We start from the raw sequence: 53,895 nt of genomic DNA on the forward strand, positions 1-53,895 counted from the left end.
CCGTGCTTGGCGGTATCGGCAACATCGGCGGCGCTGTCGTCGGCGGGCTGTTGCTCGGCATCATCGAAAGCCTCGGCTCTGGCTACCTCGGCGATCTGACCGGCGGCTTCCTCGGCAGCCACTACAAGGACATCTTCGCCTTTGTCGTGCTGATCGGCGTGCTGGTCTTCCGTCCGTCCGGCCTGCTCGGCGAACGTGTTGCAGAACGCGCCTGATCCGCGGAGAGAAAACATGCAATCGAAAAAACAGATCATTGCCTTCGCCGCGCTCGCGGTCGTGCTGGCCATCCTGCCCTGGGCGATTACCGGCGGCTTCGAGAACGGCAAGTCGTGGCTTCGTGCGGTCGACTTCGCGCTGCTCTACATCATGCTCGCGCTCGGCCTCAACATTGTCGTCGGCTTCGCAGGTCTGCTCGACCTCGGCTACATCGCCTTCTATGCAGTCGGTGCGTACTCGTTTGCGCTGCTGAACTCGCCTCATCTGGCACATGTGCTGCCGGCGTGGCTGATGAATCCACCACTGCTGGTCATGTTGCTGATCGCAGCCTGCGTCGCCGGGGTATTCGGCGTATTGCTCGGCACGCCTACGCTGAAATTGCGAGGTGACTACCTGGCCATCGTGACGCTCGGCTTCGGCGAGATCATCCGCATCTTCCTGAACAACCTGGACCGTCCGGTCAACATCACCAACGGCCCGCAAGGCATCAACAACATCGCCAAGGTCAACATCGCCGGTTACGACCTCGGTCGGCCGATCGAGTGGTTCGGCATCGTGTTCGATACCGTACACCTGTACTACTACCTGATTCTGGCGTTCTGCTGTCTGATCATCTTCGTCACCCTGCGCCTGCAGCGCTCGCGCATCGGTCGCGCCTGGGTAGCAATTCGTGAGGATGAGATCGCCGCCAATGCAATGGGCATCAACACCCGCAACGTCAAGCTCCTGGCCTTTGCGATGGGCGCGTCGTTCGGAGGCGTTTCGGGCGCCCTGTTCGCCAGCTTCCAGGGCTTCGTGTCGCCGGAATCGTTCGTGCTGATGGAGTCGATCATGGTGCTGTGCATGGTCGTGCTCGGCGGCATGGGCCACATCCCTGGCGTCATCCTCGGCGCGATTCTGGTATCGATCACGCCGGAAATACTGCGCGACGTGATCAACCCGCTGCAATCGGCCGTCTTCGGCAAGCGACTCTTCGATCCGGAGAACCTGCGCATGCTGATCTTCGGCCTGGCCATGATCACCATCATGCTGCTGCGACCCGAAGGGCTGTGGCCATCCAAGCGTCGCGCCCGCGAGTTCCATGAGCACGACGAGGAGGCCAAGGCATGAGCGCCCCGCTGCTGAAAATCGATGGCATCCACAAACGCTTTGGTGGCCTGCACGCGCTGAACGACGTTGCACTGTCGATCAACGCCGGCGAAATCTACGGCCTCATCGGCCCGAACGGTGCCGGCAAGACCACGCTGTTCAATGTCCTGACCGGTCTGTACCAGCCCGACGAGGGCAGCTTCTCCTTCAACGGGAAGGACCTGTTCCGGCAGAAGCCCTATGTCGTTGTGGAGTCGGGCATTGCCCGCACCTTCCAGAACATCCGGCTGTTCGCCAACATGACCGCGCTCGAGAACGTCATGGTGGGCCAGCACGTACGTACGGCTGCCGGCGTGTTCGGCGCGGTCTTCCGCGGCCCGAAGGCCAAGGCCGAAGAAGCTGCGATCGCCGCCCGGGCGCAGGAGCTGCTCGACTACGTCGGCATCGGCAAGCGCCATGACGAACTGGCGCGCAATCTCAGCTATGGCGACCAGCGCCGGCTCGAGATCGCGCGGGCGCTGGCCACCAGACCGACCCTGCTGGCACTCGACGAGCCGGCGGCCGGGATGAATCCGAAGGAAACCGACCAGCTCAAGGCGCTGATGGAAAAAATCCGGGCCGACGGCGTCACCATCCTGCTGATCGAACACGACGTGAAGCTGATGATGGGTCTGTGCGACCGGATTGCCGTGCTCGACTACGGCAAGAAGATCGCAGAAGGCATTCCAGAAAAAGTGAAAAACGACCCACGCGTGATCGAGGCCTACCTCGGCGTCGCGCCGGAATAACGGAGCTCATCCATGAACCCGCTCCTCGAAATCAAAGACCTGAAAGTGGCCTACGGCGGCATTCATGCCGTCAAGGGCATCGACCTCGACATCAAGCAAGGCGAACTCGTCGCACTGATCGGCGCCAACGGTGCCGGCAAAAGCACTACGCTGAAAACGCTGGTCGGCATGGTCAAGCCCGCCGGCGGTGAAATCCGCTTCGACGGCAAACCGACCGCCAAGCTTGCGCCCTACGACTATGTGGGCCGGGGCCTGGTTCTCGTACCGGAAGGCCGGGGCATCTTCGGCCGCCTCACCGTCGAAGAGAACCTTCAGATGGGCGCCTACGTGCGCAACGACAAAGCCGAGATCGCCAACGACATCGACCGCGTCTTCAGCCTGTTTCCGCGCCTGAAGGAGCGCCGGGCCCAGCTGGCCGGCACGCTCTCCGGCGGCGAACAGCAGATGGTCGCCATCGGCCGGGCCATGATGAGCCGACCCAAGCTGTTGCTGCTCGATGAACCTTCGATGGGTCTGGCACCGATCATCGTGCAGAAGATTTTCGAAATCATCCGAATGATTGCAGCCGAAGGCGTCACCATGTTGCTGGTCGAACAGAATGCCAAGCTGGCGCTGCAGACTGCCGATCGCGGCTACGTGATGGAATCGGGCCGGATTACCCTGGCTGACAGCGCAGCCAACCTGCTTGCCAACGAGAAAATCCAGCAGGCTTATCTGGGCGAGTAAAATCCCGCCGGATTGCTACCCCGTAACGGGCCGCTGCATGCGGCCCGTTTTACTTGAGCCGACCATGCCCGCCCCCGCCTTCATCGCTAAAGCCGCGGTCTCCGCCCTGTTGCTTCCCCCTACCAACGCGCTGATCCTGATTCTCGCCGGCCTCTGGTGCTTGCGTCGCAGGCCATGGCTCGGGCGCAGCCTGATCGGCATCGGCGTGACATCGATTTACCTGCTGTCGACACCGCTGCTTGCCAATGCACTGATGCAGGCGCTGGAGCCGCCACCGGTATCCGCAAAAGCGCTGGCGGAGTCGACCGCAATCGTCTGCCTGGGAGGCGGCAAGCGTTTCGGGGCGTACGACGAGCCAGGTGGCGAAGCGGTCAACAACGCCACGCTGGTGCGGCTTCGTTACTGCGCACGACTGGCACGGCAAAGCAGTCTGCCGGTACTGGTGTCGGGTGGCGCCCCCGTTGGCGGCATTCCGGAGGCCGGTCTGATGGCCACAACCCTGCATGACGACTTCGGCATCACCGCCCGCTGGGTTGAAGCCGGTTCCGACGACACCGCCGACAACGCAAGGCTCAGCGCTCAAATGCTGCTGCCGCACTATCGGCGCATCATCCTCGTCAGTCAGGCCTGGCATCTGCCACGCGCAATGCAGGCCTATCGCGCAGCTGGGTTCGACGTCCGTCCGGCCGGCACCGACTACGCCAATCGCGAACCGTTCAGCGTACTGTCGCTTCTCCCCAAGGACCGTGCGCTTTACGCCAGCAGCGTAGCGATGCGCGAGCTGATCGGGCAGCTTTGGTACAACATCAGGCGCAGCTGAACGGCAATCACGGCGTCTGCGCATACAATCTCGTTCAACCCTGAGCAACAGGGACAAGAAGAGGAGACAAAAATGATCAGATACCTGCCCGCACTGGCCGTTCTGGCCCTGCTTGCCGGTTGCGAGCCGGCACCGGTTGTACCCGGTGCAGCCAGCACGCCCAGCGTCGCCACGGCGCCGACACCCGTCCACAATGCCGATGACCGCGCATCGAACCCCTTGCTGAACGTCCCGCCCGATGCCTTCATGAGCGTGATCGGTGACTGCGGCAACAAACTGTTCGGCAAGAAGCCGGATGGAAGCGCGACCATCGATTGCCTGGCCGAAATTCGCGCTTCGGCGCGCAAGGCAGGCCTTGGCGAGATCAGCGACATCCAGTTGGCCGATCCCTACATCAGCGAACGCTGGCGCAGCGAAATGGCAAAGCAATCGCAGCATTGATTGATCGCAGCCCCATAAAAAAACCCCGCCGGAGCGGGGTTTTTTGCGAATGGCTGAGGCTTACTGCACCTTGGCCTTCGAGACGAGGTCCTCGACGTACTTCTGGACCTTCTGGCCTTGCATTTCGCGCTGCAGTTCCGGCTTCACTTCCTCGAAGCTCGGGCCCTTGGCATCGCGGGTCTCGTCCAGCTTGATGATGTGGTAGCCGAACTGGGTCTTCACCGGAGTCTGGGTGATCTGGCCCTTGGTCAGCTTGGTCATCGCGCCCGAGAATTCCGGCACGAAGCTGTTCGGGTTCGCCCATCCCAGATCGCCACCCTTCTCCGCGCTGCCCTTGTCGAGCGAGTTCTTCTTCGCCAGATCGGCAAAATTCGCACCCTTCTTCAGCTGCGCGAGGATGGCCTTCGCCTGGGCTTCATCCTTCACCAGGATGTGGCGGGCATGGTATTCCTTGCCGCTGAAGTTGGCCTTGATCTTGTCGTACTCTTTCTTGAGTTCGGCGTCGGAGATCGGGTTGGCCTTGACGTAATCGCGCACCAGCGCGCCGACCAGCACTTGCTGACGCATCATGTCCAGTTGAGCCTGGACTTCAGGGTTCTTGTCGTAGCCCTTCTTTTGCGCTTCCTGATACAGCGCTTCATTGCGGATCAGGTCTTCCTTGATCTTGGCACGCAGTTCCGGCGAGTCCTTCTGGCCGCGCTCGGTCACTTGCTTGACGAAAAGATCCATGCGGCTGTCCGGAATGGCCACGCCGTTGACGGTGGCTACGTTGCCGGCAAAAGCGACGCTCATGGCCAGGCCGAGAGACAGTGCAATCAGTTTGGGTTGGCGCATCGAAAACATCCTTTGTGATGGTTCGTGATGATGAAGGTTTGTATTGCTTTTATTCAAAGCTCATCCGGCGTCAGCGCTTTCAGGCTGAGCGCGTGGATACGGTGCGGCATCAAATCGCCCAGCAGCGCATACACCTTTCGGTGGCGCGCCAGCGAATTGAGCCCGGCAAATGCGTCGGAGACGATCAGCACGTCGAAGTGCCCGCCTCCCGCCGCTGCACCGGCGTGGCCGGCATGTGCGGCGCTGTCGTCGTGTACGTCCAGCGCTTCTGGCGCCAGCACGGTCAGACGGCTGCGGATTTCGTCTACAAGCGGATTTGTCATGAATTCGTCAGGGTAACACGTGCTTGAAAGGCTTGACGACGACCGAGACGTAGACGTCGGCGGCGCGGTACGGATCGGCATCGGCCCAGCTTTGCGCGGCGTCGAGGCCGTCAAACTCGGCAACGATCAGGCTGCCCGAAAATCCGGCCGGCCCGGGATCGACGGCATCGACAGCCGGAAACGGCCCGGCCAGAACAAGCCGCCCTTCGTTTTTCAGCGTTTCAAGCCGGGCCAGATGGGCCGGGCGGGCTGCCAGCCGGTCGGCCAGACTATCGGCCCTGTCGGTGGCAATGATGGCGTACAGCGGCATGCTTATTCCTTGCTTTGATCCGGCGTAGCGTCGTCAAGATAACGGCTCAGCACCAGACCTTGTCCGAGCACGAACAGCAAGGTCAGACCCAGCGTGCCAAACAGTTTGAACTTGACCCAGATGTCTTCGCCAAAATGGAAGGCCACGAAGAGGTTCAACGCACCCATGGCGGCGAAAAACACCGCCCAGGCCAGATTGACCTTGTCCCATACCGGCTGTGGCAGCTGCAATTGCTGCCCCATCAGCTTTTGCATCAGGTTCTGGTTGCGCAGCCATTTGGCACCGAGCAACAGCACCGCGAACACCCAGTAAAGCGCCGTCGGTTTCCAGAAGATGAAGGTTTTGTCGTGCAGCAGCAGCGTCGCGCCACCCAGCACCGTCACGAGGCCGAAACTGAGCCAAAGGGTCGGTTCGACCTTGCGCCAGCGGATCCACGAATAGGCCACCTGCCCGCCTGTCGTCACGATGGCGACCGCCGTAGCGAGGAACAAATCGTGGGTAATCGAGTAGGCGCCGAAAAACAGCAGGATCGGAAATAGATCGAAGAGGAACTTCATTGACTAGCCGTAACGTCGGAATGCGGCATTATGCAGCGGTGGTAGTGGCAAAAACAAGCCAAAATCTACCCCGCCGAGCCAGGAACTTCCTGCCGTCGGGCGAAAAAAAAGCGCCGCGGGAAGGCGGCGCTCAAATACCACTGGAGATACACGAAGCATCAGCTTGCGAAACCCATAGTGCGCCACCGTCGCGGCCTTCGCCTTGATCGCGGTCAAGTTTGCGCTCGACGCCCCGCGCGAACCTGCGGAAATGAAAAAAGCCGGATTGCTGTCTGACAAGCAATCCGGCTTTTTTCGAATCTGGGTGGCGAGCCCGACCCCCGGCACTGGCATCAAAAGCTGTGGCTGCTTCCTTCCGGACCTGACCAAGTTCACCTTCTAGCCATGCGGGGAGACCCGCCATCGAAGGAGTGACTATACCACAGCGCGCCCCGTCGTGGAATCGGCTTCACCATGCTCGCCGCACCAATCCTCGACAAACGCCCGCGCGCGCGCCTCGACCCCGTGCCCTTCACGCAAAACGGCATACAACTTGGTCAGCGCGGCCTCCGGCGTCATCTGCCCTCCGTCAAGCATCGCACCATCCGCCAGCACACCCGCCGCATACAGACCCGGCCGCGCCGTACCACGCGGACAAATGCTCAGATTGACCACCGGTATCCGCACGGCCAAATCGGCCAGCACCGACAACAAGTCAGGATGGGCCGGCACGTTGCCGCTACCGAAACTTTGCAGCAGCAAGGCATCCGGCGCCGCGTTTCGCAGTGCATCGGCCAGCCATTCGACACTGAATCCGGGCGCCAACTGGACATGCAATACACGCGCCGCATCATTGACGGGAAGAACGTCCGGCGACACGCCTTTTGCGGGCAGCCGGAACCGTGCCAACGCAAACTCCCATCCGCCGGCAGCAAACCGACCAAGCGGCAATTCGTTCGGCGCGGCAAACGCATCGTCGTCATCACAATCGAGCTTGCGGACCCGGCACCCCCGCCACAACTGATTCGCCATCACGACGCCCACCTCGGCGAACCCCTCGGGCCGGCCAAGCAATGCCAGCGCCGCCTTGACGTTGCCAGGCGCGTCACTACCGGGTTCGAACCATGGGCGCATTGCACCGGTCAGCAGCACCGGCTTGTTCAGGCCACGCAACAGCATGGACAACGCTGACGCAGTCCAGGCCAGCGTATCGGTGCCATGCAGCACCAGAAAGCCGTCGTACTCGTACCCCCGCCCGATGATGTCAGTTGCGATCCGGTTCCAGTGCGCCGGCCCCATTGCGCTGGAGTCGAGCAAGGGCGTGTATTCGATCAGATCGGCATCGGGCGCCAACTGCTGCAAACGTTCGGTCAGCGCGCCCGGCACCGGCGCAAGCCCGGCCGGACCGGGCTGCATGCCGATGGTGCCGCCAGCGTAAATAACCAAGATAGACATGTTGACCTCGTGCGATAGCCGGTGCTGTGGTTAAAATTGCGTTTTGCTTTCGAATCGCAGCCATGACCATTGTCGACAACCGCAAGGCGTTTCACGACTACTTCATCGAAGAGCGCTTCGAAGCCGGCCTTGTGCTCGAAGGCTGGGAAGTCAAATCGATTCGCGCCGGCCGGGTTCAACTGAAAGAGTCCTACGTCAGCTACATCAAGGGCGATTTCTGGCTGCTCGGCGCGCATATTTCGCCGCTCTCAACCGCATCGACCCACGTGATGCCGGACCCGACCCGCATCCGCAAACTGCTGCTCAAGGCCAGCGAAATCGAGAAGCTGTCGGTCAAGGTCGAGCGCGCCGGTTACACCGTCGCCGCCCTGAACATGCACTTCACCCGCGGACGGATCAAGCTGGAAATCGGTCTCGCCAAGGGCAAGAAGCAGCACGACAAGCGCGAAACCGAGAAAGAGCGTGAGTGGCTGCGCGAAAAGCAGCGGCTGCTGCGCGCCAAGTGAACACGATGCTAACGAAAACGGCCCGCAATGCGGGCCGTTTTCGTTAGCGCGCCTTGTCGCCGATCCGGCTTTCCTTGCCCGACAACAGGCCGCGAATGTTTTCATGGTGACGTGCAATCAACAGCACGGCGATGAAGCCGACGGCATACCAGTACACCGGCTGCGGCATCCACCACCAGGTGAGCACCGGTGCAATCACGGCCGCCAGCAAGGCAGCCAGCGATGAAATCTTGAAGCCCTTGGCCATCACCAGCCAGACCGCCATCACGACCAGACCGACCCGCCAATCCAGCGCCAGCAAAATGCCCGCGGCAGTTGCTACGCCCTTGCCGCCCTTGAAGCGGAAGAACACCGGCCACATGTGCCCCAGTGCCACGCCGACCGCAGCCAGCGCGATGGCTGCGTCCCCCAGACCCAGCTTCGGCGCGACCAGTTGCGCCAGCCACACGGCCAGCCAGCCTTTGAGCGCATCGCCGGCCAGCGTCAACGCGGCAGCTTTTTTGTTGCCGCTCCGCAAGACATTGGTCGCGCCCGGATTGCCCGAACCGTAGCTGCGCGGATCGGCCAGACCCATCACGCGGGAAACGATCACGGCGAACGACAGGGAGCCGATCAGATAGGCAGCAAGGGCAAGCATTAGCGAGGACACGGTCAAATCCACTACAATCGCGGGCTTGGCATTGTAAGTCATTGCGGGGCGAGCGCAGCAATTCGCGCATAAGTCACGCAACAGGAACATGGACACCATCTATTTGCACGGCGTTCGCGCCCAAACCCTGATCGGCTGGTACGACTGGGAACGCACGGCACAGCAGGACGTCGAACTCGACCTCGACATCGGCCTGCCTTCGAACCGCGCCAGCGCGTCCGACGACCTCGTCGATACGATCGATTACGACCTGGTCGTGCGCACGCTGCGCGACGAGCTGACGCAGCAGCATTTTCTGCTACTTGAAGCACTCGCGGACTTCATCGCCCGCGTCCTGCTCGAACGGTTCGGCACCCCCTGGGTGCGCGTCTCGGTCACCAAACTTGGCATTTTGCAAGACGTCGCGCGCGTCGGCGTCACGATCGAACGCGGGCATCGCACCTAGGACGGCTCCGGCTTTCCTGGCAAAAATCGATCCGCGGCATTGAACTTGTCGGCCGGCACCCCCACTAAGAGTGGCAATAGTTAACAAACTCCAGACCACAACCACATGGGACCCCGGTTCATGACAACTCGGCCGATGCGCCAGCACCTGTTGCTGGGCCTTCTCACGATTTCGCTTTTTGCCAGCCCGCTCGCCGAAGCCAAGCGTCTTGGCGGCAGCCGCTCAACCGGCATGCAACGCAGCACCGCGCCCAAACAGGCACCGCAAGCGCCAATGCAACAGGCCGCGCCAGCCCCTGCACAGACACCGGCACAACAACCCGCCCGCAGCGGCGTTGGCACGGCACTGGCCGGCGCAGCAGTCGGCGCAGCCGGCGGCTACATGCTCGGCAAGGCCATGAATGCATCCGGCACTGCCGAGTCACAAGGCAGCAGCTTCCCCTGGGGCTGGATCCTGCTACTGGGCGGCCTGACCATCGCCGGCGTGATGTTCATGCGTCGTCGCGCGCAGGCGGGCCGCACGGCTCCGGCCGGCTATGCGCCGGCTGCAGCAGGGGGCGCCAACTGGCAATCCCAGCCGGCTCCGCAGTCCGATCGCGTCTTCCGAATGGGTGACGGCATGGGCACCGCACCGGCCGCGCAAGCCATCACCCGCCTGCCCGACGGCACCGAAAGCGCGGCGTTCCTTCGTCAGGCACGCGCGAGCTTTCTGCACATGCAGGCACTGAATAGCCCGGAGCAACTGGAAGAGCTGCGCAACTACCTGACCCCGGAAATGTTCACCTCGCTGCAAGCCGAAATCGGCAGCAATCAGGACATAGCCGAATTCCCGGAACTGCAAGCCGAAATGGTCGACGCAGGCGAAAGCAACGGCCAGCTCGTTGCCAGTGCACGCTTCTTCGGCAAGGTCAGCGAATCGCTGGGCGCGCCGGCCGTGCCATTCTCCGAAATCTGGCACTTCGTCAAGCTCAAGCCCAACGATCCGCGCTGGGTACTGGCCGGGATCCAGCAGGTCAATTAAACGATCCGCACGACGCAAAGGGCATCTATCAACGCGAAACGGATTGATTTGGCTTACAATGCAGACAAATCAACCAGAATTCCGTTGACGATGCCCATCCTGCGCCGCCCCTTCCTTTTCCTGCTGCTGATTCTCCCCCTCACGGCCTGTGACCAAGTCACAGGCCTTTTGAATAAGCAGCAGGAAAACGGCAAGGCAATCGGTGCAGCATGCCGGCATAGTGGCCGAGCACTGGAAGATTGCTACCAACGCAACGCCAGGGTAGCCAAAGCGGATATCTATACGGGCTGGAAAGAGATGAACGAGTACATGCTCGCCAAGAAAATGGATATCGTTCCGGCTCCCGCCGATTCGGCCGACCAACAGTCGACCGGGAACGCAAGCAGCGTCGCATCCGCACCGCACGATGGTGCAAATGCATCGAATACCCACAATTAAAAAGCCGACCCAACAGGGCTTTAAGCAAGGACATCTACCATGGAACATTCGCTCAAAACCTTTTTGACGCAACTGCCGATTTTCGAGCAGTTCTCCGACAGCGACCTCGAAATCGTTTTCAACGCTGCAGTCAAACGCCAACTCCCCAAAGGCACCTTCCTCTTCCGCGAGGGCGACCCCGGCGAGGCAATGTACGTTCTGGTCGAAGGCCGCACCCGGTCGTTTACCAGTGACAACCAAGGCAAGGAATTCGTCTTCACCATTGGCGAACCGGGCGACGTGTTCGGCGAAATCTCGATGCTCGACGAAGAACCGCGCTCCTGGTCGACGCAGACCGAGGAAGACTCGACCTTCCTGATGTTCACCAAACAGGACTTCCGCACGGCGATCGACACCTACCCGCAGCTGAAGGACAAACTGATCCTCAACCTGGCACGCATGATTCGCCAGCTGTCGACAACGATGAAGAATCTCGCGTTGCTTGACGTCTACGGCCGGGTTCGTGCGCTGTTCGAAACCATGATTATCGAAATTGACGGCGTCACGATGATTTCAGAGCCGCTGACCCAGCAGGCCATTGCCGACCGCGTCGGCTCTTCGCGCGAAATGATCGCGCGCATCCTCAAGGAATTGGTGTTTGGCGGCTACGTTCGCCTCGAGAACAAGCGGATCATCCTGCTGCAAAAACTGCCCGAGCGTTTCTGAGCATCCATCATGAACACCGCACCCAAGCCGGCAAACGCCGGCTTTTTTTTTCGACCGTTTGAAGTGACGCCCCCTCTCGAACACAGGCGGTATAATCTGCTGTTTCATCCGGCCGCTGCATCATGAATCAATTGGACCACGCCGTTGCCTTGCTGCGCCAGGGCGAGCTCGTCGCCATCCCGACCGAAACGGTTTACGGCCTGGCCGCCGATGCAGCCAACCCGAATGCGGTAGCGAAGATTTTTGCACTCAAAGGACGCCCCAGCGACCACCCGCTGATCGTCCATATCGCCGGCACCGAACAGCTTGACGACTGGGCAGTGGACATCCCCGCCGACGCACGCCGCTTGGCCGAAGCCTTCTGGCCCGGCCCGTTGACGCTGATCCTCAAGCGCCACCCCCGCGTCCCCGATGCCGTCACCGGCGGCCAGGATACGGTCGGGCTGCGCGCCCCCGCCCACCCGCTGGCCCACGCGCTGCTGACGCAGTTCGGCGGCGGCCTCGCCGCGCCGTCGGCCAACCGCTTTGGCCATGTCAGCCCTACAACGGCACAGCACGTCCTCGATGAGTTCGGCGAATCCTGCCCGCTGGTTCTCGATGGCGGCGCGAGCCCGGTTGGCGTCGAATCGACCATTGTCAGCCTGATCGACGACACCCCCAAACTGCTTCGCCCGGGCGGCATTGCGCGTGAAGCCATCGAAGCGGTACTCGGTCACGAGCTCGAGCACCACGAAAGCAACAAAACGGCCAAGATCCGCGCATCCGGCCTGCTCGACTCTCATTACGCGCCGAGAACTCCCCTGATCCTCGGCCCGCTACCGCAACTGCTTGAAGAGGCCGGACGACGGCTCGCCGACGGCGAACGGGTGCTGCTATTGCACCGAACGGCCATTACCGCCTCCATCGACGGGATCACGCAACACACTCTCGCTCAAACAGCCCAGCAGTTCGCCAGCGAGCTCTATGCCCTCCTTCGCCAGCACGATCGCCAGTACGACATCCTCCTGATGGAAACGCCACCGTCGTCCCCCGAGTGGCTGGCGGTGAACGACCGCCTCAAACGGGCGGCAACTCGCCGGCTGCCGTAAGCGAAAGTGCCGATTGTCAGCATTTACTTGACGCACCTCGGCATTCCGCCAAGTAACTATTGCCCTGTATTGACAGGACTCTTTATCATGCCTCCTTGCCCTCGAAGAAGGGTGGGGAGGCGTCGTGAAAAAGCACTCGGGTTTTACTCTTATCGAGCTGATGATCGTCGTCGCGATCATCGGCATCCTTGCAGCAATCGCCCTGCCAAACTATCAGGATTACGTAAGAAAAAGCCGGCGCGCTGATGCCTATTCCGCTCTGTCCAAAATTCAGCACGACATGGAGCGCTTTCGACTCAACTGCCCTTTCTATCCGCAGAATCTTGGCAGCAGCAATACCTGCGGCGCCAATAGCGGAGCATCGACACTTGGCGGGTATTCGTCCACCAGCTCGCCCGACGGTTATTACACGCTTTCCCTGAGCAGCAGCTCCTCGACGGGCTACAGCGCAAATGCCACCGCGGTTTCTGGTCGATCGCAAGCTGCCGACAAGAAAACCGGGCAATTCGATTGCACGACGCTACGCCTGGTAGTGAGCGCTGGCGACGCCCGCTTCAAAGACCAAGACGGCAGTAGCGAACGATGCCGAAGCAAATAACTCAGGAAAGCGGGTTTAGCCTGATCGAATTGATGATCGTCATTGCCTTGATCGGCATTGTTTTAAGCATTGCCGCCCCCAGCCTCTCTGGCCTCATCCAACAAAAAAGACTGGGCGGGGCGGCAGAAAATCTGGCCAGCGATTTGCAATACGCGCGCAGCGAAGCAATCAAGCGCAATGCATCGACCTACCTGATTTTCCAGCGCAATTCTGGCGACTGGTGCTATGGCATATCAACCAACAGCGCCTGTGATTGCTCGACCAGCCCGGCAACCAGTTGCGACCTGAAAACGATCAGAAGCACCGACTACCCCAACGTTTCACTTGCAGCTAGCGTAACCGACGGTACCGTAGTGGCTTTTGACAGGGTCCGCGGCGTGCCAAGCGCATCATTGAATATCGATTTTGGCGACAGCCCTGCTTTGCGAACTACCATCACTGCAATCGGGCGCAGCAAAATCTGCTCTCCCGACAGCGACCATCTTGTGCCAGGGTACAAGCCATGCTGATGCGGCAAAAAGGATTCAGCATTCCTGAAATCATGGTCGCGCTCGTCATCGGCATGGTCCTGATTCTCGGCGCCACGACCTATCTGATGACCAATCTTCGCGCCAGCCGCGATATTGTTGCGCAAGCAAAGCTGAATCAGGACATGCGGGTAATCATGGACCTCATGACGCGTGACATCCGACGTGCGGGCTACTACGGCACTGCGACTGACACAGCCAATTTTGCACAGCTTTTCAGGACAAACACCGGCAATCCCGCTTTCGATGCTGCCACTTCCGACAACAATGCCGCATGCATCGTGTATCGCTACGATCTTGACGGAAATGGGGCGCTGGCTGCAAACGAGACCTATGGCTTCATGTTCTCAGGCACGGATCGCACTGCATATCTGCGCCAAGCCTCCGCGACGGGCACAAACTGCTCCGGAAGCAAGGGTGCCAGCGGTACCGTCGATTGGCTTGCCCTGAACGACGCAAACCAAATCGAAATCACTCGCGTCCAGTTTTGCTACGTCAACCCCGCAACGCCGAACGACATTCCGCCTGCCAGCTGCAACACATTTCCAACTGGTACCGCGATTCAGGCAATTGCCGTCATCTTGCAAGCCCGTCTTACCGGTAAGCCCGACAGCACGTTGACACTGCTGCAACGCATCCAGCTACGCAATTTGCCTACGGCATCTTAAGTCGGGAACGCCACGATGAAGCCCTTGCTCGCCCCTTCAAGCGCACCAGCCCGCCAGGCCGGATTGGCAACACTGTTGACCGTGGTCGTCATTCTCGCCATCGTCACACTGGTCTCGATGTATGCCAACCGCGCAGTCTTTCTCGAACAGAAGTCCGCCAACAACTACTACCACTCGGCCAAATCCCTCGGGGCGGCCGAAGCGGGACTGGATAGCATCTTTGCATCGCTTCAAGCAGACAAGGATGCAATGAAAACGCCAGGCGCAGCAACCCGATTGGTCTGTCTGGATACAAGCGGAAATGTCCGCTTCCTGACCGCCAACAGCAGTGGCAAAGCCTGTCCCGCTGACAGTAGCGCAAGCGCAGCAACCAAGTCTGTTTCAGCTGGGCTGGTCGACAGCCAAGAGGCATACACAGTTACGCTGACCGTCAACGCCGATGGCAAAACCATCAACATCAGCAGCCAAGGTTGCTCAGACACCAAAGGCACCAGTTGCTCGGCTAGCGATAGTTCGACCAGCACACTGCAGACCAGCGTCAACTGGGGAAGCGCGCTGAACACCCGCAATGCGGCAATGACTTCCAAGGCCGACTATCACCAGAACGGCTCGCTGCACGTGACGAAGGTCTCCGATTCGCCGGACCCGGCGTACAGCGTACTGGCAGGTGGCGACTACGGCATGGGCGGCTCGAGTGGTGTTGGCACCATCTGCAAGCAAGGCAGCACCAGTCCCGCCAGTTGCCCGGACGACTCGAACAGCGTCGCTGGAGAGGATGACTGGCAGTTTTTCCAGTCCACTTTCGGCACAACGCCCGATCTGCTGCGCACCAAGGCCAAGATTTACAAAAGCAACAGTACAAGCATGAACGGCTCCTCGCTCCCCCCCTTCCCTGCGAGCACGGGCCTCAATGCCGCGGCCATTACGGGACTCGGCACGCAAGTCATCTGGGTGGAAGGCGATTTGACGCTCAACGGCAGCGTTACCTTTGGCAGCAACACCAAGCCGATCGTACTGATCATCAACGGCAACCTGAACCTGCGCGGCACCACAAACAACATTTTCGGCTTTCTTTATGTCGTTGGTGCCGTTGGCGACGAATTCAGTTCCCGCTGCCACTGGGCCAATGACAGCGACTTGAGCAGTTGGTGGACGGGCTCAATGCCCCACCCCGGTGATGCCGCGGGCTGCTCAACCGCACTGGGTGGCGCACTGTCGGTCACAGGCGCCCTGGCCATCGAAGGATCGATCGTCAACGCGCCAGACTCGCTTCACCCGTTGCCATGGAAGTCATGGCGTGACGGCATTTCCTCGACCACCCCCAACAGCTACGACACAACCAATCACAACGTCACGCGCTACCGCTTCAGCTATCAGAACTACGGCACCACAGCGGTTTACTACGACAAGAACCTGCTTGACCAGATCGAACTCGACCCGGTACTCAAGCGCAGTCCGGGCAAGTGGAAGGATTTCTGACAATGCGCAAGCAATATGGTGTGGGCCTGATTGAGGTTCTCGTTGCCTTGCTGGTCATCGGCAGTGGACTGCTGGCCATCAGCCGGTTTCAGGGGACATTGATCGAAAATGCCAGCTTTACCAAGCAACGCTCGGAAGCCATGACGTATGCGGTGCAGCTGGTCGAGGGGCTGCGCAATTTGCCGTCGTGCATTACCCCCACCCCGGCCCCTGGCACACCGATGCCCGCCAGTGGATTCTGTGTAGGCACCGCCTATGCCAACATTGAGCTTGCTGACAACAACGCCTGTGATTTGTCCGCCACCAGTGGCGTGTCGGCATGCTACGGCGACGCGGCGGCCTTGAGCGGCAGTGGCACGTCCTACGCCCGACGCTGGAAAATCACCAACGTGGCAATCGCCGGCACCGTCTACAGCAAGCAGCTTGACGTCCGCATCGACTGGACCGACAACCGTGGCGACTTGCAGCAAACGCTGTTGAGCACGGTCATCTCCGCGAACCGCTGAGCAGCCGCAAGTCGGGCCACTGCGCAATTATCACTAATCAGCCCCTCCATGCTGGCTGATTGCAAGGAAACTCGTTTAAGATACCGCCCTTTCCGGGACGTCCAAGGCCGGCAACGACGAGGGGGCAATACCCTTTGTTCGCCAGAGGTGCCGCGCCCCATTTACCTCAGCGCCTCAGGCCGGGTAAAACGCCTCGACGTCCCCGTGCCGCCAGCGCAGCCAGTGCTTACAAGGACACTCGCATGCGTTTTTACTTCCCTGTCGTCATCATCGACGAAGACTTCCGCTCCGAAAACACCAGCGGCTCCGGCATCCGCGAGCTGGCTGCGGCCATCGAGGCCGAGGGCGTGGACGTCATCGGCTATACCAGCTATGGCGATCTGACCAGCTTCGCGCAGCAGCAAAGCCGCGCGGCCGGTTTTATCCTGTCGATCGACGACGAGGAGTTCGGTGGCGGCACCCCACAGGAAACCCAGGATGCGCTGACCAGCCTGCGCACCTTCGTCGCCGAGATCCGCCGCCGCAACCCGGACATCCCGATCTATCTGTACGGCGAAACGCGGACCGCGCGCCACATTCCGAACGACGTGCTGCGCGAGCTGCACGGCTTCATCCACATGCACGAGGACACGCCGGAGTTCGTCGCGCGCCACATCATTCGCGAGACGAAGAGCTACCTCGACACGCTGGCGCCGCCGTTCTTCCGCGCACTGGTGCATTACGCGCAGGACGGGTCGTACTCGTGGCACTGCCCGGGACACTCGGGTGGCGTGGCGTTCCTGAAGTCGCCGGTCGGCCAGATGTTCCACCAGTTCTTCGGCGAGAACATGCTGCGCGCCGACGTCTGCAACGCGGTGGATGAACTCGGCCAGCTGCTCGACCACACCGGCCCGGTGGCAGCCAGCGAGCGTAACGCCGCGCGCATCTTCAATGCCGATCACCTGTTTTTCGTCACCAACGGCACCAGCACGTCGAACAAGATCGTCTGGCACAGCACCGTAGCGCCGGGCGACATCGTCGTCGTCGACCGCAACTGCCACAAGTCCATCCTGCACGCGATCATGATGACCGGCGCGGTGCCGATCTTCCTGACGCCGACGCGCAATCATTACGGCATCATCGGGCCGATTCCGCGCAGCGAATTCGAGCCGGAGAACATCCGCAAGAAGATGCTCGCCAACCCGTTCTGCCGTGAAAAGCTCGAAGCCAATCCGGACGTGAAGCCGCGCGTGCTGACGATCACCCAGTCGACCTACGACGGCGTGATGTACAACGTCGAGGAAATCAAGGGGCTGCTGGACGGCGAGATCGAGACGCTGCACTTCGACGAAGCCTGGCTGCCGCACGCGGCGTTCCATGACTTCTACGGTGACTACCACGCAATCGGCGAAGGCCGGCCGCGCTGCAAGGATTCGATGGTGTTCTCGACCCAGTCGACGCACAAGCTGCTCGCCGGCCTCTCGCAGGCGTCGCAGATCCTGGTGCAGGACGCCGAGGACAACAAGCTCGACCGCGACATCTTCAACGAAGCGTATCTGATGCATACGTCGACGTCGCCGCAGTACTCGATCATTGCCTCGTGCGACGTCGCCGCGGCGATGATGGAAGCACCGGGCGGTACCGCGCTGGTCGAGGAGTCGCTGGCCGAAGCACTGGAATTCCGCCGTGCGATGCGCAAAGTGGACGAGGAATATGGTGCCGACTGGTGGTTCAAGGTCTGGGGGCCGGACGACCTGACCGACGAAGGTCTGGATCACCGCGACGCCTGGACGCTCAAGGCCGGTGAAGACTGGCACGGCTTCGGCGACATCGCCGAAGGCTTCAACATGCTCGACCCGATCAAGGCGACGATCCTGACGCCGGGGCTGAACGTGCACGGCGAGTTCGACGCTACCGGCATCCCGGCCGCCATCGTCAGCAAGTATCTGGCCGAGCATGGCGTCGTGATCGAAAAGACCGGCCTGTACTCGTTCTTCATCATGTTCACCATCGGCATCACCAAGGGCCGCTGGAACACGATGCTCACCGCGCTGCAGCAGTTCAAGGACGATTACGACAAGAACACCCCGCTGTGGCGCTGCCTGCCGGACTTCATCCAGCAGTATCCGCAGTACGAGCGCGTTGGCTTGCATGACCTGTGCCAGCAGATCCACGACATTTACAAGAAGCACGACGTCGCGCGCCTGACAACCGAAATGTATCTGTCGGACCTGACCCCGGCCATGAAGCCGGCCAAGGCGTTCAGCAAGATGGCGCACCGCGAGATCCAGCGCGTGCCGATCGACGAGCTGGAAGGCCGCATCACCGCGGTGATGTTCACCCCCTATCCGCCGGGCATTCCGCTGCTGGTGCCGGGTGAAGTGTTCAACAAGACCATCGTCGATTACGTGCGCTTTGTCCGCGATTTCAACGCGCGCTTCCCGGGTTTCGACGCCTACATCCATGGTCTGGTGGTCGAATCGACGGGTGGCACGAAGCAGTATTACGTCGACTGCGTGTCCGAATAAGCCTGAACACTGCACGCCAGTACAAAGCCGCCCCTCGGGGCGGCTTTTTGTTGCGCGCTTACTTCTGCGACAGAATCCAGGTTGCCAGTTGCTGCGCCTCGGCATCGGTAACCGCAGCCGGTGGCATTGCCACCGGCCCCCACGCGCCGGAACCGCCCTTGCGGATCTTCGTCGCCAGCTTCGCCGCTGCGCCCTTGTCACCGCGATAGCGGTCGGCCACCTGCTTGAAGCCCGGCCCGACGATTTTCTGCGTCATGCCGTGACACGCCATGCAGCTCTTGCTGTTCGCCAGCTGCTGCGGCGTGACTGCCGACGCGGTGCCCGACGCCAGCACAATCACCCCCACCCCCACCCCCACCCACAACCGAATTCCCATTTCACCACTCCCGAAAAACACGACGTTATCAATCACCGGCAACGGACTGCGTGCGGCAGATCAAACTCTGTCCAACCGTCCCGCGGAGACCGCTGGCAGCGACTTACGGCCTGACCTATGTTGGGACTCTCGCTCGCAGGAGTCGTGGATGAATGCGCCCGCCCCAGCAGGTGGCTGTCGCCCGCCACCGATCGCTGCGCACTGGCTCGCTCGATACCGGCAGGTGCGCGCCCACACCGAGGCGCTGGCCGCGGCACTGTCACCGGAAGACCAGACGGTGCAGTCCATGCCCGACGCGAGTCCGACCAAATGGCACCGCGCGCATGTCAGCTGGTTCTTCGAGCAATTCCTGCTGGGCCGGTTCCTCCCCGATTACCGCTGCTTCGATCCGCGCTATGCCTTCCTGTTCAATTCGTACTACGTCTCGCTCGGACCGCGCTTCGAGCGACCGCAGCGCGGGCTGCTCACCCGCCCCACGGTGCAAGAAGTCGGCGACTACCGCAATCACGTCGACACGGCGGTCGCGACGCTGTTGACGGTTGCGACACCTGCTGAACTGGCAACACTGCTGCCGATTCTGGAGCTGGGTCTGCAGCACGAGCAACAACATCAGGAGCTGATGCTCACCGACATCCTTCACGCGTTCTCGCACAACCCGCTGCATCCCGCAGCGATTCCCGACTGGGAGTGGCCGTCGCTCGATGCGCCCTCCCAAGCCGGCATTGCCTTGAGCGCCGGCCCCTACCAGATCGGCCATCCGGGCGACGGCTTCTGCTTCGACAACGAAACGCCACGGCATACCACCTGGCTGCAGGATTGCCGTGTTGCCCCGCAGCTGGTCACCCAGGGCGACTGGCTGGCCTTTATCGGCGATGGCGGCTACACCACGCCGACACTGTGGTTGTCGGACGGCTGGACGCACGCACAGCACTGGCAGGCACCGCTGTACTGGCAACAGCGTGACGGCCACTGGCAGACGCTCACCCTTGGCGGCCTTCGCGGCATCAACCCAACGCAGCCGGTCTGCCACATCAGCTACTACGAAGCCGATGCCTTCGCCCGTTGGGCCGGGCGTCGCCTGCCGACCGAGGCCGAATGGGAAGTCGCAGAAAGCAGTGGCCTGCTCGCCAATGCGTTCGGGCACGTCTGGCAGTGGACCGCCAGCGCCTACCTGCCCTACCCGGGCTATCGTCCCGCCACCGGGGCAATCGGCGAGTACAACGGCAAGTTCATGATCAACCAGCAGGTATTGCGCGGCAGCTCGTGTGCGACATCGCCCTGCCACGCCCGACCCGGCTACCGCAATTTCTTCTATCCGCACCAGCGCTGGCAGTTCAGCGGCTTGCGGCTCGCCGACTGACCGAGGAACTGCGATGCACGATGATACGACCCGTTTCATGGCCGACGTGATTGAAGGGCTCGGCGCATCGCCCAAGCGGCTGCCGCCCAAGTATTTTTACGATGCCGCCGGCTCAGCGCTGTTCCTCGACATCACCCGGCTGGACGAGTACTACGTCACCCGGGCCGAGCTGGAAATCCTCGGCAGATACGCCACCGACATCGCAAGCCATGTCCCGGCCGGCGCGGTGCTGGTCGAATTCGGCAGCGGCGCAAGCACGAAGATCCGCAAGCTGCTCGACGCGTTGCCACGCCTCACCGGTTATGTGCCGGTCGACATCTCGGTCGAGCTGCTGGCGCAGGAAGCGGACGAGTTGCACCGGGACTTCCCGGCGCTGCCGGTCTGGCCCATCGCGACCGACTTCACCACCGAATTCGCATTGCCGGCTGCGGCAACCCACAGCCCGAAGGTCGGCTTTTTCCCCGGATCGACCATCGGCAATTTCGAGCCGCACGAAGCCGAACACTTTCTCGCCTGTGCCGCGCATACGCTCGGCCCCGGCTCGGCCTTCATCGTCGGCGTCGACCTGGAAAAATCCCCTGCCACGCTGCATGCCGCCTACAACGATGCGGCCGGTATTACCGCACGCTTCAATCTCAACATGCTGACCCGCATCCGGCGCGAGCTGGACGCCCACATCGACCCGCAGGGTTTTCGTCACCATGCGTTCTACAACACCGACGCACGGCGGATCGAAATGCACCTCGTCGCCACCCGGGCGCAAACCGTCCACGTCGACGGCCACAGCTTCCAGTTTGCTGACGGCGAAAGCATCCACACCGAGAACAGCTACAAGTACACGCCAGCGCGTTTCGCCGAACTGGCCGCCCGTGCCGGCTGGCAAACGGAAGCCAGTTGGACCGACGCACAGGGGCTGATGTCAGTTCACGCGTTGCGCTGTCGATGTTGAATGCGACGGCCCGCGCAAAAAAAGGCCGGGACGCCGGGACGGATTTCGCCGAAAATCGGGCCTCACTGTTAGCCGATGCCTACCCATGGATTACTTTCCGCTGTTTCTCGACCTCAAGCACCAACCCTGTCTGATCGTCGGCGGCGGCGACGTTGCATTGCGCAAGGCCGACCTGCTGAAGTCGGCAGGCGCAGCGATCACGGTCGTATCACCGGAGCTGGTGCCGACGCTGGTGCAGTGGCGTGACAACGGCGAGCTGATCCACCGGCCACGTACGTTCAGCCGTGACGACGTCGCCGGCATGCGGCTGGTCATCGCCGCAACCGACGATGAACACGTCAACGCGCAGGTCCACGCCGAATGCGAAGCGCGGAGCATCCTCGTCAATGTCGTCGACACCCCCGGAAAGTGCCGTTTCATCGTCCCGTCCATCGTCGATCGTTCACCGCTGATGGTTGCCATTTCGACCGGTGGCGCAGCGCCGGTGCTGGCGCGCCAGCTGCGTGCCCGCATCGAAGCCACGCTGCCGCACGGTTACGGCGTACTGGCCCGGCTGGCCGGCGCCTTGCGGGATCGTGTCAAGGCACGGTTCAGTGACGAACGCGCACGCCGGCGCTACTGGGAAACCGCGCTGGAAGGCGCCGCGGCCGAAAAGGCGCTGGCCGGCAACGAAGCCGGTGCGCTGGCCGAGCTTGAAGCCCGCCTCGATCAGGCCGACGACGCCGCCCTGCAGCGCGGCGCGGTCTATCTGGTCGGCGCCGGCCCGGGCAACCCGGATCTGCTGACCTTCCGGGCGTTGCGGCTGATGCAGCAGGCCGATGTCGTGCTGTACGACAACCTTGTTGCGCCGGCCATTCTCGCGCTCGTCCGTCGCGATGCCGAACGCGTTTACGTCGGCAAAAAATCGAACAACCACGCGCTGCCGCAAGAAGAAATCAACCAGCTGCTGGTCAAGCTGGCCAAAGACGGCAAGGCAGTGCTGCGGCTCAAGGGCGGGGACCCGTTCATCTTTGGCCGTGGTGGCGAAGAGATCGAGGAACTGGCCGCCAACGGCGTCGACTTCGAGGTCGTTCCCGGCATCACCTCGGCCTCGGGCGCATCGTGCTATGCCGGCATTCCGCTGACCCACCGGGACCATGCGCAGTCGGTCACCTTCGTCACCGGCCACCGGCGTGGCGACGCGATCGAACTCGACTGGCCCCGGCTGGTCAGTCCGTCCGAAACCGTCGTGATCTACATGGGCGTCAAGCAGGCACCCCACATCTGCGCCCAACTGATCGCCCACGGCCGTGCCGCCGATACGCCTGCGGCCATTGTCGAAAAGGCCACGACCACCGAGCAGCGTGTCGTCGCCGGCACGCTGGCGACGCTGCCCGCGCTGATCGAACAGCAAGGCATCAAACCACCAGCCCTGATCATCGTCGGAACAGTCGTCACGCTGCACGACCGGCTGGGCTGGCAAGCAAGCTGACACCGCAGTGCCGCCGCCGCTCGTCCCCCCATGACGGGCGGCACCCGAACCCGGTATCACAACGCGCAAACCGGCACCGGCACTGCTGCGCCGCATTGAACGACACCTCCGTTCATCGACACAATGCTTTCATTCATTGAAATACACTGCGAGCTGAATAATAAGAATTATCTAATATTCAGCCCGCGGGGTGAGCCATGAACGGAAGCTACGATCTGATGCTGGTCCTTGTGTCCTACCTCGTCGCGACGCTGGCGTCGTACACCGCGCTTGATCTGGCGGGACGCATTACCGCGTCCACCGGCAACCGCGCCAACCAGTGGTTGCTGGGTGGCTCGGTCGCCATGGGTACCGGCATCTGGGCCATGCACTTCACCGGCATGATGGCCTTCGAGTTGCCGATCATCGTCACCTACAGCCCGTGGCTCACCTTGCTTTCGTGGGTGGCGGCCATCATCGTGTCGATGCTGGCCCTCTGGGCTGTCAGCCGCGCCCGGCTGGGTTACCGCACCATCGTCTGGGGTGCCTTGCTGATGGGCACCGGCATCTGCGTCATGCACTACACCGGCATGGCCGCCATGCAGATCGCCCCGGGGATCGACTATGAACCGATCCGCTTCATCGCCTCGGCACTGATCGCGGTGTCCGCCTCGGCGGTCGCGCTGGTCATTGCCTTCCGGCTGCGCTCGCACGACTCGCAGCGTTTCAGCAAACCCCGGCTGGCTGCCGCGCTGGTGATGGGTTTCGCCATTGTCGGCATGCACTACACCGGAATGGCAGCGGCCCAGTTTTCGGCGCAAACGGTCTGCGCGACGCAAAGCGGCCTGTCCGGCAACTGGGGCGGTCTGCCGCTCGCCAGCGTGACCGCGGTCATCCTGATGGGTACGCTGATGCTGTCGCGCAACGATGCGCAGGCAGCGGTTCGCGCAGCGCGGCAGCGCCGCCAGCAGGAAGATGCGGAGCGTCTGTACCAGCTGACCTATGCCGACGCCGAAACCCAGTTGCCGAACCGCACACTGCTGAAGGAAACGCTGCTGCACCTGACCACCGGCGAAGGCGCGATCCGCCAGCGCTTTGTGCTGGCGCTGGTGGAGATCAACGGTTGCGACCACCTGCTGAACAGGCTGGGCAGGCAGCAGGAACGTGCGCTGGTCCAGGCCTGTGCGCTGCGGCTGCGCGAAGCAACGTCCAAAGACGATCTGCTGGTCCGCTGGGGCCAGCACGCCTTTGCCGTGCTCTCGCAAACCACGCCGGATGCCGCACAGCTGAACACGCGGCTTCAGTCCACGCTGAAAGCACCGATCGAAGTCGCGGGACAGACCATCACGCTCGACGTTGCCATCCAGAGCTGCAGCCATCCGGAGGATGGCCTCAGCCCGCACGTGCTGCTCAGCAAGCTGCGGCACCCGCATCAGCATACAGCACCCGAGGATCATGCCCCGCTGCATGGCAGGCCGCTGACTGGCGGGCTGGCCGGCTAGTCTGCGACCGGACTGCTTGAAAAACGAAGTCCCGCTTGCGGCGGGACTTGTCACTTCCGGATCCGGTTGCAGTGGCTGGCATCAGCGCTGGAACAGTTGCCGTTCGTTTTCCAGGCTGGCCAGAAGCTGCTTGAGCTTGACCGATGCCGCGGTCGAAACGTTGACCATCCGGCAACCGTAATGCACCTGTTCACCGAGCAGGTTGCTGTAGAAGGTCCGGCGCATGCGGATTTCCAGATCGACAACCAGTGCCCCGTCACGACCCAGCTCCATGCGTACCTGCGGCACCACGCTGCCGATGATCAGCGGTGCCGCGCACTGCGGCGTCGTCCGCAGCCCCACACCGCCCTGCGACAGGTCATAGAGGTTGGCCTCGTAGGTCTGGCCGTCGAGCACGAAGCTGGCGGCATACTGCCGCCCCAGCGGCGCATCGAGCCGGGCGAATTCGCGCCGCTGCACGCGGATCAGCTCGAGCGGGAAGGCAGCAATCCACGGCTCGCCGGCGGCCGGCTGCATCAGATCCGGAACAACGAACTGAATCTTGGCGCCTTCGAGCGACGTCACGAAACAGCACGGCCCGGTCGGCGTCTCTGCCTGCGTCGTGTTGAACGAAAAGATGCCCGACACCGGGTCGATCCGGATCACCCGGCACAGAACCCGCTGCCGGCCCTCGTCGAAATGCACCGTCACCGGAACCGCCGTCAGCGCCAGCTGCTTGAGGATGCCGGCAATTCTGGCCCGTTCATGCAGGCGGTAAGGCGCAAGGCATTCGCCCTCTTCCAGCAGCGTGCTGATCATGGACACCACTCTTGATGGATTGATCGCGTCGTCACGGCTGTTCAGCGCAGCGACATCAACGACAGGACGCGGTAACGGCTGATGCCGACCAGTGCCGGAACGAGTTGTGCAAACGATGCATAGTCGCCAGGCACCGTGCGTCCGAAACGTCCGGAAAAGCCGGCGGCCCACGCCGGGTCGTCAGCCTGACGCGCCGTCTCGATCCCGGTCGCCGCGTCGCCCAGCGCGCGTTGTGCGGCTGCGCGGGCCTGCATGACCCGGCCCTGTGCATCGACCACCTGCTGCAGCGTTTGCCGCAATGCCGACATGCCCCCGGCGCTCCATCCCGACGGCGTGATGCCGTCGTCGATGACCTCGATACCGACGCGATTGGGCTGGCCGCTCGGAAAACGGATACCGCCGCCCTTGACCATCAGCTGCCCCTGCAACGCTGGCAGGTTGCGCTCTGCGCTCGCAAACGTCAGACGCCCCTGCTCGTCGGCCTGTACGGCCACGCCGGCCGGCAACAGTGCCTGGTTCAGCCGGCCGAGCGTCTGCGCCTGCGTCAGCCCCGCCTCCAGCATCACCGAGACCGACGGCTTGCCCAGTCCACCCGGATAGAACGTCAGCGTCTCGTTGCCGCCCTCGCTCAGTCTGGCCAGACTTTCCAGCCCGGCGACGCGGAAACGCGCCTGCGCATTCCCCTCGCCGACCAGCTGCAAACGGGCATCCAGGCTTCCGCCGGTCGCGGCGGCACGGGAACGCCACAATGCATCGAACCGTTCCAGCTTTGCGTCAAGCAACGCCCGGTCACCCGGCTTGCCGGACAGGCGGGCGCTGATGACGGTCTTCAGCTCCTGCAGGCGCCCGGCGCTTTCGTCGAGAAACCCCAGCGCACGCTGGGCGTCGGTCACTGCACGATTCAGGCCCAGACTGGCCCCGAGCGACGCGGTACCGGCGGGGCCGGCCGGCATTGCCGCGTCGCGCACAACCACCGGCCGCGTTGCCGCGGGCGGGACGGCAAGCGGTGCGATCGTCAGTGGCGAACGGGAGGACGGGCCGACAAGGTCGGTCGACTGGATCTGCATGTCGAGGCCGGTCAAGGCTCAGAGCACGTTGAACAGCGACAGCTGGCTGACCCGGCCGTAGGCCTTCTGGGTTGCCTGCACCGCCGTGGTGTAGCCGCTGAGCTCCACCGCGGCCTTGCCGTAGTCGAGCTGGCCCAGCGTCAGTGCGGCCTGCTGGTTGGAAAGACTGACATTTTCGTGATTGGTGTCGAGCGCGCTCAGCGTGTTCTGCCGGCCGCCCAGATCGGCAATCTTGCCGGTAACCGAGTTGAACACCGTGTCGAGCAGGTCGAGGCTGCCGGCGATGTCGGCGTGCGTGACGGCATTGCTGACGTCGACCCCGGGTGTCTGCAGCGTCGCGACGGTACCGTCGAGCCGGTTCAGCAGTCCCGCAACTTCATCAAGGCTGAGGTTGGCCGCCTTGGTGACACCGTTGCCGACCACGACCATCTGCTGGTCGGTATTGCCGGTAAAGCTGTAGCGGGAGCCGACCGGTTGGGTCGGGTCGTAGCTGATGGTGGCCGTGGTCACCAGCGTTCCCGAGAACAGGTAGCGCCCTTCCTGATCCTTGCTGTTGGCCGAGTAAAGCAGGCTGTCGCGCAGCGACTGCAGCGAGCTGGACATCGCGTTGACGTCGGCCGAGGTATTGCCGCCGTCGGCGGCCCAGACCAGCAGGTCGCGCGCCTGCTGCATGTCCTTGGTCATGCCGCTCAGCAGTGCTTCGTTCTGCTGCAGCCGGCTTTTCAGTGCGCCGATATTGTCGCGGTACTGCGTCAGCGCGGCGTCCTCGCGCTCCATGCGCGACAGCCGCACGCTGCTGACCGGATCGTCCGACGGGCGCAGGATGCGCTTGCCCGACGACATCTGCTGCATGATGTCCTCCAGTCGCGTCGAGGCAAGCTGGAGTGCTTCATTCATCGAAGCGCTGTACTGGGTGCTGGCGATACGCATCTATGCCTTCCTTCAGAGGATCTGCAGCGTGCTGTCGAACAACTGGTTCGCGACGGCAATCACTTTCATGTTGGCCTGGTACATCTGCTGATACTGCAGCAGGTTCATGGCCTCTTCGTCCTGGTTCACGCCGCTGGTGGACTTCCAGCTTTCCTCGGCCTGCGTGCGCACGGTTTTCGATGTGGCCAGCGAGGCCTTGTTCTGCGCACTCAGGCTCGCCACGTTGCCGACCAGCTGGGTAAACGCATCGCCCAGCGTCACCGTACCGAGTCCGGCCAGTGCCACCGGCTGGTTCTTGATGTCGATCACCGCCAGCAGATTGCTGTTGTCGCCGGGCTTGGTCGCATCGCCGGAGAAGCCGAGGTCCTGCGCCAGTACGCCCGGATGCAGGCTCAGCACGCCGGTGCCACCGGCCGCATTGAAGTCGAACAGCGGTCCGCCTGCCGCGCCGCTCATGCCGAAACCGGCCGCCAGCTGCGTGTTCACCTTGGTGGCGATGGTGTTCGCCATGTCGGACACCGACTGCATCAGCGGCTGCAGCGTGTTGACGTCAAAACCGTTCAGGCCGCCCAGCTGCCCCCCGAGCGTGCTTGCCGGCAACGCGAAGGTTTCGTTGGCGAACTGCAGCGTGAAATCCTGCACGCCGGCACCGTTGGTCTGCACCGACATGGTCGCAGCGCGGGTGCCGACGACCAGCGGCTGCCCGCCGCGCAGCGACACGCTCTGCAGGCCGCCGCCCTGATCGACGATCTGGATGTCGACCAGGTTGGCCAGCGAATCGATCGCCTGATCGCGCTTGTCGATCAGCCCGGACGCATTCGCCCCTTGGCTCTGTGCGGTGGCGATCTGCCGGTTCAGCTCGGCAATCGACGACGACAGCCCGTTGATCTGCTGCACCGACGCGGAACACTGCTGTGCGATCGAGGTGCGCTGGTTGGCCAGCAGCTGCTGCATGCTGTTGAAACGCTGCGCCAGCTGGTCCGCCGCGGTAATCACCTGCTGGCGCATCGGCGTCGACGTCGAATCGACACTCGCCGCATTGAGCGCGCTGTAGAAGCCGTCGAGCGCGACATTGATGCTGCCGTTGTCGTCGTTCATCACCTGCTCGAGCTGGTCGAGATAAGGCTGCATGGCCGAATTGCGGCCGAAATCGGTATTGGCCCGCCACATCTGCTGGTTCTTGTAGCTGTCGCTGAACCGCAGCAGCGACGTGGTGTTGACACCGTTGCCGGCAGCATTGAGCCCGCCCTGCGCCGGCTGCACCGACGCCAGCAGCACGCCCTGACGGGTGTAACCGGCCGTCATCACGTTGGCGATGTTCTGGCTGGTCGTGTTCAGCGCGGTCTGTGCGGCGGTCGCGCCGGACAAGGCGACATTGATCATGTTCATGATGGCTGGGCAATTCCCTGGGTGATGCAATCGCGAGCCGGTCGCGCACCGGGCCGGTGCACGATTGCCGGCCTACGTATCAGCAAAAGGCGACCGCCCCGCGTCATCCCTTAAACACAAGGGAGCGGCGGCGATGCCCGTCATTTCCCGCCGGTCTCGTCGGTCGATGCAGCACCCGGCGGCAGCAGCTGGTGCAGGATGGCGTTGGCGATGCCGAACGAGCGCTGCTTGGCCATCACGTCGGCCACCGCGGTATCGGCAAAATCGAGCATGTCGCCGTCGACCTTGTTCCGGAACACGCTGTCCTCGCTGCTCATCTCGCGGGTGACCTTGCGCATTTCGCGGAACATCTGCGCGATGAACATGCCTTCGAACTGTTCGGCGGCCTTTTCGACCTTCTTGCGGTAAGCCGGATCGGTAGCGGGCGGCAGCGGCTGCACTTCCTGCTCGCCGGCCAGCGCGCGGCCGAAGCCCTCGATGCCCGGTGTGTTCGTCACGTTCATCACAGCACCACCAGTTCACCATCAAGCGCACCGGCTTCGTCCAGCGCCTGCAGGATGGCCATGATGTCGTCGGGCGTTGCACCGGTGCTGTTGACGGTGTCGATGATGGTCTGCAGGTTCGCGCCCGCCGGCCACTTGAACATGTGGCCCGAGCCCTGCTCGACATCGACCTGCGATTCGGGTGTCACCGCGGTCCGGCCGCGACCGAACGGCATCGGCTGGCTGACGTTCTGCGACTCCGAAATCACCACCTTGAGCGAGCCGTGCGACACCGCCGCCGGCCGTACCGTCACGCCGTTGCCGATCACCACGGTGCCGGTGCGCGAATTGAATACCACCTTGGGTGCGTCGGCGCCGACCTCGACATTCATCGCCTCGAGCTTGGCGACAAAGGCGACGCGCCGGGTCGGATCGTCCGGCATGGCGACTTCGACCGAGGTCGCATCACGTGTCGATGCGGTATTGGTGCCGAAGCGACGATTGATCGCCTCGACGATGTTGGTCGCGGTCTGGAAGTTCGGCCGCTTGAGGCTAAGGCGCACGGTCGGTTTGGTGTCGAAATCGGTCTCGATTTCGCGCTCGATCGTCGCGCCGTTCGGAATCCGGCCCGCGGTCGGCGTATTGATGGTCACGCTCGTGCCGCTGTTACCCTGCGCCGACAGGCCGGCGATCACCAGGCTGCCTTGTGCCAGCGCGTAGATTTCACCGTTGGCAGCGCGCAACGAAGTCAGCAGCAGCGTACCGCCGCGCAGGCTTTTTGCATCGCCGATCGACGACACGGTCACGTCGATCGACTGGCCCTTGCGGTAGCCGGGCGGGAACATCGCGTTGACCATGACCGTTGCGACGTTCTTGGACTTCACGTCGATCCGTTCGGGCAGCTTCACGCCAAGCTGCTTGAGCATGTTCGACAGCGACTGGCCGGTGTACTTCGACTGCGTGCCGTCACCCGAGCCGTTGAGCCCGACGACCAGCCCGTAGCCGATCAGCTGGTTTTCACGCACGCCTTCGACACTGACAAGGTTGCGCAGCACCTGTGCCCCGGCGGCGCCGGCCAGCAGCAGCATGCCCAGTCCGGCCAGCACGCGGATCATCAGCCGTTTCATCTCGCGCATCCTCAGAAAGGCATCCACTGGCTGTTGAAGAAGCGCGTCAGCCAGCCGGGATTGTTCGAATCGGCCAGTGCACCGGTGCCGGCGTACTGGATCCGTGCGTTGGCAATGCGCAGCGACGAAATGCGGTTGTTGGTATCGATGTCGTCGACACGGACATAACCGCTGAGGCGCAACAGCTCCTCGCCCTGATTCAGGTACAGGCTTTTTTCGCCTTTCACCAGCAGCAGGCCGTTGGGCAGCACCTGCTGCACCAGCACGGTGATCGCGCCCTGCAGCTCGTTCTGCTGCGTGCTCGAGCTCGCACCCTTGAAGTCGCGCTGCGCCTTCATGCTGGCTTCGGCCTTGGCATAGGTCTTGCCGAACACCACCGCCGGTTGTACTTCGGTGTCGCTGTTCTTGCTGATGTTGGTGCCGGCCTTCTTGCTTGCCTGCGTCGTTTCCTCGAGCACCACCGTCAGCACGTCGCCCGGCCGGTAGGCCCGGTTGTCCGACGTCAGCGACAGCACCGTCGCCGGCGTGAACACGCCGCCGGACGTACCGCGCGGCATGTTGGCGGCCAGCGTCGGCGGATCGTAGCTGCCGTCCGGTGGTGGCGGCAGGAAGCCCGAGCACCCCGCCAGACCCGACAGCGACAGGCAGAGCAGCAGGCTGCGCATCAGCGGGCTGCTTGCGACAGGTACTGCAGCATGTTGTCCGCCGCGCTCAGTACCTTGGTGTTCATTTCGTAGGTCCGCTGGGCCGAGATCATGTCGACCATTTCCTCGACGACCTGGACATTCGAGCCTTCGAGCGACCCCTGCTTGATCTTGCCCAGCGCGTTGTCGCCCGGGTTGCCCACCGTCGGCGCACCGCTGGCCGTGGTTTCCTGATACAGGTTGTCGCCCAGCGCCAGCAGGCCGGTCGGGTTGACGAAGTTCGCCAGCGTCAGCTGACCGACTTCCGATTGCTGCGTTGCCCCCGACAGCGTCACCGACACCATGCCGTTGTCACCGATCGACACGCTGGTTGCGTTGGCCGGAATGGTGATGTCCGGCACCAGCGGCAGGCCTTGTGCATTGACGAGGCGGCCGTCCGAATTCACCTGCAGCTGCCCGGCGCGGGTATACGCCGTCTCGCCGTTGGCCATTTCGACCTGCAGGAAACCGTTGCCGACGATCGCTACGTCGAGCGACTGGCCGGTGGTCTGCAGGCTGCCGGTGGTGAACACCTTCTGCGTGCCGACGAGGCGCGTGCCGTTGCCGAGCTGGATGCCGCTCGGATTGACCGTATTGGTGTCGCGCTGTGCGCCCGGCTGCTGCGCGGTCTGGTAGAACATGTCTTCGAACACCAGACGGTCGCGCTTGAAGCCGACGGTATTGACGTTGGCAAGGTTGTTGGCGATCGCCTGCAGCTTGGCGTCCTGCGCCTGGATGCCGGTCTTGCTGACCCACATGGCTGGATTCATGACTTTTTCCTTTGATTGGTCCGCACGGTCCGGCCGGGCGGCAGGTGCTTACTGGCGGATCAGCCGGTTGCCGGCGTCGGCCATCTCGTCGGCGGCCTTGTAGAGCCGCATCTGCACTTCGAAATCGCGGTTCAGCCCCATGGTCGAGACCATTTCGTCGATGGCCGACACGTTGCTGCGCTCGAGCTGGCCACCCACGACGACGACGGTATCGTCGGCCGGCAGCGGCACGCCCGACCGCGGCACGATCAGGCCGGCGACGTTCTTGCTGATGTCGGCCGCGGCGGGCTTGACCAGCTTGAGCCGGTCAACCTGCTGCATGGCGGTCTCGCCTTCGGGACGGATCGAAATGGTGCCGTCCTCGCCGATCTGGATCGCCTCGAACGGCGGCAGCACGATGGCGCCGCCGTCGCCGAGCACCGGCCGGCCCTTGACCGTCAGCGCACCGCGGTCGTCGACTTCAAGGCTGCCTTCACGGGTGTAGGCTTCGCCACCATTCAGGCCGACCGTCAGAAAGCCCTGCCCCTTGACCGCAACGTCGAGATCGCGCCCGGTCGCGGTCAGCACGCCGGCTTTCTGGTCGATGGTGTTGGCTTGCAGCGCGGTCGCGTGGCGGGCCTCGTAGCCGAACCCCTGCACCTGCTGGCTGACCGAGCGCTGCATGTCGGCGCGGAAACCGGCGGTTTCGAGGTTGGCGATGTTGTTGGCGTGAACCTGCTGCGCGCGCAGCGTCCGGTCCGCGCCACTCATCACCGTGTAGATCAGCGCGTCCACGGCTTACACCGCCTGCATCAGGTTTTTCATCATCTCGCTCTCGGTCGAGATCACCTTGGTGTTGGCCTGGTAGTTGCGCTGTGCCGACATCAGGTTGACGAGTTCGGACGTCATTTCGACATTGGACTGTTCGAGCGAACCGCCGGCGAGCTTGCCGGCCATGCCGCTGCCCGGCGTGAAGTACAGCACGTTGCCCGAGGCGTTCGACGTGGTCCACGCGGTATCGCTGACCGGCGTCAGGCCGTCCTCGTTCGGGAAGGTGGCCAGCGCGATGGTGCCGACGCTCTGCTTCTGGCCGTTGCTGTACTGCGCCATGATCGAGCCGTCTTCGGCAATCGCCACACCGGTCAGGATGCCCGAGGCGTAGCCGTTGGCACTGTTGACTGTCGTCGTCGCTTCGCCGGCAAATTGCGTCGTGCCGGTGTAGTCGAGGTTCACCGTCAGCGCAGCCGCGCCGGCCGGCGTGCCGAGCGCCAGCGCCACCGGTGCGGTCGGCGATGTCAGCTGCCCTTGCGGGTTGAAGGTCAGCGAGTTGGTCGTTGCCAGCGGCGCGCCATCCATGGCGTAGTGGACGTCAACGGTGTTGGTACCGGTCTTGACGAAGTACTGGGTCACGCTGTGCTGCGCGCCAAGCGAGTCGTACACCGCCGTCACCATCGAACCGTTGAAACTCTGCGGATCGGCCGCGTTGAACGGTGCCACGGTCGGCACCTTCCAGTCGGCCGAGATGTTGCCAACATACTGCATCTTGCTGCTCGGCAGCGCGGCGATCTGGCCGCTCGGCACCGTCAGGTCACCCAGCGGGCCCGGTGTCGTAGCCCCCGGCGCGAGCGGATAACCCTGCAGCCGGCGACCGTAACTGTCGACCACATTGCCCTGCTTGTCGGCATTGAAGATGCCGACGCGGGTGAAAACGGTGGCGCCTGCGCTATCGCGGGTGGCGAAGAAGCCGCGCCCCTGGATGGCCGCATCCATGCTGCGGCCGGTGGTCAGCACACCGCCGATCTGGCCAATGGTCTGCGTGTGCGAACCGACCTGCACCCCGGTCGGCTGCGTGCCGGCATAGGTCGAGGCAAAGTTGGCCCGGCTGGACTTGAAGCCGTAGGTGCCGGAGTTGGCGATGTTGTTGCTGATGGAGCCCAGCTGATCGTTGATGGCGTTGATGCCGGACAGCGCGATTTCGATGCTCATGGCGATTCCTTGCTGTGTCTCAGGCCTGCGGGCCACTGAAACCGGTGATGGCGGACACATCGACGTTGCCGATGCCGGATACGGAAAGCACGGCGCCGCCACCGGCGGCAACGCGTACGCTCTGCAGGACGCCGTTCAGCTCGACCGCCGGCGTCTTGCCGGTATCGGTCCGCACGGCAATGTTGTAGCTGCCGTCCTTCAGGCCCAGCTTGGCCGGGTCGATGTCGAAGGCCACGTCGCCGCTGCCGTGACTGCCCAGCGGCACGACATGCGGTACACCGTCGGCACCGGTCAGGACGACTTCGACCTTTGCCGCAGCGCCATCAAGCGTGAAGCCGCCGTGCACCGGCGTGCCGTTCAGCTCGACCGTTTTGGTCGTCGCGGTGACGTTCGATCCGACCCGCGCACCGAGCGCCAGCACGGTCAGGTTGTCCAGCGCTGCGGTCGACGCGGCCGACTGGCTGGCCATTTTCTGCATCGCCTCGACCTGGCTCAGCTGCGTCAGCTGGCTGACGAACTGGCTGGGGTCCGACGGCGACAGCGGATCCTGGTTGCGCACCTGCGCGACCAGCAGCTTGGTGAACATGTCGGTCATCGAACCGGAATCGATTGCGCTGGCAATCGTCTGCGTCGTCGTTCCCTGACCCTGCAGTCCGGTCTGGAGTGTGGTTTCCATCATTAGCCCTCGCCCAGTTTGAGCAGGTCCTGCTGCATGCTTTTGACGCGCCCCAGCACCTCGACATTGGTCTGGAACGCCCGTGATGCGGACAACATGTCGGTCATTTCCTCGACCGGATTCACGTTCGGGTAGAACACATTGCCTTCGGCGTCCGCCAGCGGACTGCCCGGCTCGTAAGCTTTACGCCCGACTTCCTGGCTCTGGACCACATCGAGGACCTGCACGCGAGCGCCACTCGGCTGCGAAGTGAAGTCGTCGCCTTGCAGGAACACCGACGCAAAAACCGGTTTTCGCGCGCGGTAAATCCCGCCCTCGCTACCGGCCGCCGATTCGGCATTGGCCAGATTGCTGGCAATCGTATTGAGGCGAATTGTTTGTGCCGTCATTGCCGAGCCGGCAATTTGCGATATATCCCGGAAGCCCATGGTTTTATTGTCCGTTGATCGCTTTCGACAGGCCTTTCAGCTTCATATTGACGAATGTGAGGCTGACCTGAAAATCGGAAACGTTTTGCGAGAACTCGGCCTGCTCGACGCCCAGCTCGACGGTATTGCCGTCCTGAGACGCATGGTTGGGCAGGCGGTACTTGACCTCCGGCCCGCCGCTGGAAGCCAGGCCGGCATCACTACCCGATCGAGAATTATCAAGGCTTTCCTTGAAATCCAGATCGCGGGCCTGATAGCCTGGCGTACTCTCGTTGGCGATATTGGAGGCAAGAATACGGGTCCGCGCGGCGCGCAAATCCAGCGCACTGGCATGCACATCCAATACCTTGTCGAAGTGTATTCCCATTCAGGTCTCCACCGGCCTTTCCGCCATCCCGTTTACGCAGTTTCAATTGAAATTCCGTTAACTACATGACAACATACGGATCAGGACAAATCAATCTCACCCCTTGACAAAAGCACCGGTCTCATTTGGGTAGTTCTACTCACACAGGTACGCAAAACATATGAAAACCGCCCCTTTCCGGATTGCGCAATGCCAAGGCATCGGGATGCTGCTGGTGGCGTGTTTGCCACTGTTTTCCGCCCGGATCGCGAGCGCCGCATCGCCTGTCGAATCATTACAACAACAGACAGAAAAAACCGCTCGCGCGTATCTGCGCACGCAGCTGGCCCAACAGGGCATCAGCGACGCGGAAGTCACGGTCACCGCCCTGCCGCCGAATCCGGCGCCGGAGGCCTGCCCGCAACGGTTCGAGATTTCACCGCTCGACACGCGCTATCTGGCCCGCCTGCGGTTTTCGGCGCGCTGCCCGGGCACGGATGCCGGCGCCGAGCTGATCGTCCGTGCCGACGTTCAGGCCACGGTACTGGTTGCAGCCGAGGACATCGCCGCCGGCAAACCCATCGACCCCGACAACGTCCGGACCGAAAAGCGCAGCATCACCAACACCCCCGATGCGCTCAGCAATCCGGCCGATCTGTCACGCCTGACGGCCAGACACGCCGTGCGTGCCGGGCAGGTTCTCCAGAAGCGCTATCTGCAGGCATTGCAGCTGGTTCGCCGCAACCAGTCGGTGCGAATCGTCGCGCGCAACCAGCAGATCGAGGCCGTCGTGCCCGGCATCGCACTCGACAACGGCGGCCCGGACGACGTGATCCGCGTGCGCAATGTCACGACCGGCCGCACCATCAGCGCCCGGGTCGTCGACTTCGGCATCGTCGCGCCGGCGGGCACGGCTCCGGCCCAGCCCAGTGACTAATCGAGCGACTGAATCCGCGCTGCCACGCTCGCGAGCTTGCTCGCATAGGCCGGGTCGGTGGCGTAGCCGCCACGTGCAAGCGCGGCACCGAAGGCCCTGGCATCGCTGCCGGTGTTGACCGCACCGGCGAAACGCGGGCTGGTCGACAGCAATCTGGCGTAGTCGTCGAACGCGCTGCGCAGGTCCGGGTAGGCGCGGAAACGCGCAGTGGTTTTCACGCTGTTGCCATCAACGTATTCGGTTGTTGCCGCATCGGCCGCTTGGCCCTGCCAGCCCTTGCCCGCCTTGATGCCGAACAGGTTGAACGTCGAGCCACCGTCGGCCTGACGCAACGGCCGACTACCCCAGCCCGATTCCAGCGCAGCATGCGCTGCCACCAGTTCCGGTGCGACGCCGAGCCGGCTGCCGGCCTGCTTCGCCCACGGAGCGATTTCGGCAAGGAAAGCCTCTTGCGATGGCGCGATGTCCGGCGCGTCTGCTGGACCGGCAACCGCGCTGCCGCCACCGAGCCGCTGCAGCAATGCCGCACCCTCGGCGCTCAGCGTCGGCGCGGCAGCAGCGGGTGAACCGTTCTGGATGAAATCGCTGATGTCGGCCTGCGTCTGGCGGAACAGCTGCGAAAAACTGGCTGCACCTTCGGCAGGCATGCCAAGCGGCAGCGCGATGTCGTCACTAGCCACCCCGCCCGCCCGGGCGCCATCGAATTCAGTCCGGAACATAGGTATCACTTTCTCCATGCAGCACGCGCTGCATGATTTCGAATTGCGACGCCATCAGCTGGCCGTTGCGCGCATTGAGTGCCTTGCACTCGTTCACCAGCGCCTCGAGCCGCTGCCACCACGCTTCGAGCGTGGCGCGCGGCTTGCCGCTCAGGCTGGCAATCACCGCCCCCATCGACACCGGCTTGCGTCCCAGCAGCAACCCGGCGACCGTTACGCGCTCCTGCCGGCGTGCATCCATCGCCTCGACCAGGGTCAGCACCTGCTCGCCGATCGCAGTCAGCGCCGCGCCGTCATGGCGCAGCGCAGCGGCAAACTGCGACTGCAGCAGCGTTTCGAGCTGCTGGTAATCGCGGTGGTCTGCGCTCACGCCCAGCATCAGGCGTTTGAACGCATCCTGGCGTGTCATGCACCGCCACCGTGGTGACGGCGGATCAGCGCGGCCAGCTTGCCGGCGTCGAACCCGATCCGGCCATCGGCGAGTGCGGCCTTGATCTCGGCCACCTTGTCGGCATCGAAATCCGGCAGCTCGGCCAGCGCCGCCTGCGCCGGCTTTAGCGCATCCGACTGCAGGCCTGCCGGCGCGGTGCGCACGGTGGTGCTCTGCGGCTTGGCGGCGGTGTCGGTGCCTTGGGCAGCGGGTGTAGCAGCAACGGGTTGCGCGCCACCGGTCTGGGTGATTTTCATGGAATTTCCTTCGGCTCGATGCGGTTCATGCTCTCACGAAGCATAAGCGACCGCGCCGTGCCGTCTCTTAAATCGGTACATCATTGCGCCGGCGGCGACAGTTTCTTGCGCAGCGTCGACAGCAGCGACTGGTCCGGCAGCGACGTGCTCGCACCGTTCACCAGCGGAACCGAAGCCTCGGGCATGGCGAACATCTGGCCGATCAGCCTGGCCTGATCCGACGTCAGGATCAGCAGCTCGATCCGTCGGTTCTGTGCGGCCAGCGGGTCCTGCACGTCCAGCGGCGCCCGGTCGGCCATGCCGACCACCTGCAGGATGCTTTTTGCCGGCATGCCGCCTTCGAGCAGATTGACGCGGGCGACCATCGCCCGGTTGCTCGACAGGCTCCAGTTCGAATACGCCGACAGGCTCTTGCCGGCGTAGGGATGGGCATCGGTATGGCCAACGACCAGCATCTGGTTGTCGATCTGCGCGAACAGCGGACCCATCCGGTGCAGCAGCTTGCGAAACGGGTCGGTCGGCATCGCGCTGCCGCTCTGGAACATGCCCTGCTTGTCGGTATCGTGCAGCAGCACCCGCAGGCCGTACGGCGTGATCACCGTCTGCAGGTTGCGGCTGAGGTTCGCGTCGTCACTCAGCTGCGACAGTGCGTTGGCCAGCTCCTGCAAGTCCTCGGCCGATTCGAGCCGCGATTTCGACAGATGGATGCCGTCGGCCTGCGTACCCTCCGCGCCGTCGCCCCTGCCCGGCGTCGTGCCCTCGGACTGGTCGCGGCCCGGGCGCGGCTCGCGCGGGATCATCGAACCGCTGGTCGACATGTGCTGCAGCAGCTTGTCGCCGCCCTCGTTGGCGATATTGCCGCCCGGCGTGCGCAGCAGCTCCTCGGCCTGCTCCTGATTGCGGGCTGCCAGCACCCACAGCACCAGAAACAGGCACATCAGCGCCAGACAGAAGTCGGCGAAGGCCACCTTCCACGCGCCACCGTGGCCGTCGTCATGGTGCTTCTTGGCCGCGCGCTTGACGATGGCGGCGTCGTGTTTGTCCTTGTCGAGACTCATCGGTCAGGCCCTTGCCTCGAGTGCACCGATCCACGATTCGAGCTGCGCGAAGCTCGGCTTGATGTTGAGCTGCACCAGCCGGCGTCCGGCGTCGATCGCCAGCAGCGGCGGCTTGCCCGACACGTGCGTGACCAGCACGACCTTGACGCACTCCATCGTCGACAGCTCGGACTTCACCAGCTGTTTCATCACGTTCGACAGCGGATCGAGCACGCCGTAGCACAGGAAGATGCCGATGAAGGTGCCGACCATGGCCGCGGCAACCTCGGTCGCGATCTCGGCGGCGGTGGCGCCGGAGGCAACGGTATTCATCGCCATGACGATGCCGAGCACTGCGGCCAGGATGCCGAAGCCCGGCATCGCTTCGGCGATTTTCTGCAGCGACTTGGCGGGCTGGCACAGTTCCTCGTCGATCGCGGCCAGTTCCTGCTCGAGCACGCCTTCGAGCTCGTGGCCGTTGATCTTGCCCATGGCCATCAGCCGGAAATTGTCGACGATGAAGGCCAGCAACTTCGGCTCGTCCAGAATCAGCGGATAGCGGCTGAACAGCGGGCTTTCGCGCGGCGCTTCGACGTGTTCGTCCAGTGCTTTCAGCCCGCGCGATGCCGTCTGCAGCAACTCGTACATCAGCAGCAGCAGTTGCCGCTGGAATTCGGGCCCCTGCTTGCGCTGCGTGATCACCTTGCGGGTCTGCGTGACCATCTCGGCCAGCACGTGCTTGGGGTTCCCCAGCACCAGCGCCCCGACCGCCGCGCCGCCGATGATCAGCAGTTCGATCGGCTGCCAGATGACCCGCATTTCACCGTGGTTGATCATGAAGCCGCCGAACACGCAGCCCAGCACGATGGCGATCCCGACAATTATCTGCATTTGTACTTACCCCTTGTCCGATGCCGCTCAGGCATCCTGCAGGAACGCCCGCATCTTCTTCAGCGCCCCCTTGTTGATCTGGCAGACCCGCGCCTCGGTCAGCTCGAGCACCGCGGCGATTTCCTTCAGGCTGAGATCGAATTCGTAATAGAGCTGGATCACCCGCTGCTCGCGCTCGTCCAGCGCGGTCAGCGCCTGCTCGAGGCTCAGCCGCGACACCAGGATCGATTCCGGGCTGGCGCTGTGTTCACCCGGCACGTCGGCGTCATGGAACAGTTCGTCGAAACTCGCCAGCGATTCGGCGTTGTCGGCCAGCAGATAGTCCTGATAGTCCTCGGCCGAGATGCCCAGCACCTTGATCACTTCCTGCTCGGTCGGCTCGCGCCCGATGCGGCGGGTCAGCTCGCGTACCGCATCGCGCAGCTTGTGCGTCGCCTGACGCACCGTGCGCGGCCGCCAGTCCTGGCGGCGCAGTTCGTCGAGAATCGCGCCGCGAATGCGCATCGCCGCATAGCCGCCGAACTTCTCGTCGGGCGTACCGCCGTAGCGGCGCAGCGCGTCGAGCAATCCCAGCAGACCGATCTGCTCCATGTCCTGACGGTCCAGCACGGCACCGGCCTGCGACCCCAGCTGCCGCACCACCCGCTTCACCAGCGGCAGGTAGGCGAACAGCCATTGCTGCTCCGCGGAAGCCTCGGGGCTGGTGCGGGCCTGCTGGCATTCGGCGTAGCCTGAGCGCATGTCCACGATGTCACTCGATGATCAGCTTGCCGATCATGGCTTCGGCAAACGGTTTTTCGGCGTGATCGCGCGCGTAGGCGGCGGTAAAGGCCTGATTGAGCGCGACGGCAAACTGGTCGATCGACATCCGGTTCGCCTTTTCGACCGGGTAATCGGCCAAAGCCTTCAGCGCGACGCTGCGCAGCAGCGGCAGGTGCTCCTTGGTGATCTTTTCCTGTTTGCCGCTGGTCTTGAACACCAGATCCATCGCCAGGTAGTGCGGTACCGAACTGCCCGAACCATCGCGCAGCATGACGATCACCTTTTCAAGGCTGACGTATTTGTAATCGACCGCCTCCGGCTGAACCGGTGCAGGCTTGCCGCCCGGGCGCTGCGTGTAGTACCACGCGGCGCCGGCACCGCCGGCGACCACGGTCAGCGCCAGCGCGGCAACCAGAATCCGTCGTTTCATTTTCATTCGCGTGTGTTCCGCTTTTCGTTGTTCATCTGGCTTCAGCCCAGCCGGAATGCGGCGCTACGCTCGTCGTCGCCGGCCTCGGCCAGCGCCCTGCCCGGCCGCTGCTGCCACGGGGCATCATCGCGTTGCGAACGACCGTCGTTGCGATCCGAGCCACGACCGCCGTCGGCCACCGTCACCGCCACCTGCGTGTACTGCCGGCTGCCCAGATCCTGACGCAAGTTGTCGCTGATGCCGTGCAACTGCTGGACCACTTCGGCGTTCGACGCGCTCAGCCTGACCTGCAGCGCGCCGCCTTCGCGGCGGATGGCGATCTCGATGCTGCCAAGCAGCGGCGGATCGAGCCGGATCGTGGTGTTTTCGATGCCGTGCCGCGTCTGGACACTGATGCGGTCCCCCAGCGCCGCAAGCAGCTGCTGTCCGGCTTGCTGGGTCTGCACTGCGGCCTTGGGCGCTGCAGGCGCATGCACGGCAGCAGTGTCGCTCGCGCCGGCAACGCCGGTTGCCGGTTGCAGCGACGGCATGGCGGCGGCCGGGCGTTCTTTCACGTCATCGGCAATACCGGAGAAGGCAGCCGCGATGCCCGCTGCGGCCTGTGGCCGATCGACGGCGCCGGCCGTGCGGATTGCGGCCTGATCCCGAGCGGCAGCATCACCAGCAACGGTTTCCGCAACGAACGGCGACGGCTGACCGGCCTGCTGTACCACGCCCGGCGCGGCCGGCTGCATGGCCCGACCCGACGAGGCGGACATGACCATGGGCGACAACGACGCCGGCAGTACCGGCGCCTGCATCATCGCAGCGCCCAGCAGCGCGCTGCCGGCCGGCACGTCGGGCTTCGTCGCCTCGTCGAGTGCCGGCAGCGGCGGGTTCATGCTGCCCAGCGCAGCCAGCAAACCCTGGCCGGCAAGCGGCTGGTCCGTCTGCAAGGCATCACCCTTGTCGCCTTCGGGCATGCCGCTGTCGGCAGGCTGCCCCTGCTGCAGACCCAGCCCGGCCAGCGCCAGACCGAAAACGGCAGACACGGCATCCTCGACCGGCGCGGCTGGTGCCGGTGCATCCGGCTTCGCCACCGGCGGTTTGCCGGACAGGGCGTTTGAAAGCAGTGCGGATAGCGGCATCATGGTCGGTCGTCCTGCTCGTTGATCAGTCCGTAGGCGATCAGCCCTTCACGGTTGCGGCGCAGCTCGTCGAGCAGCGCGTTCATCCGTCCGGCTTCGCCCAGACAGCTTTTCATTGCTGCCGCATGCGCGACGCGCAGCGGTTTCAGTGCTTCGCGCTCGCGCAGGCTCAGGTGCACCTTGTCGTTGAGCTGCCCGACCAGCACGGACAGTGCCTTGTCGACTTCGGCGAGCTGCGCCCAGTCGCGGCGCGTCTGCACATCCAGCAGCGCCCGCGTCAGCGTCAGGATCTGCAGTGCCTTATCCATTGGCGCGCTGCACACCCTGCCAGCCCTCGCGCAGTGTCGACAGCAGACCGGCCACCTCGTCGACCATGGCCGTCTCCAGCCGGAGCCCGGCCTCGTTCAGCCGCAGCGCGCAGTAGTCGTACAGCCGGGCCAGATTGGTGACGACTTCGCCGCCGGCGTCGAGGTCGAGCGCGCTGGACAGCCCGTTCAGCAAGCCGATGCACTTGTTGATGCCGAGGCCCTTCTGCTCGTAGCGTTTGTGCTCGATGTGCGCACGCACGCGGGCGACTTCTTCGAGCAGCCCGTCCATCAGCACCAGCACCAGCTGCACCGGCGAGGCGTTGGCCGTCTGCGCTTCCAGATTGACGGCGTGATAGTTGCGGTAGGCGTCGTAATCCACATTGATCCCCAGTATTAAGCGGCCGTATCCAGCGCGCTGAGCGCGCTCGAGGTCTGGCTCATCTGCGCTTGCAGCGACTGCAGCTTGGAAAACTGCGCCAGGTAGCGCTGGTACAGCAGGTTGAATTTGTCATCGAGCGCGGTCTGCCGGGTGGTCAGGTCTTTCTGCAGCGTCTGTACCGAATCCTGACGGCGCTTGATCTGGCCGGTGGCACTGTTGAGCCACTGGTTCAGGTATTTGTTGGTGTCGGTCAGCAGCCCGGACTGCGCGGTGCCGAACACCTTGTCCAGCGCATCCGGCTTGGCCGCGAGCGCGGTCTGAAGCTTGGTCTTGTCGAGCGACAGCGTGCCGTTGCGGTCGGCGCTGACGCCGAGGTCGAACAGCTTCGCGCCGCCATAGTTCTGGCGCAGCGCGTTGGTCAGGTGGCTGCGCAGCGCCAGCACGCCGGCGTCCGAAACGAAGGCACCGGCAGTGACGCCATTCTTCGCATCGCCGCTCCTGGTCAGGTCGTCGAGCGTCTTTTCCAGTGCGTTGTAGGCATCGACGAAGTTCTGTACGTTCGCCGCCGTCGCATCCTTGTCCTGTGTCACCGTCAGCGTCACCGGCGTATCGCCGGCCTGCATCGCCTTCGTGAACGTCATCGTCACGCCCTGCACCGCGGTGAACGTGTTCGACGCCTGCTGCATCTTCACGCCGGTGGTCTGGTCACCGAGCCAGACGATGGCGTCGCGCGCAGCCACCAGCTGTTGCGGCGCACCGAGCGCGGCCTTGAGCGCCGGATCGTTGACATTGCTGGCATCCAGCGTGATCTGGCTGCTGGCACCGGTCTGGCCTGCGGACAGCACCATCTGCGTCTGGCCGCCGACGGTCATCACCGTTGCACTGATCTTGCTGTTGCTGGCCGAATTGATCGCCCGCGCCAGTTCGGCCGGCGATACCTTGCCGTCAGCATCGAGATCGGCGGTGGCGATGTCGACGCTGAAGCTCGTGCCGTCGGCCAGCGACAGGTTGATCGAGCCCGGAATCGGCACCACCGACACCGCGGTCAGTCCCTGGAAGGCCACCTGGTTGGCCGAGGCCACCTGCTCGACGAAAAAGGAATAGCTGCCGGCCTGCGCGGTGCTGTCGGCACTGGCCGTGCCGACGCCGGTATTGGAGAGCGTTGCGGCCTGCTGCGTCAGGCTGGTCTTGCCGGACAGCCCGGTCAGCGCGGTGCGGAAGTTCGAAAGCGCGCTCTGCAGCTTGGTCAGCGCCGCCGACGTGTTCTGGGCATTGGTCGTCTGGGTCTTGAGCTGCGCCTGCTTGCCCTGCGTGTACGCGGTGGCCAGCTGCTGCGCCATCTGGGTCGGGTTGATCGTGCTATCGGCCATGGTGGTTTCCTTTGCGCGCTGAATGCGGAATGAGGTCTACCTCGTAAAAAGGCGACCCGATCCGGGCAAAGCTGAAATCGGCGTAGTGCATTGTCATGACGCCCGCTGCCGGTACCACGCCTGCGTGGCCAGTTCGTCCTGCCGCTTCTGTTCGCGCCGGTCCTGTTCGACCTGCAGGACCGCGCTGTGCTGCTCGCGCACGCGATCGAGCGTTTCCCGCTTCAGCGACGCGGCCTGCAGCGCCCGTTGCGTCACCGCCATGTCGGCTTCATGCAGCGCCAGATCGCGCTGGTGCGCCGCCATCATGTCGAACACCGCCTGCTTGTAATTGCCGCAGTTGAGCGACAGCGACGGTGGCAGCGAGCCGGTAGCGGCGCTGTCGGCACACAGCTGCGCCATCCGGTCGAGGTTGTGGTGATAGCGCTGCCGCAAGGCTTCCTTCTGCGCCACGTCGGCGGTCAGCCGGTCGACTTCGACGTCGCGCAGCGCCACCAGCCGCGCAAGGCTCAGAACGGTTCGTGCCTGGGTCATGCCACCACCTCGTTCAGTCGCATCAGCGTGTCCGCGAGCGGCGCGGCTTCGCCGACGTCCTGCTGCAGGAAGGCTTCGATATGCGGATACAGATTGACCGCTCGATCGGTCAGCGGATCGGCGCCGGGCACGTAGCCGCCCAGCGGGATCAGGTCGCGGACCTGCGCATGCCGCGCCAGCATCTGCTTCATCGTCCGTGCCGAGGCGACCTGCGCCGGCGAGGCGACCTGGCTCATGCAGCGGCTGATCGACGCGGCGATGTCGATCGCCGGGTAGTGCCCGCGCTCGGCCAGATCGCGCGACAGCACGATATGGCCGTCGAGAATCGCCCGCGCGGTGTCGACGACCGGGTCCTGCTGGTCGTCGCCTTCGGCGAGCACCGTATAGATGGCGCTCATGCTGCCTTCGCCGTCACCGTTGCCGGCACTTTCAACCAGCTGCGGCAGCAGACCGAACACCGACGGCGGATAGCCGCGCGTGGCCGGCGGCTCGCCCAGCGCCAGTGCGACTTCGCGCCGCGCCATCGCGTAGCGCGTCAGTGAATCGACCAGCAGCAGTACGTTGCGGCCCTGATCGCGGAAATGCGCGGCAATCGCGTGGCACAGCTCGGTTGCCATCAGCCGCATCATCGGCGATTCGTCTGCCGGTGCCACGACGAGAATGGCTTTGGCCAGCCCTTCCGGGCCGAGCGCATGATCGACGAATTCGCGCACCTCGCGGCCGCGCTCGCCGATCAGCCCGACGACAACGACATCGGCCTCGGTCTGGCGGGTGATCATGCCCAGCAGCACGCTCTTGCCGACGCCGCTGCCGGCGAACAGGCCTACGCGCTGGCCGCGGCCAAGCGTCAGCAGCCCGTTGATGCTGCGCACACCGACGTCGAGGATCTCGCTCACCGGCTTTTTCTTCAGCGGATTGACCCGCGGCGGATGCGGATCGAGCACGTGCTCGCCGCCGAGTTTGCCGCGACCGTCGAGCGGCTCGCCCAGACCGTTGACGACGCGCCCGAGCCACGACGGCCCGATCAGCAGCTGCCCGGCCTCCGGGTTCGGCAGTACGCGTGCGCCGGTGCTGAGGCCGACCGGCTTCTTGAACGGCATCAGGTAGGACACCTCCTGCCGGAAGCCGACCACCTGCGCATCCAGCCACTCGCCCGACGCGGTCTCGATCCGGCAGTGCTGGCCGGTTTCGAGCTGGCAACCGGTGCTTTCCAGCAGCAGGCCGGTCGCGCCGGACAACCGCCCGGTCAGCTTGGCGACCGGGACGTCATTGAGTTCGAGCGAGCGCAGGGCATTGGCGATCATGGCGGTTTACTCGCTGGTATCCGGCACACCGAGCAACTGGCTGGTGACCTGTTCCATGAAGGCATCGAGTCGCTGGCGACAACCTGCGTCGGCCTCCTGCCCGCCGGCCTTGACCCGGCATTCGCCCGGTTCGAGCCGGGCATCCGGAATCAGCGACCACTGCTGCGCGCGCTCGGGCGCCAGCTCGCGGATCCGCTGGCATTCTTCGGGGTTCAGATAGACCTCGACCCCGTTCGGCGCCGGCGGCATCGAGGCCAGCGTCTCGTCGACCAGCGCTAGCAACTGCACCGGCTGCAGGGCGAGTTCGCAGCGGATTACCTGCCTTGCCACCTTGGCGACCAGATCGACCACTTCCTTGCGCAGTGCCGCCTGATAATCGGCCTGCAGCGCCCTGACCTCGGTCAGCGCAGTATCGAGCGGCTGCATCAGCACGTCGAAACGCGCCTGCATTTCCAGCTTCGCCTCGGTCACGCCCTGCACCAGCCCGTCGGCACGCCCCTGCACGAAACCCTCGGCACGACCGTTGTCCAGCCCGCTGTCGAAACCCTCGCGATAGCCGGTATCCATACCCTGCTGGAAGCCCTCGGCCAGCGACGCCTGCACCTGCGCGGCGTCGCCCGGCAGGGCCAGCGCACCGGGTTTCTGCGACAGTGGCGGAAAGCGGTAAGGGCGGCAGGCCTTCACTCGACGACTTCCTCGGCAAACAGCTGCAGGTCGACCTCGCCACCGTCGGCAAGGCGTTTGACCTGCGCCATGATGTCCTGACGCACCTGTTCGATCCGGCTCAGCGGTACCGGGCCGGAGCGGCGCACCATGTCTTCGAAACTCTGCGCCTGACGCCGCGGCATCGCCTGGACGATGGCGTTGCGCACCGAAGGCTCGGCACCCTTGAGCGCGATCACCCACAGCTCGAGCGGCACGTCTTCCATCACGCGGGTAATGACCGCTTCGGTCTGGCGCGACAGGATGAAGAAGTCGTACATGCTGGTTTCGATCTCGCTGACCACGTCCGGATCGTGCGCACGCAGCAATTCGACCATCTGCGCCTTGTCGCCGGGCAGACGGTTGATGATTTCGGCGGCCTGACGCACGCCCTCGACCAGCGCACTCTGCATGCCGAGGCTGTTCAGGCAGCGGTTGACGACCTCCTCCAGCTCGATCAGCAGGTCGCGATCGACTTCCTTGAGCCGGGCGATGTTGACCAGCACCAGATCACGGCTGTGCAACGGCAGCGCCTCGATCACCTGTCCGGCCAGCGCCGGCGGCAGGAAGGCGAGGAAAACGGCCTGCATGCGTACGTGTTCGTTGCCGATGTGTTCGGCCAGCCATTGCGGCTGCACCCATTGCAGGCGGGCCATTTTCGGCCGGATCGCGTCGCCGTAGATGCTGTTGAGCACGCCGTTGGCGATGTCGCTCCCGAGGGCCAGATCGAGCGAGCGCTGCAGGAAGTTGCGCGATGCGCCATGCACGCCGCTCTGCTGGCGATAGTCGTCGAAGAAGCGCTGGATCGAGTTCTTGACCACGTCGACCTTGAGCCCGCTCATCCGCGACATCACCTGCGTGACCTCCATCAGCTCCTCGCGCGACAGGCAGCGCAACACCGCCGCAGCCGATTCCTCGCCCATGCTCAGGAGCACGATGGCGGCGCGTTCGACCGGTGTCGGCAGGCCGTCGGCAGACGGCGCACTGGCGGAATTAACTGACTCGTCCATTCTTCTGCACCCATTGTTTGACGACTTCGGCTACCCGTTCCGGCTCTTTGTTGGCGAGCGTTTTCAGGTGATCGACCAGCACGTCGACACTCGAACCGGCCGGCGGCAGATCGTAGTTTTCCAGCAGCGGCACCACCGGCATCTGGCCGGCACCGGCACTGCGGTCCGGCAGCGCGGTTGCGGCAGCCGCAACCGGCGCCGCGCCGGCAGCAGCGGCGGCCAGCAGTTGCGGTTCGGCCAGTTGCACTTCGCGCAGCGCCTGCTCGCCGTGTGCCGGCGAAACCCAGTCGCGGAGGATTTTCAGCAGCGGACGGATCACCAGCAGGAAGACCAGCAGCAGCACCACGCCCTGGATCGCGTAGCTGCCGATGTCGATCATCGTGTCGCGCTCTTCCCACCAACGGGCCAGAACCGGCTTCGCCGGGAAGGCCAGCGTCGACACGACCAGCTTGTCGCCGCGTTCGGCGTCGATGCCGAGACCGTTGCGCAGGATGCGGTCGATATTGGCCAGCTGCTCCGGCGTCCAGCCCTTGGCCGGTACCGGCGCGGCAGCGTTGTTCAGCACCACGGCGACGTTGAGGCGCTTGAGCCGGTCACGGCTGCGCTTGATCTGCACCACGTTGCGGTCATAGGCGTACTGGCGTGTCGTGGCGTTCTTGCGCGGGCCGGCATCGCCGCCTGCGGCCTGCGGCTTGCTGGCATTGGCGGCGGCCGGACGGTTGCTGAGCGAACCGGGAATCCCCATCGCCAGCTCGCTGCTGCTCTGTTCGTCGCGCGTCGCCTCATTGGTGACTTTGGGCGTTTCGCCGTACTGTTCGCGCGTTTCCTCGACCCGGTCGGTATCGACCTCGGCGGTCACGCTGGCCTTGTAGTTGTCGCCGCCGAGCGCCGGCGCCAGCAGCTCGCGGATGTTGTTCAGCGCTTCGGTCCGGTACTTGTCGCCGGCCTCTTCGCCGCTGGCGGCGCCAACCGCACCACCTTCGCTCAGGTCGACCTTTGACGACAGGTAGTTGCCGGCCTGATCGACCAGCGTCACGCGCTGCGGATCGAGGCTGGCCACGCTGCCGGCCACCAGATTGATGATCGCGGCAATCTGTTCGCGGCCGAGCTTGGCGCCCGGTTTGAGCGTCACCACGACCGACGCCGAACTCTTTTCACCGTCGCTGACGACGAAAGAAGACGATTTGGCGATCGACAGGTGCACGCGGGCGTGCTCGACCTCGTTGAGCGCCATGATGCTCTGCACCAGTTCGCCTTCGAGACCGCGGCGGAAACGCACGTCCTGGACGAACTGGCTGACGCCGAGCGGATCGTTCTTGTCCATCAGCTCGAGCCCGGCCGGCAGCTTGGCGACGACGCCCTTGGCGGCAAGCAGCATGCGCGCCTTGCCGAGTGCATCGGCGGGCACCAGCACCTGGCCGCTTTCCGGATGGATGCGGTACGGCACGTGCTCCGCATCGAGCACCGACATCATGTCGGCGGCCGAGATGCTTTCGCGTGCGCCGAACACCGGCTTGTAGCCGGCCTGATCGCGCCAGAAATACATCAGCACCAGCGCGGTGATGCCGATCGCCAGCACGACGATGGGCGCGAGGCGCTTGAAGAACGACGGCGGCAGCGGCGGCAGCTTTGCGCCATCGGCACGAAGGCGGCCAAGGCCCGATTTGAGCGTTGCGATCACGGCGTGTCCGTTCCTTTAGAGCTGCATCTTGATGAGGTCGTCCATCGCCCCCACCACCTTGTTGCGCACCTGCATCAGCATCGAGAACGACAGGCTGGCTTCCTGGCTGGCGAGCATCGCGCCGACCAGATCGTCGCTCTTGCCGGCATCGACATCGGCCATCCGGGTGCTCGCGATGCGCTCCTTGTCGTCGGTGCCGCGCACCGCCGCCTTGAGGACGTCGCCAAAATCCACCGGCTGCCCGGCCTGTCCGTCGATGGCGGACGGCAGGATGTCGGCGTCGTGACCGGCACGCGCGATGCTGCTGCGTATCTGCAGCAGATCGGCACCGATCTGTTGCCCTACTCCCGAGGTCAAGCCACTGGCCATTCGATTCGCTCCCGCTTCAATCCGTCTTCCAGCCCGCTTTTTCCAGCCCATGCTGCGCTGCAGGCAATGCTTCTTTGTGGGGTGGATTGTTGCCGAGGGCAATGACGCCAGACAGAGTAGAAACACTCACCCCGCCTAGGTATTTCCCACCAGCGGCATCCGGTACAGTCTGGCCGCTTGCCACCCTTGGATGCGGTCCGCCGGGGGCACCCCGCCTATAATTTCCGGTAACAACCTCCCCGCCATCCGGGCCGTCCGCCACGGAACGGGGCATCCCTCTTCTGGAGCACGAATCCGATGCAAGGCACCTTCAGCGCAGGGCGATCCGCCAAGACGATCTACGTGATCGACGACGACGATTTCATGCTCGAAGCCATCAAGGACATGCTCGGCAGCCTCGGCGCCGAGGTGCAGCTGTTCGACTCGCCGGTCACCTTCCTGCAGCGCTATTCGCCGAGGCCGGTCGAGTGCGTGATCTCCGACATCGTCATGCCCGAGCTGTCGGGGCTGGAAATGCAGAAGAAGCTCGTCCAGACCCACCTCGTCCCGCCGCCGATCGTGTTCCTGACCGGTGTGTCCGAAATCGCCGCCGTGGTCGAGGCGATGCGCAGCGGCGCCTTCGATTTCATCGAGAAGCCGGTGAATGGCTACACGCTGGTCGAGCGCGTCAACGCCGCGCTGGCCGAAAGCGTCAGCCTGCACTCGAAGCGGCTGGCACTGGCCGCACGGCAGGCCCGCATTGCGCTGCTGACCAGCAAGGAAGCGGAGATCGTCGAGCTCGTCGTCGCCGGCAAGCCCAGCCGCGAGATTTCCGAAGCGCAGGGCATCAGCATCCGCACGGTCGAAAACCACCGTGCGCGCATCATGGCCAAGCTGCACGTCACCTCGACGGTCGAGCTCGTCCGGCTCTTCCTCTAGCCGGCGCCGATCGCGATCAGGGTGGAACTACTCATGCGCACTGAGTAGTTCCACTCTGGGTATTTTCCCGGCGGTATTTAAGAATCAAGGCGTAACGTCCGGGCCCCGCATTGCCGAAACGGCAGACATCAGGCACGGACAGCCGGTCCCCTCATCCGTCCATGACCGCCGCAGCCCGAACGGGCACGGTGCGGTTGCAGCGGGAGCGCGCAAAACCCAATGAGTGGATCAACGTGCCGACGACCAAAACCAAGCTGATCAGCCCAGACGCCGCGGCGGGCTACCTGCCGGTGGATCCGTGCACGCTGGGCCGCCCCTTCCACCTGCTCGGCAGCTTCACCAACGGCTTGCGCGAGCAGATCGCCGGTTATTTCGAGCGCCGTTTCAACCGCCGCTACGGCGCGCAGATCGCCGTCACGCGACTGGCAGTCTGCCGCCCCGACGAAATCGGTCCGGCCGGCAAATGGCGGCACTTCCGCTCCGCCACCGGCCGCATCTGCTTTGCGCCGGACCGCGCGCTGCTGCTGAGCTGGCTCGATTACCGCTACGGCGGCAAGGAAGCCGGCGGCCAGTCGGCGCCCGCCACCGACAGCGTGCCGGAAACCGAAACCGAACTGCGGCTCGCCGCGATGCTGGGCATCGACCTGCTCGACGTACTGGTCGGCTGTCTGGACGCCTCGGTCACCGACGGCCACGGCGGCTTCCGGCTCGACCATCACGGCAAACCGGCATCGGCACTCGGGCTGCGGGTCGACCTGCGCGACGACGTGCGCGACCTCGATGGCACGCTGTGGTTCGCGCTCGACGACGCCTGGCTGTCGCGCCTGCTGGCGAGCGTCAGCCAGCGCCGCAAGCGGGAATCCGGCAGCAAGCCGGCTTCCGTGCCGCTGGCCAGCCAGCTGCAGATCACGCTGACCACGCGGCTGCTGACGATGGAAATGTCGCTGGGCGAGATCCTCGACACCCGCGTCGGCGACGTCATCCCGGTCAGCATCGGCCCGGCCGAAGTGCTGGTCGACGAATCTCCGTTCTTCACCGCCTCGGTCGCCGAACACAACGGCAAGCTGTGGCTCACCTCTTTCGAACATCTGGACTAAGTCATGGACATCAGCGATCAGATCGACCTCAACACCATGCTCGATGGCGTCATTCCGGACGACGCGCTGTTCGACGAGCCGGCCGAAACGCCTGCAGCACCGGCCAAGCCGCGCCGCGACCTCTCGCAGATGCTGCGCAAGATTCCGGTCACCGTGACGCTCGAGGTCGGCTCGACCAAGATCTCGCTGTACGAGCTGCTGGCGATCGAACAGGGTTCGGTACTCGAACTCAACAAGCTCGCCGGCGAACCGCTGGTGATCAAGGTCAACGGCACGCCGGTCGGTCGCGCCGAAGTGGTGGTCTCGGGCGAGAACTACGGCCTCAAGGTCGTCGAGATGGAACACCTCGATCTGGACACGCTCGCACCATGACCCGGCACGGCCTGATCCGGCTGGCGCTGCTGGGAGCGACCGCCGCCCTGCTCGCCCACCCTGCCGTCGCGGCGTCGGTGCCGCTGTTCAGCGCCGGCAGCGGCGGCGCGTCGACCGACTTCACCGTCAAGACGCAAGTTCTGATCATCATGACGCTGCTCGGGCTGCTGCCCGTGATGGTGCTGATGATGACGAGCTTCACCCGCTTCGTGATCGTGCTGTCGCTGCTGCGTCAGGCGCTCGGTCTGCAGCAGGGCCTGCCCAACCGCATCGTCACCGGCGTGGCGCTGATCCTGACACTGCTGGTGATGCGGCCTGTCGGGCTGGAAGTCTGGAACAAGGCCTTCGTGCCGTACGACGCCGACAAGATCGGCATGCAGGAAGCACTGATGATCGCCGAAGCACCGATCTCGCGCTTCATGCTGGCGCAGACCGGCAAGAGCGCGCTGCTGCAGGTGGCCAAGCTGGCCGGCGAGCCGCCGGTTGCGAAGCCGGCCGACTACTCGTTCACGGTCAAGCTCGCCGCCTTCGTGCTCAGCGAGCTGAAAACCGCATTCCAGATCGGCTGCATGCTGTTCATCCCCTTCCTCGTCATCGACCTTGTCGTGTCGTCGGTGCTGATGGCAATGGGGATGATGATGCTTTCGCCGCTGGTGATCTCGCTGCCGCTCAAGCTCTTGATGTTCGTCCTCGTCGACGGCTGGACGCTGACCGTCAACACCCTCGTTTCCAGCATACAGGCCTACTGAATGTTGACTCCCGATATCGCCGTCGACGTCGTTACCTCCGCGCTGCACGCGGTGATGCTGCTCGTCACCGTACTGGTGGCACCGGGGCTGATCGTCGGCCTGCTGGTCAGCCTGTTCCAGGCCGCCACGCAGATCAACGAGCAGACGCTGAGCTTCCTGCCCCGGCTGCTGGTGACGCTGCTGGCGCTGAGCCTCGCCGGCTCGTGGATCACCAGCTACCTGATGGATTTCTGTGTGGAAATCTTCCAGCGCGCGGCGCAACTGGTCGGCTGATTCCGCCAATGGACGCGATCGCCAAGGCGCTCCCCGATCTGCTCGCCGCGGTATGGTGGCCGTTCTGCCGCTTCATGGCGGCGTTCTCGATGGCGCCCATCCTCGGCGACGGCATGGTGCCGGTACGGGTGCGGGTGCTGCTGTCGCTGGGCCTCGCGATCGTGACGCTGCCGGCGCTGCAGGCCGCAACGCACATCGACCCGTTCTCGGCGCGCGGCATCGTCGTCGCGATCGAACAGGTCGTCATCGGCGCGGTGTTCGGGCTGGCGTTCCACCTGAGCATGGCGGCGATCATGCTGCTGGGCTTCGTCACCTCGTCGCAGATGGGGCTGAGCATGGCGGTGATGAACGACCCCATGAACGGCTCGTCGTCCGACGTCGTCTCCAGCCTGCTCTACATCCTGTGCATTCTGGTGTTCTTCTCGATCGACGGGCATCTGGTGCTCGTCAACATCGTCTACACCAGCTTTGCCCGCTGGCCCATCGGTGGCGGCATCGATCTGCTGTCCTTGCAGGACATCGCCTACAACGTCGCCTGGGTGTTTTCGGCGGCGCTGCTGCTGGCGATTCCGGTGATCTTCTCGGCCATGGTCGTCCAGCTCGGCTTCGGCCTGCTCAACCGCGTCGCGCCGACGATGAACCTGTTCTCACTCGGTTTTTCGGTAGTCACGCTGTTCGGCCTGTTCATGCTGGCGATGCTGATCCGTACGCTGCCCGACCACTACCTCCGGCTGACCGAACAGGTACTCGACCTGCTCAACCAGCGGCTTGCGGCAGGTCCGCATGGCTGAAGCATCGTCGGCCGACAAGTCCGAAAAAGCCTCGGCGCAGAAGCTGCGCAAAGCGCGCGAGCAGGGTCAGGTTGCCCGCTCTCGCGACGTCGCGACCGCGATCGGCATCTTCGCCAGCCTGAAGCTACTGCTGGTGCTGATGCCCGGCTATCTGGAAGACTTCCGCCGGCTGTTCGTGCTCAGTTTCGCCAACGTGTCCGGTGACGGCGCGCTCGACAACAGCTGGAGCACGCTGTTTCCGGTGACGATGTGGCTGCTGGTCAAGATGGTACTGCCGCTCTGCGTCGTGCCACTGGCCGCCATCATCGCCGGGATGATTCCCGGCGGCTGGGTTTTTAACGCATCGCACTGGCTGCCCAAGTTCGAGCGGATGAATCCGCTCGCCAACCTGGGCCGGATGGTCTCGGCCAAACACTACTCGCAGGTCGGGCTGTCGATCCTCAAGGCCGTGGTGCTCGGCGCGCTGATCTGGCACGTGT

68 protein-coding genes and 1 other RNA gene (2 of these 69 running past the window's edge) are annotated in these 53,895 nt (G+C 63.8%); 30 read left to right on the top strand and 39 right to left on the bottom strand.

Annotated elements, in window-relative coordinates:
- From JMJ54_RS02360 to JMJ54_RS02385, 6 genes are all read left to right on the top strand, one after another.
- On the top strand, positions 1–215 hold the 3' portion of the coding sequence (locus JMJ54_RS02360) for a branched-chain amino acid ABC transporter permease (protein ID WP_203536339.1). The gene continues 715 nt to the left of window position 1, outside the view; only the last 215 of its 930 coding nucleotides appear in the window; the start codon falls outside the window, past its left edge; its stop codon occupies positions 213–215.
- A 16-nt stretch (positions 216–231) separates the two neighbouring features.
- On the top strand, positions 232–1,326 hold the full coding sequence (locus JMJ54_RS02365) for an ABC transporter permease subunit (RefSeq protein WP_203536340.1): 1,095 nt from the start codon (positions 232–234) through the stop codon (positions 1,324–1,326).
- Positions 1,323–2,093, top strand: coding sequence for an ABC transporter ATP-binding protein (locus tag JMJ54_RS02370; RefSeq protein WP_203536341.1), 771 nt, complete (start codon positions 1,323–1,325; stop codon positions 2,091–2,093). Before JMJ54_RS02365 ends, JMJ54_RS02370 begins: the two co-directional genes overlap by 4 nt.
- 12 nt (positions 2,094–2,105) lie before the next feature.
- On the top strand, positions 2,106–2,819 hold the full coding sequence (locus tag JMJ54_RS02375) for an ABC transporter ATP-binding protein (RefSeq protein WP_203536342.1): 714 nt from the start codon (positions 2,106–2,108) through the stop codon (positions 2,817–2,819).
- A 64-nt stretch (positions 2,820–2,883) separates the two neighbouring features.
- Positions 2,884–3,639, top strand: a complete 756-nt coding sequence (locus tag JMJ54_RS02380; protein ID WP_203536343.1) for a YdcF family protein — start codon at positions 2,884–2,886, stop codon at positions 3,637–3,639.
- A gap of 72 nt (positions 3,640–3,711) precedes the next feature.
- Positions 3,712–4,080: a hypothetical protein gene (locus JMJ54_RS02385; protein WP_203536344.1), complete on the top strand. Its 369-nt coding sequence runs from the start codon at positions 3,712–3,714 to the stop codon at positions 4,078–4,080.
- A gap of 60 nt (positions 4,081–4,140) precedes the next feature.
- Here the strand turns inward: JMJ54_RS02385 and JMJ54_RS02390 are convergent, their stop codons facing one another.
- From JMJ54_RS02390 to JMJ54_RS02420, 7 genes are all read right to left on the bottom strand, one after another.
- Positions 4,141–4,914 carry a peptidylprolyl isomerase gene (locus tag JMJ54_RS02390; RefSeq protein WP_203536345.1) on the bottom strand — a complete coding sequence of 258 codons (774 nt, stop codon included), beginning with the start codon at positions 4,912–4,914 and terminating at the stop codon, positions 4,141–4,143.
- A 53-nt stretch (positions 4,915–4,967) separates the two neighbouring features.
- Positions 4,968–5,237: a BolA family protein gene (locus JMJ54_RS02395; protein WP_203536346.1), complete on the bottom strand. Its 270-nt coding sequence runs from the start codon at positions 5,235–5,237 to the stop codon at positions 4,968–4,970.
- A 7-nt stretch (positions 5,238–5,244) separates the two neighbouring features.
- Positions 5,245–5,547: a YciI family protein gene (locus tag JMJ54_RS02400; RefSeq protein WP_203536347.1), complete on the bottom strand. Its 303-nt coding sequence runs from the start codon at positions 5,545–5,547 to the stop codon at positions 5,245–5,247.
- Positions 5,548–5,549: 2 nt separating this feature from the next.
- Positions 5,550–6,104: a septation protein A gene (locus tag JMJ54_RS02405; RefSeq protein WP_203536348.1), complete on the bottom strand. Its 555-nt coding sequence runs from the start codon at positions 6,102–6,104 to the stop codon at positions 5,550–5,552.
- Between the two features lie 3 nt (positions 6,105–6,107).
- Positions 6,108–6,320, bottom strand: coding sequence for a hypothetical protein (locus tag JMJ54_RS02410; protein ID WP_203536349.1), 213 nt, complete (start codon positions 6,318–6,320; stop codon positions 6,108–6,110).
- An 87-nt stretch (positions 6,321–6,407) separates the two neighbouring features.
- An RNA gene (ffs, locus tag JMJ54_RS02415) (signal recognition particle sRNA small type) lies at positions 6,408–6,505 on the bottom strand.
- A gap of 13 nt (positions 6,506–6,518) precedes the next feature.
- Positions 6,519–7,538 (bottom strand): asparaginase, encoded by a 1,020-nt coding sequence (locus JMJ54_RS02420; RefSeq protein WP_275411027.1) that lies wholly within the window; start codon positions 7,536–7,538, stop codon positions 6,519–6,521.
- A 62-nt stretch (positions 7,539–7,600) separates the two neighbouring features.
- On the opposite strand from JMJ54_RS02420, the gene smpB reads away from it, so the two are divergent.
- Positions 7,601–8,044 (top strand): SsrA-binding protein SmpB, encoded by a 444-nt coding sequence (smpB, locus tag JMJ54_RS02425; RefSeq protein ID WP_203536351.1) that lies wholly within the window; start codon positions 7,601–7,603, stop codon positions 8,042–8,044.
- Between the two features lie 43 nt (positions 8,045–8,087).
- Here smpB and plsY read toward each other — a convergent pair whose 3' ends face one another.
- On the bottom strand, positions 8,088–8,693 hold the full coding sequence (plsY, locus tag JMJ54_RS02430; protein WP_373310129.1) for a glycerol-3-phosphate 1-O-acyltransferase PlsY: 606 nt from the start codon (positions 8,691–8,693) through the stop codon (positions 8,088–8,090).
- Positions 8,694–8,781: 88 nt separating this feature from the next.
- Here plsY and JMJ54_RS02435 point away from each other — a divergent pair, with 88 nt between their 5' ends.
- From JMJ54_RS02435 to JMJ54_RS02485, 11 genes are all read left to right on the top strand, one after another.
- Positions 8,782–9,138 carry a dihydroneopterin aldolase gene (locus JMJ54_RS02435; RefSeq protein WP_203536352.1) on the top strand — a complete coding sequence of 119 codons (357 nt, stop codon included), beginning with the start codon at positions 8,782–8,784 and terminating at the stop codon, positions 9,136–9,138.
- Positions 9,139–9,258: 120 nt separating this feature from the next.
- On the top strand, positions 9,259–10,158 hold the full coding sequence (locus JMJ54_RS02440) for a Tim44 domain-containing protein (RefSeq protein ID WP_203536353.1): 900 nt from the start codon (positions 9,259–9,261) through the stop codon (positions 10,156–10,158).
- Positions 10,159–10,248: 90 nt separating this feature from the next.
- Positions 10,249–10,596, top strand: coding sequence for a hypothetical protein (locus JMJ54_RS02445; RefSeq protein ID WP_203536354.1), 348 nt, complete (start codon positions 10,249–10,251; stop codon positions 10,594–10,596).
- 39 nt (positions 10,597–10,635) lie between these two features.
- Positions 10,636–11,301, top strand: a complete 666-nt coding sequence (locus JMJ54_RS02450; protein ID WP_203536355.1) for a Crp/Fnr family transcriptional regulator — start codon at positions 10,636–10,638, stop codon at positions 11,299–11,301.
- Positions 11,302–11,423: 122 nt separating this feature from the next.
- Entirely contained in the window at positions 11,424–12,389 is a 966-nt protein-coding gene (locus JMJ54_RS02455; protein WP_203536356.1) for an L-threonylcarbamoyladenylate synthase, read from the top strand.
- Between the two features lie 160 nt (positions 12,390–12,549).
- A complete protein-coding gene (locus tag JMJ54_RS02460; protein WP_373310132.1) occupies positions 12,550–12,987 on the top strand; it encodes a type IV pilin protein in 438 nt (145 codons plus the stop codon).
- Entirely contained in the window at positions 12,972–13,496 is a 525-nt protein-coding gene (locus JMJ54_RS02465; RefSeq protein ID WP_203536358.1) for a GspH/FimT family pseudopilin, read from the top strand. Before JMJ54_RS02460 ends, JMJ54_RS02465 begins: the two co-directional genes overlap by 16 nt.
- The gene (locus tag JMJ54_RS02470) at positions 13,490–14,182 is read left to right on the top strand and encodes a PilW family protein (RefSeq protein ID WP_203536359.1); all 693 of its coding nucleotides are present in this window, start codon (positions 13,490–13,492) and stop codon (positions 14,180–14,182) included. The genes JMJ54_RS02465 and JMJ54_RS02470 overlap by 7 nt, the downstream gene beginning before the upstream one ends.
- Before the next feature lie 15 nt (positions 14,183–14,197).
- Positions 14,198–15,661, top strand: a complete 1,464-nt coding sequence (locus tag JMJ54_RS02475; RefSeq protein WP_203536360.1) for a pilus assembly PilX family protein — start codon at positions 14,198–14,200, stop codon at positions 15,659–15,661.
- Between the two features lie 2 nt (positions 15,662–15,663).
- Entirely contained in the window at positions 15,664–16,167 is a 504-nt protein-coding gene (locus JMJ54_RS02480) for a type IV pilus modification PilV family protein (protein WP_203536361.1), read from the top strand.
- Between the two features lie 242 nt (positions 16,168–16,409).
- Complete coding sequence (locus tag JMJ54_RS02485; RefSeq protein ID WP_203536362.1) at positions 16,410–18,674, top strand: arginine/lysine/ornithine decarboxylase; 2,265 nt, start codon at positions 16,410–16,412, stop codon at positions 18,672–18,674.
- A 58-nt stretch (positions 18,675–18,732) separates the two neighbouring features.
- Here the strand turns inward: JMJ54_RS02485 and JMJ54_RS02490 are convergent, their stop codons facing one another.
- Positions 18,733–19,050 (bottom strand): c-type cytochrome, encoded by a 318-nt coding sequence (locus JMJ54_RS02490; protein ID WP_203536363.1) that lies wholly within the window; start codon positions 19,048–19,050, stop codon positions 18,733–18,735.
- A 148-nt stretch (positions 19,051–19,198) separates the two neighbouring features.
- Here JMJ54_RS02490 and egtB point away from each other — a divergent pair, with 148 nt between their 5' ends.
- The 4 genes from egtB to JMJ54_RS02510 all read left to right on the top strand — a co-directional run bounded on the left by egtB (position 19,199) and on the right by JMJ54_RS02510 (position 24,311).
- Positions 19,199–20,410, top strand: coding sequence for an ergothioneine biosynthesis protein EgtB (egtB, locus tag JMJ54_RS02495; RefSeq protein ID WP_203536364.1), 1,212 nt, complete (start codon positions 19,199–19,201; stop codon positions 20,408–20,410).
- Between the two features lie 13 nt (positions 20,411–20,423).
- Positions 20,424–21,359: an L-histidine N(alpha)-methyltransferase gene (egtD, locus tag JMJ54_RS02500; protein ID WP_203536365.1), complete on the top strand. Its 936-nt coding sequence runs from the start codon at positions 20,424–20,426 to the stop codon at positions 21,357–21,359.
- An 85-nt stretch (positions 21,360–21,444) separates the two neighbouring features.
- A complete protein-coding gene (cysG, locus tag JMJ54_RS02505) occupies positions 21,445–22,830 on the top strand; it encodes a siroheme synthase CysG (RefSeq protein WP_203536366.1) in 1,386 nt (461 codons plus the stop codon).
- Between the two features lie 197 nt (positions 22,831–23,027).
- Positions 23,028–24,311: an MHYT domain-containing protein gene (locus JMJ54_RS02510; RefSeq protein ID WP_203536367.1), complete on the top strand. Its 1,284-nt coding sequence runs from the start codon at positions 23,028–23,030 to the stop codon at positions 24,309–24,311.
- Positions 24,312–24,392: 81 nt separating this feature from the next.
- Here the strand turns inward: JMJ54_RS02510 and JMJ54_RS02515 are convergent, their stop codons facing one another.
- From JMJ54_RS02515 to flgB, 13 genes are all read right to left on the bottom strand, one after another.
- Entirely contained in the window at positions 24,393–25,109 is a 717-nt protein-coding gene (locus JMJ54_RS02515) for a flagellar brake protein (protein WP_203536368.1), read from the bottom strand.
- A 41-nt stretch (positions 25,110–25,150) separates the two neighbouring features.
- Entirely contained in the window at positions 25,151–26,191 is a 1,041-nt protein-coding gene (locus JMJ54_RS02520; RefSeq protein ID WP_203536369.1) for a hypothetical protein, read from the bottom strand.
- 3 nt (positions 26,192–26,194) lie between these two features.
- Positions 26,195–27,106: a flagellar hook-associated protein FlgL gene (gene flgL / locus JMJ54_RS02525; RefSeq protein ID WP_203536370.1), complete on the bottom strand. Its 912-nt coding sequence runs from the start codon at positions 27,104–27,106 to the stop codon at positions 26,195–26,197.
- Between the two features lie 12 nt (positions 27,107–27,118).
- Complete coding sequence (gene flgK / locus JMJ54_RS02530) at positions 27,119–28,495, bottom strand: flagellar hook-associated protein FlgK (RefSeq protein ID WP_203536371.1); 1,377 nt, start codon at positions 28,493–28,495, stop codon at positions 27,119–27,121.
- 140 nt (positions 28,496–28,635) lie between these two features.
- On the bottom strand, positions 28,636–28,998 hold the full coding sequence (locus JMJ54_RS02535; protein WP_203536372.1) for a hypothetical protein: 363 nt from the start codon (positions 28,996–28,998) through the stop codon (positions 28,636–28,638).
- Complete coding sequence (locus tag JMJ54_RS02540) at positions 28,998–30,104, bottom strand: flagellar basal body P-ring protein FlgI (protein WP_238999839.1); 1,107 nt, start codon at positions 30,102–30,104, stop codon at positions 28,998–29,000. Before JMJ54_RS02540 ends, JMJ54_RS02535 begins: the two co-directional genes overlap by 1 nt.
- A gap of 11 nt (positions 30,105–30,115) precedes the next feature.
- Complete coding sequence (gene flgH / locus JMJ54_RS02545) at positions 30,116–30,769, bottom strand: flagellar basal body L-ring protein FlgH (protein WP_189460507.1); 654 nt, start codon at positions 30,767–30,769, stop codon at positions 30,116–30,118.
- Entirely contained in the window at positions 30,769–31,557 is a 789-nt protein-coding gene (gene flgG, locus JMJ54_RS02550; protein WP_203536373.1) for a flagellar basal-body rod protein FlgG, read from the bottom strand. Before flgG ends, flgH begins: the two co-directional genes overlap by 1 nt.
- A gap of 48 nt (positions 31,558–31,605) precedes the next feature.
- Positions 31,606–32,331, bottom strand: coding sequence for a flagellar basal body rod protein FlgF (locus JMJ54_RS02555; protein ID WP_203536374.1), 726 nt, complete (start codon positions 32,329–32,331; stop codon positions 31,606–31,608).
- A 3-nt stretch (positions 32,332–32,334) separates the two neighbouring features.
- Complete coding sequence (locus JMJ54_RS02560; RefSeq protein WP_203536375.1) at positions 32,335–33,522, bottom strand: flagellar hook protein FlgE; 1,188 nt, start codon at positions 33,520–33,522, stop codon at positions 32,335–32,337.
- Positions 33,523–33,541: 19 nt separating this feature from the next.
- Positions 33,542–34,198, bottom strand: a complete 657-nt coding sequence (locus JMJ54_RS02565) for a flagellar hook capping FlgD N-terminal domain-containing protein (RefSeq protein ID WP_203536376.1) — start codon at positions 34,196–34,198, stop codon at positions 33,542–33,544.
- Between the two features lie 2 nt (positions 34,199–34,200).
- Positions 34,201–34,626, bottom strand: a complete 426-nt coding sequence (gene flgC, locus JMJ54_RS02570) for a flagellar basal body rod protein FlgC (protein WP_203536377.1) — start codon at positions 34,624–34,626, stop codon at positions 34,201–34,203.
- A 4-nt stretch (positions 34,627–34,630) separates the two neighbouring features.
- Entirely contained in the window at positions 34,631–34,993 is a 363-nt protein-coding gene (gene flgB, locus JMJ54_RS02575; protein ID WP_203536378.1) for a flagellar basal body rod protein FlgB, read from the bottom strand.
- A gap of 160 nt (positions 34,994–35,153) precedes the next feature.
- Between flgB and flgA the strand changes: the two genes are divergently transcribed.
- Positions 35,154–35,909, top strand: coding sequence for a flagellar basal body P-ring formation chaperone FlgA (gene flgA / locus JMJ54_RS02580; protein ID WP_203536379.1), 756 nt, complete (start codon positions 35,154–35,156; stop codon positions 35,907–35,909).
- On the opposite strand, the gene JMJ54_RS02585 is transcribed toward flgA, so the two are convergent.
- The 17 genes from JMJ54_RS02585 to fliE form a co-directional block, all read right to left on the bottom strand.
- Positions 35,906–36,628 (bottom strand): glycoside hydrolase family 73 protein, encoded by a 723-nt coding sequence (locus JMJ54_RS02585; RefSeq protein WP_203536380.1) that lies wholly within the window; start codon positions 36,626–36,628, stop codon positions 35,906–35,908. The genes flgA and JMJ54_RS02585 overlap by 4 nt on opposite strands.
- A complete protein-coding gene (locus JMJ54_RS02590) occupies positions 36,615–37,037 on the bottom strand; it encodes a flagellar protein FlgN (protein ID WP_203536381.1) in 423 nt (140 codons plus the stop codon). The genes JMJ54_RS02585 and JMJ54_RS02590 overlap by 14 nt, the downstream gene beginning before the upstream one ends.
- Complete coding sequence (gene flgM / locus JMJ54_RS02595) at positions 37,034–37,315, bottom strand: flagellar biosynthesis anti-sigma factor FlgM (RefSeq protein ID WP_203536382.1); 282 nt, start codon at positions 37,313–37,315, stop codon at positions 37,034–37,036. The genes JMJ54_RS02590 and flgM overlap by 4 nt, the downstream gene beginning before the upstream one ends.
- Before the next feature lie 80 nt (positions 37,316–37,395).
- Positions 37,396–38,373, bottom strand: a complete 978-nt coding sequence (locus JMJ54_RS02600) for a flagellar motor protein MotB (RefSeq protein WP_203536383.1) — start codon at positions 38,371–38,373, stop codon at positions 37,396–37,398.
- 3 nt (positions 38,374–38,376) lie between these two features.
- Positions 38,377–39,243 (bottom strand): flagellar motor stator protein MotA, encoded by an 867-nt coding sequence (motA, locus tag JMJ54_RS02605; protein ID WP_203536384.1) that lies wholly within the window; start codon positions 39,241–39,243, stop codon positions 38,377–38,379.
- Positions 39,244–39,270: 27 nt separating this feature from the next.
- Positions 39,271–39,984: an RNA polymerase sigma factor FliA gene (locus JMJ54_RS02610; RefSeq protein WP_203536876.1), complete on the bottom strand. Its 714-nt coding sequence runs from the start codon at positions 39,982–39,984 to the stop codon at positions 39,271–39,273.
- A 10-nt stretch (positions 39,985–39,994) separates the two neighbouring features.
- The gene (locus JMJ54_RS02615) at positions 39,995–40,441 is read right to left on the bottom strand and encodes a flagellar basal body-associated FliL family protein (protein ID WP_203536385.1); all 447 of its coding nucleotides are present in this window, start codon (positions 40,439–40,441) and stop codon (positions 39,995–39,997) included.
- A 35-nt stretch (positions 40,442–40,476) separates the two neighbouring features.
- Positions 40,477–41,565 (bottom strand): flagellar hook-length control protein FliK, encoded by a 1,089-nt coding sequence (locus JMJ54_RS02620; RefSeq protein ID WP_203536386.1) that lies wholly within the window; start codon positions 41,563–41,565, stop codon positions 40,477–40,479.
- Positions 41,562–41,870, bottom strand: coding sequence for a hypothetical protein (locus JMJ54_RS02625; RefSeq protein WP_203536387.1), 309 nt, complete (start codon positions 41,868–41,870; stop codon positions 41,562–41,564). Before JMJ54_RS02625 ends, JMJ54_RS02620 begins: the two co-directional genes overlap by 4 nt.
- Entirely contained in the window at positions 41,863–42,249 is a 387-nt protein-coding gene (gene fliS / locus JMJ54_RS02630; RefSeq protein ID WP_189460477.1) for a flagellar export chaperone FliS, read from the bottom strand. The genes JMJ54_RS02625 and fliS overlap by 8 nt, the downstream gene beginning before the upstream one ends.
- A 14-nt stretch (positions 42,250–42,263) precedes the next feature.
- On the bottom strand, positions 42,264–43,619 hold the full coding sequence (gene fliD / locus JMJ54_RS02635; protein WP_203536388.1) for a flagellar filament capping protein FliD: 1,356 nt from the start codon (positions 43,617–43,619) through the stop codon (positions 42,264–42,266).
- Between the two features lie 93 nt (positions 43,620–43,712).
- A complete protein-coding gene (gene fliJ / locus JMJ54_RS02640; protein WP_189460473.1) occupies positions 43,713–44,150 on the bottom strand; it encodes a flagellar export protein FliJ in 438 nt (145 codons plus the stop codon).
- Positions 44,147–45,454 (bottom strand): flagellar protein export ATPase FliI, encoded by a 1,308-nt coding sequence (gene fliI, locus JMJ54_RS02645; protein ID WP_203536389.1) that lies wholly within the window; start codon positions 45,452–45,454, stop codon positions 44,147–44,149. The genes fliJ and fliI overlap by 4 nt, the downstream gene beginning before the upstream one ends.
- Positions 45,455–45,460: 6 nt before the next feature.
- Positions 45,461–46,138, bottom strand: a complete 678-nt coding sequence (fliH, locus tag JMJ54_RS02650; RefSeq protein WP_203536390.1) for a flagellar assembly protein FliH — start codon at positions 46,136–46,138, stop codon at positions 45,461–45,463.
- Positions 46,135–47,166 (bottom strand): flagellar motor switch protein FliG, encoded by a 1,032-nt coding sequence (locus JMJ54_RS02655; RefSeq protein WP_189460468.1) that lies wholly within the window; start codon positions 47,164–47,166, stop codon positions 46,135–46,137. Before JMJ54_RS02655 ends, fliH begins: the two co-directional genes overlap by 4 nt.
- On the bottom strand, positions 47,150–48,847 hold the full coding sequence (gene fliF, locus JMJ54_RS02660; protein ID WP_203536391.1) for a flagellar basal-body MS-ring/collar protein FliF: 1,698 nt from the start codon (positions 48,845–48,847) through the stop codon (positions 47,150–47,152). The genes JMJ54_RS02655 and fliF overlap by 17 nt, the downstream gene beginning before the upstream one ends.
- A 15-nt stretch (positions 48,848–48,862) precedes the next feature.
- Positions 48,863–49,216 carry a flagellar hook-basal body complex protein FliE gene (gene fliE / locus JMJ54_RS19345; RefSeq protein ID WP_203536392.1) on the bottom strand — a complete coding sequence of 118 codons (354 nt, stop codon included), beginning with the start codon at positions 49,214–49,216 and terminating at the stop codon, positions 48,863–48,865.
- Between the two features lie 297 nt (positions 49,217–49,513).
- Here fliE and JMJ54_RS02670 point away from each other — a divergent pair, with 297 nt between their 5' ends.
- From JMJ54_RS02670 to flhB, 7 genes are all read left to right on the top strand, one after another.
- Positions 49,514–50,134 carry a response regulator transcription factor gene (locus JMJ54_RS02670; RefSeq protein ID WP_203536393.1) on the top strand — a complete coding sequence of 207 codons (621 nt, stop codon included), beginning with the start codon at positions 49,514–49,516 and terminating at the stop codon, positions 50,132–50,134.
- A gap of 233 nt (positions 50,135–50,367) precedes the next feature.
- Positions 50,368–51,231, top strand: a complete 864-nt coding sequence (locus tag JMJ54_RS19495; protein WP_203536394.1) for a FliM/FliN family flagellar motor switch protein — start codon at positions 50,368–50,370, stop codon at positions 51,229–51,231.
- Positions 51,232–51,234: 3 nt separating this feature from the next.
- Positions 51,235–51,603, top strand: coding sequence for a flagellar motor switch protein FliN (fliN, locus tag JMJ54_RS02680; RefSeq protein ID WP_189460460.1), 369 nt, complete (start codon positions 51,235–51,237; stop codon positions 51,601–51,603).
- Positions 51,600–52,352: a flagellar type III secretion system pore protein FliP gene (fliP, locus tag JMJ54_RS02685; protein WP_203536395.1), complete on the top strand. Its 753-nt coding sequence runs from the start codon at positions 51,600–51,602 to the stop codon at positions 52,350–52,352. The genes fliN and fliP overlap by 4 nt, the downstream gene beginning before the upstream one ends.
- Positions 52,353–52,625 (top strand): flagellar biosynthesis protein FliQ, encoded by a 273-nt coding sequence (gene fliQ / locus JMJ54_RS02690; protein WP_373295742.1) that lies wholly within the window; start codon positions 52,353–52,355, stop codon positions 52,623–52,625. It abuts the gene before it with no gap.
- An 8-nt stretch (positions 52,626–52,633) separates the two neighbouring features.
- Positions 52,634–53,416: a flagellar biosynthetic protein FliR gene (gene fliR, locus JMJ54_RS02695; protein WP_203536396.1), complete on the top strand. Its 783-nt coding sequence runs from the start codon at positions 52,634–52,636 to the stop codon at positions 53,414–53,416.
- Positions 53,409–53,895 carry the start of a flagellar type III secretion system protein FlhB gene (flhB, locus tag JMJ54_RS02700; protein ID WP_203536397.1) on the top strand. Its footprint extends 653 nt past the window's final position, so only the first 487 of its 1,140 coding nucleotides appear in the window; its start codon is at positions 53,409–53,411; its stop codon lies off the right edge, out of view. Before fliR ends, flhB begins: the two co-directional genes overlap by 8 nt.

The organism is Jeongeupia naejangsanensis, assembly GCF_016865585.1.
Classification (GTDB): domain Bacteria; phylum Pseudomonadota; class Gammaproteobacteria; order Burkholderiales; family Chitinibacteraceae; genus Jeongeupia; species Jeongeupia naejangsanensis.

Bases quoted from the DNA above. Each gene is read 5' to 3' on its own strand.
- JMJ54_RS02365 (WP_203536340.1), top strand. From the start codon at position 232: ATGCAATCGAAAAAACAGATCATTGCCTTCGCCGCGCTCGCGGTCGTG.
- JMJ54_RS02370 (WP_203536341.1), top strand. From the start codon at position 1,323: ATGAGCGCCCCGCTGCTGAAAATCGATGGCATCCACAAACGCTTTGGT.
- JMJ54_RS02375 (WP_203536342.1), top strand. From the start codon at position 2,106: ATGAACCCGCTCCTCGAAATCAAAGACCTGAAAGTGGCCTACGGCGGC.
- JMJ54_RS02380 (WP_203536343.1), top strand. From the start codon at position 2,884: ATGCCCGCCCCCGCCTTCATCGCTAAAGCCGCGGTCTCCGCCCTGTTG.
- JMJ54_RS02385 (WP_203536344.1), top strand. From the start codon at position 3,712: ATGATCAGATACCTGCCCGCACTGGCCGTTCTGGCCCTGCTTGCCGGT.
- JMJ54_RS02390 (WP_203536345.1), bottom strand. From the start codon at position 4,914: ATGCGCCAACCCAAACTGATTGCACTGTCTCTCGGCCTGGCCATGAGC.
- JMJ54_RS02395 (WP_203536346.1), bottom strand. From the start codon at position 5,237: ATGACAAATCCGCTTGTAGACGAAATCCGCAGCCGTCTGACCGTGCTG.
- JMJ54_RS02400 (WP_203536347.1), bottom strand. From the start codon at position 5,547: ATGCCGCTGTACGCCATCATTGCCACCGACAGGGCCGATAGTCTGGCC.
- JMJ54_RS02405 (WP_203536348.1), bottom strand. From the start codon at position 6,104: ATGAAGTTCCTCTTCGATCTATTTCCGATCCTGCTGTTTTTCGGCGCC.
- JMJ54_RS02420 (WP_275411027.1), bottom strand. From the start codon at position 7,538: ATGTCTATCTTGGTTATTTACGCTGGCGGCACCATCGGCATGCAGCCC.
- smpB (WP_203536351.1), top strand. From the start codon at position 7,601: ATGACCATTGTCGACAACCGCAAGGCGTTTCACGACTACTTCATCGAA.
- JMJ54_RS02435 (WP_203536352.1), top strand. From the start codon at position 8,782: ATGGACACCATCTATTTGCACGGCGTTCGCGCCCAAACCCTGATCGGC.
- JMJ54_RS02440 (WP_203536353.1), top strand. From the start codon at position 9,259: ATGACAACTCGGCCGATGCGCCAGCACCTGTTGCTGGGCCTTCTCACG.
- JMJ54_RS02445 (WP_203536354.1), top strand. From the start codon at position 10,249: ATGCCCATCCTGCGCCGCCCCTTCCTTTTCCTGCTGCTGATTCTCCCC.
- JMJ54_RS02450 (WP_203536355.1), top strand. From the start codon at position 10,636: ATGGAACATTCGCTCAAAACCTTTTTGACGCAACTGCCGATTTTCGAG.
- JMJ54_RS02455 (WP_203536356.1), top strand. From the start codon at position 11,424: ATGAATCAATTGGACCACGCCGTTGCCTTGCTGCGCCAGGGCGAGCTC.
- JMJ54_RS02460 (WP_373310132.1), top strand. From the start codon at position 12,550: ATGATCGTCGTCGCGATCATCGGCATCCTTGCAGCAATCGCCCTGCCA.
- JMJ54_RS02465 (WP_203536358.1), top strand. From the start codon at position 12,972: ATGCCGAAGCAAATAACTCAGGAAAGCGGGTTTAGCCTGATCGAATTG.
- JMJ54_RS02470 (WP_203536359.1), top strand. From the start codon at position 13,490: ATGCTGATGCGGCAAAAAGGATTCAGCATTCCTGAAATCATGGTCGCG.
- JMJ54_RS02475 (WP_203536360.1), top strand. From the start codon at position 14,198: ATGAAGCCCTTGCTCGCCCCTTCAAGCGCACCAGCCCGCCAGGCCGGA.
- JMJ54_RS02480 (WP_203536361.1), top strand. From the start codon at position 15,664: ATGCGCAAGCAATATGGTGTGGGCCTGATTGAGGTTCTCGTTGCCTTG.
- JMJ54_RS02485 (WP_203536362.1), top strand. From the start codon at position 16,410: ATGCGTTTTTACTTCCCTGTCGTCATCATCGACGAAGACTTCCGCTCC.
- JMJ54_RS02490 (WP_203536363.1), bottom strand. From the start codon at position 19,050: ATGGGAATTCGGTTGTGGGTGGGGGTGGGGGTGGGGGTGATTGTGCTG.
- egtB (WP_203536364.1), top strand. From the start codon at position 19,199: ATGAATGCGCCCGCCCCAGCAGGTGGCTGTCGCCCGCCACCGATCGCT.
- egtD (WP_203536365.1), top strand. From the start codon at position 20,424: ATGCACGATGATACGACCCGTTTCATGGCCGACGTGATTGAAGGGCTC.
- cysG (WP_203536366.1), top strand. From the start codon at position 21,445: ATGGATTACTTTCCGCTGTTTCTCGACCTCAAGCACCAACCCTGTCTG.
- JMJ54_RS02510 (WP_203536367.1), top strand. From the start codon at position 23,028: ATGAACGGAAGCTACGATCTGATGCTGGTCCTTGTGTCCTACCTCGTC.
- JMJ54_RS02515 (WP_203536368.1), bottom strand. From the start codon at position 25,109: ATGATCAGCACGCTGCTGGAAGAGGGCGAATGCCTTGCGCCTTACCGC.
- flgL (WP_203536370.1), bottom strand. From the start codon at position 27,106: ATGCGTATCGCCAGCACCCAGTACAGCGCTTCGATGAATGAAGCACTC.
- flgK (WP_203536371.1), bottom strand. From the start codon at position 28,495: ATGAACATGATCAATGTCGCCTTGTCCGGCGCGACCGCCGCACAGACC.
- JMJ54_RS02535 (WP_203536372.1), bottom strand. From the start codon at position 28,998: ATGAACGTGACGAACACACCGGGCATCGAGGGCTTCGGCCGCGCGCTG.
- JMJ54_RS02540 (WP_238999839.1), bottom strand. From the start codon at position 30,104: ATGAAACGGCTGATGATCCGCGTGCTGGCCGGACTGGGCATGCTGCTG.
- flgH (WP_189460507.1), bottom strand. From the start codon at position 30,769: ATGCGCAGCCTGCTGCTCTGCCTGTCGCTGTCGGGTCTGGCGGGGTGC.
- flgG (WP_203536373.1), bottom strand. From the start codon at position 31,557: ATGAATCCAGCCATGTGGGTCAGCAAGACCGGCATCCAGGCGCAGGAC.
- JMJ54_RS02560 (WP_203536375.1), bottom strand. From the start codon at position 33,522: ATGAGCATCGAAATCGCGCTGTCCGGCATCAACGCCATCAACGATCAG.
- JMJ54_RS02565 (WP_203536376.1), bottom strand. From the start codon at position 34,198: ATGGAAACCACACTCCAGACCGGACTGCAGGGTCAGGGAACGACGACG.
- flgC (WP_203536377.1), bottom strand. From the start codon at position 34,626: ATGGGCTTCCGGGATATATCGCAAATTGCCGGCTCGGCAATGACGGCA.
- flgB (WP_203536378.1), bottom strand. From the start codon at position 34,993: ATGGGAATACACTTCGACAAGGTATTGGATGTGCATGCCAGTGCGCTG.
- flgA (WP_203536379.1), top strand. From the start codon at position 35,154: ATGAAAACCGCCCCTTTCCGGATTGCGCAATGCCAAGGCATCGGGATG.
- JMJ54_RS02585 (WP_203536380.1), bottom strand. From the start codon at position 36,628: ATGTTCCGGACTGAATTCGATGGCGCCCGGGCGGGCGGGGTGGCTAGT.
- JMJ54_RS02590 (WP_203536381.1), bottom strand. From the start codon at position 37,037: ATGACACGCCAGGATGCGTTCAAACGCCTGATGCTGGGCGTGAGCGCA.
- flgM (WP_203536382.1), bottom strand. From the start codon at position 37,315: ATGAAAATCACCCAGACCGGTGGCGCGCAACCCGTTGCTGCTACACCC.
- JMJ54_RS02600 (WP_203536383.1), bottom strand. From the start codon at position 38,373: ATGAGTCTCGACAAGGACAAACACGACGCCGCCATCGTCAAGCGCGCG.
- motA (WP_203536384.1), bottom strand. From the start codon at position 39,243: ATGCAGATAATTGTCGGGATCGCCATCGTGCTGGGCTGCGTGTTCGGC.
- JMJ54_RS02610 (WP_203536876.1), bottom strand. From the start codon at position 39,984: ATGCGCTCAGGCTACGCCGAATGCCAGCAGGCCCGCACCAGCCCCGAG.
- JMJ54_RS02615 (WP_203536385.1), bottom strand. From the start codon at position 40,441: ATGAAAATGAAACGACGGATTCTGGTTGCCGCGCTGGCGCTGACCGTG.
- JMJ54_RS02620 (WP_203536386.1), bottom strand. From the start codon at position 41,565: ATGATGCCGCTATCCGCACTGCTTTCAAACGCCCTGTCCGGCAAACCG.
- JMJ54_RS02625 (WP_203536387.1), bottom strand. From the start codon at position 41,870: ATGGATAAGGCACTGCAGATCCTGACGCTGACGCGGGCGCTGCTGGAT.
- fliD (WP_203536388.1), bottom strand. From the start codon at position 43,619: ATGGCCGATAGCACGATCAACCCGACCCAGATGGCGCAGCAGCTGGCC.
- fliJ (WP_189460473.1), bottom strand. From the start codon at position 44,150: ATGACCCAGGCACGAACCGTTCTGAGCCTTGCGCGGCTGGTGGCGCTG.
- fliI (WP_203536389.1), bottom strand. From the start codon at position 45,454: ATGATCGCCAATGCCCTGCGCTCGCTCGAACTCAATGACGTCCCGGTC.
- JMJ54_RS02655 (WP_189460468.1), bottom strand. From the start codon at position 47,166: ATGGACGAGTCAGTTAATTCCGCCAGTGCGCCGTCTGCCGACGGCCTG.
- fliE (WP_203536392.1), bottom strand. From the start codon at position 49,216: ATGGCCAGTGGCTTGACCTCGGGAGTAGGGCAACAGATCGGTGCCGAT.
- JMJ54_RS02670 (WP_203536393.1), top strand. From the start codon at position 49,514: ATGCAAGGCACCTTCAGCGCAGGGCGATCCGCCAAGACGATCTACGTG.
- fliN (WP_189460460.1), top strand. From the start codon at position 51,235: ATGGACATCAGCGATCAGATCGACCTCAACACCATGCTCGATGGCGTC.
- fliP (WP_203536395.1), top strand. From the start codon at position 51,600: ATGACCCGGCACGGCCTGATCCGGCTGGCGCTGCTGGGAGCGACCGCC.
- fliQ (WP_373295742.1), top strand. From the start codon at position 52,353: ATGTTGACTCCCGATATCGCCGTCGACGTCGTTACCTCCGCGCTGCAC.
- fliR (WP_203536396.1), top strand. From the start codon at position 52,634: ATGGACGCGATCGCCAAGGCGCTCCCCGATCTGCTCGCCGCGGTATGG.